This is a genomic window from Streptomyces sp. NPDC058289, from assembly GCF_042880975.1.
Lineage (GTDB): Bacteria > Actinomycetota > Actinomycetes > Streptomycetales > Streptomycetaceae > Streptomyces > Streptomyces stoeckheimensis.
Window position 1 is genome coordinate 172,153 of record NZ_JBHVYI010000001.1, and the last position, 43,491, is coordinate 215,643.

A 43,491-nucleotide genomic window follows, 5' to 3' on the forward strand; every position below is an offset into this window, starting at 1 on the left:
GCGGCGGCGCATGTTGATGGAGTCGACCTCGCGCAGGAAGGTCAGGGCCTGGTCGGCGCCGAGCTCGCCGGCCCGCGCCATGAACGCGCGGATGTCCTTGGGCAGGCAGCCGCCGCCGAAACCGATGCCGGCGCGCAGGAACTTCTTCCCGATGCGCTCGTCGTATCCGATGGCCTCGGCCAGCTTCACCACGTCACCGCCGGCGGCCTCGCAGACCTCGGCCATGGCGTTGATGAAGGAGATCTTCGTGGCGAGGAAGGAGTTGGCGGCGGTCTTGACGAGTTCGGCGGTGGGAAAGTCGGTGACGACCAGCGGGGTGCCCTCGCCCATGGGGGTCGCGTAGACCTCCCGCAGGAGCTTCTCGGCGCGTTCGCCGTCGACCCCGATGACGATCCGGTCCGGGTGCAGGGTGTCCTGGACGGCGAAGCCCTCGCGCAGGAACTCCGGGTTCCAGGCGAGCTCGATCTCCTCGCCGGCCGGGGCGAGCGCGATCAGCTTCGCGGCGAGGCGCTCGGCGGAGCCGACCGGCACGGTGGACTTGCCGACGACCAGGGCGGGCCGGGTCAGGTGCGGGGCGAGCGATTCCACGGCGGAGTCGACGTGGCTCATGTCGCAGGCGTACTCGCCGTGCTTCTGCGGGGTGTTCACGCAGACGAAGTGGACGTCGCCGAAGGCGCCGACCTCCTCCCAGGAGGTGGTGAAGCGCAGCCGGCCCGTGGAGCCCGGCAGTCCGGCCACGTGGGAGGCCAGCAACTCCTCCAGCCCGGGCTCGTACATGGGTACGCGCCCGGCGGCGAGCATGGCGATCTTCTCCGGCACCACGTCCAGTCCGAGCACCTCGAACCCCAGCTCCGCCATTGCCGCGGCGTGCGTGGCGCCGAGGTATCCGGTGCCGATCACAGTGATCTTGAGGGGGGCCATGAGTGCTCCTGGAGGTGCTGGGCCGTTCGCGGCAACCGAGCATAGTCGGGCCGGTGACCGGGGATGCATTCCGGCGTCCGTCACCCGTCCGCCACCCCGTGGCCACACCGTAGCCGCCCGCTCGACGCCCGCATCGGGCCGGCTGTCATGCAACTCACGTGCGACGCCCGTGTCGCGGTCGGCGGACGGACACTAAGCTTGGGCTACTTAACGGTAGTTAACACCACGCACCACTTGGGGAGTGAGAGATCTTGGCGGGTTCTGCCGACTTCGACCTGTACCGCCCGGCCGAGGAGCACGACATGCTCCGCGAGTCCGTTCGCGCGCTCGCCGAGGCGAAGATCATGCCCTTCGCCGCCGCGGTCGACGAGGAGTCCCGCTTTCCGCAGGAGGCCCTGGACGCCCTCGTCGCCAGCGACCTGCACGCCGTCCACGTGCCCGAGACCTACGGCGGCGCGGGCGCCGACGCCCTCGCCACGGTGATCGTGATCGAGGAGGTGGCCCGCGTCTGCGCGTCCTCCTCCCTCATCCCGGCGGTCAACAAGCTCGGCTCGCTCCCGGTGATCCTCTCCGGATCCGAGGAGCTCAAGGCCAAGTACCTCGGCCCGCTGGCCAAGGGCGACGCGATGTTCTCGTACGCGCTCTCCGAGCCCGACGCGGGCTCGGACGCCGCGGGCATGAAGACCCGCGCCGTGCGCGACGGGGACTTCTGGGTGCTCAACGGAGTCAAGCGCTGGATCACCAACGCCGGCGTCTCCGAGTACTACACGGTCATGGCCGTCACCGACCCGGAGAAGCGCTCCAAGGGCATCAGCGCCTTCGTCGTCGAGAAGTCCGACGAGGGCGTCTCCTTCGGCGCCCCGGAGAAGAAGCTCGGCATCAAGGGCTCCCCGACGCGCGAGGTCTACCTCGACAACGTCCGCATCCCGGCCGACCGCATGATCGGCGCCGAGGGCACCGGATTCGCCACCGCGATGAAGACCCTCGACCACACCCGCATCACCATCGCCGCCCAGGCACTGGGCATCGCCCAGGGCGCCCTGGACTACGCCAAGGGCTACGTCCAGGAGCGCAAGCAGTTCGGCAAGCCGATCGGCGACTTCCAGGGCGTGCAGTTCATGCTCGCGGACATGGCCATGAAGATCGAGGCCGCGCGCCAGCTGACGTACTCGGCCGCGGCCCGCTCGGAGCGCGTCTCCGGCGGCGGCCCGCACGAGGACCTCACCTTCTTCGGCGCCGCGGCCAAGTGCTTCGCCTCGGACGTGGCCATGGAGGTCACCACGGACGCGGTCCAGCTCCTCGGCGGCTACGGCTACACCCGGGACTACCCGGTGGAGCGCATGATGCGCGACGCGAAGATCACGCAGATCTACGAGGGCACGAACCAGGTCCAGCGCATCGTCATGGCCCGCAACCTGCCGTAGGGGCCCGACCCCGCCGCACGCGAGGTCTCCCGTTCCATGGACGGGGGACCTCGCGTGTTCCGATCGGCGGCGCACCGCCTAGGCTGTGCGCCGGTCGGCCTCGGGTGCGGGGTCGCAGGGGGCGGGGAAACAGGATGTCCGTAGAACGTCACATAGCGGGGATGCTCCAGCAGATCGCCCGTCAGCAGGACGTCGTCGAGATCGTCCCGCAGGGCACCGCGTCGAAGGCGGCCGCCCTGGCGCACGTGGCGGAGCAGTACGGCTACACGTACGGCACGGCGTACAGGACCGGGTTCAGGAACTCGCTCGTTCAGGTCCGGATGTACCGGGACCCGCGACCCGACGCGCGCGTCCTCGAGGCGGCCACCATCGCCGCCCATCCGCAGGCGGGCAACGGCGGGACGGTGCCGGGGCTGGGGCAGGGTTCGCTGAAGCCGCTCCCCGAGGCGGTCGACGCCGTGGCCGTGCTGAAGGACCTCGTCACCTTCGACGTCATGGCCCTGTACATCGCCGACCGGAGGCAGAAGGTGCTCTGCTACCTCGCCTGCGCAGCCCTGACCGTCCTCATGCTCTTCGACGACAAGTCGCCGGCCGAAGCGCTCCTCTCCGGCGGTCTGGTCGCGCTGCTCCTCACCGTGGCGTTCACGGTGGGCGTGACCCGCCGCGCGAAGATCGCTCAGCGGCTGACGGCCGCCGGGTTCCACGCGGTGCGCGACGAACGGGGCGGCCGGCGTTTCCTGCGCCCGGGGCAGCAGTTGCCCGGCCACGCCAACCCGTTCGCCGCCTGAGGCCCTGGCCTGCGGCGCAGACGGCCGCACACATCGGGCACCAGCCCCCTGGGGACCCCCCGGATGGGCTAAATTTGGACCTTCGTACGCCGGAACCGGTTGGGGAGAACGCAAATGACGGAAGCGATCCTGCTGGTCGGCGGACAGGGGACGCGGCTGCGCCCCGTCACGGTGAACACGCCGAAGCCGATGGTCCACACGGCAGGTGTTCCCTTCCTCGCCCACCAGATAGCCCGCGCCGCCGCCGCCGGCGTCACGCACATCGTGATGGCCACCTGCTACCTCGCCGAGGTCTTCGAGCCGTACTTCGGGGACGGGTCCGCCTTCGGCGTCCACCTGGAGTACGTGGTCGAGGACGAGCCCCTCGGCACCGGCGGCGCCATCCGCAACGCGGCGCGGCTGCTCACCGGCGGCCCGGACTCCTCGGTGCTGGTCTTCAACGGGGACATCCTCACCGGCCTGGACATCGCCGGGCTCGTCGAATCGCACAAGGCGGCCGACGCCGACGTCTCCCTGCACCTGGTCCGGGTGGACGATCCGCGCGCCTTCGGCCTGGTCCCCACCGACGCCCACGGGCGGGTGCTGGCCTTCACCGAGAAGCCGCAGACGCCCGAGGAGATCATCACCGACCAGATCAACGCCGGCTGCTACGTCTTCCGGCGCAGCGTGATCGACACCATCCCGGCCGGCCGGTCCGTTTCCGTGGAGCGCGAGACCTTCCCCGGCCTGCTCGCCTCCGGGGCCACCCTGCACGGGGTCACCGAGAACACGTACTGGATGGACCTGGGCAAGCCGGAGGCGATCATCCAGGCCTCCGCCGACCTGGTCCGCGGCGTCGTCCCCTCCCCGGCCGTCCCCGGACGCCGCGGCGAGTCCCTCGTCCTGCCCGGAGCCCACGTGGCGGCCGGGGCCAAGCTGTCGGGGGGCACCGTCGTGGGCGCCGGAGCCCGCATCGAGGCGGGTGCGGTAGTCCAGGGCTCCATCGTGATGGGGGACGCGGTCGTCGGACCCGACGCGCAGGTGTCCGCCAGCCTGATCGGCGCCGGCGCCTCGGTGGGCGCGCGGACCGTACTGGACGCCGCCGTCATCGGTGACGCGGCCGTCGTGGGGGCCGACAACGAGCTCCGCGCCGGCGCCCGGATCTGGTGCGGGGCGCGGCTGCCCGACGCGGCGATCCGCTTCTCCTCCGACGCCTGAGCCGGGCGGGCGCCCCGACGAGGGGCGCCCGGCCTCGTGATCAGTTCCCGCGGGCGGTAATCAGTTCCCGCGGACGGTGACCTTCTCGTCCTTCTGGATCTGCTGCACCAGCTGCTGCACCTTCGCCTTGTCCCAGACGAGGTTGCCGCCGCGCTGACCGGAGATCGGCATGTTCATGGACACGCCGTCACCGCCGCTGATGCCCTTCATCGCGAAGAACATCGACCCCATGTCCCACAGCCCCATGTCCTTGTCCACGATCAGCGTGTCCAGACCGGCGCCCAGCACCGGGTACAGCGCGAACGGGTTCAGGATCGTCGTCGGCGTCGCCGCCTGGCCGGCCAGCGCCGACAGGAACTTCTGCTGGTTCTTGGTCCGCTGCAGGTCCGACTCGGCGAAGGCGTAGCGGGTCCGTACGTAGGCCAGCGACTGCTCGCCGTTCAGCGTCTGGGTGCCCTCCTTGAAGTCGGCCCCGGACTTCTCGTCCTTGAACCCCTTCTCGATGTTCAGCTCCACCCCGCCCAGCGCGTCCACGATGTTCGCGAAGCCGGCGAAGCCGATCTCCGCGTAGTGGTCGATGCGCAGGCCGGTGTTGAACTCCACCGTCCGCACCAGCAGCTCCGGGCCGTCCTCCGCGTACGCCGCGTTCAGCTTGGTCCGCTTGCCCGTGCCCGCGAACTTCTTGCCCGACTCCGAGCCGACGAAGGACGGGATCTCCACGTCAGAGTCGCGCGGCAGGGAGATCATCGTGTTCCCGCTGGAGCACTTGGCGAGGATCATCATCGAGTCGGTGCGCTTGCCCTCGGCCGAGCCGGTGTGGAGCTTCTTCTTGTCCTCGGCGGACATGCCCTCACGGCTGTCGGAGCCGACGATCAGGTAGGTCGTGCAGTCGCCCTCCTTCGGGCGCTCGATGACCTTGGAGAGGTCGACCTCGCGGCGCACGTTGGAGTCGGCCCAGAAGTAGGTGCCGATGCCCGTCACGAGCAGGCCGGAGACCAGCACGATCGAGCCGATCTTGATCCGTCTGCGCCAGTCCGGGGCCGGTCCCGCCGGCCGGGCCGGGCCGCCGGGTCCGCCGGGACCGCGCCCGCGCGGCCCGCTGGGCGGCTGGCCGCCGCCGTAGACCTGGCCGGTGTTGTAGCCGCTGTCGTAGCCGCCGCTGCTGCTGCCGTTGTACGAGCCGTCCTGCTGCGGAGGCACGTAAGCGGGCCCGGCCGGCGGCTGAGCCGGGCGGCGCGGGGGCTGCTGGGGCTGCTGCGGTTGCCGGGACGCCTGGGGGCCGGGGCCGGGCCGCTGGACGTGCCTCATCCGCCGTGCGCCTTCCGGCTCCGCCTGGCCGCTGCCGCGGCCGTACCCGTCATCGCGGCGGCCGCGCTGGTCCTGCTCGCCGCTCCACCCGTCCCAGTCACTCATGTGCCCAAGAATGCCTGGCCGGGAGGGTCGCGGAATACCCCCGGAGACTGTTCGTACCGGTGCTGTTGCAGAGCTGATGCCGGCGGGCCGCACTCGGGGCGTGTCTTTCGGATCGGGCCGGGCCCGCGGTGTCCGGTGCCCGGCCTGATCCAAAAGACACGCCCTAAGCTGTCCCCATGACAGAGATACCGGGCGAGCTGCGCGGAAAGCCGATCTCGGCTTCCCGCACCACCCTGAGCCACATCATGACCGCCAACGACACCAACCTCCTCGGTACGGTGCACGGCGGCGTGATCATGAAGCTGGTGGACGACGCGGCCGGCGCCGTGGCCGGCCGCCACTCCGGGGGCCCGGCGGTCACCGCCTCCATGGACGAGATGGCCTTCCTCGCCCCGGTCCGCGTCGGCGACCTCGTCCACGTCAAGGCACAGTGCAACTGGACGGGCCGCTCCTCCATGGAGATCGGCGTACGCGTCCTCGCGGAGCGGTGGAACGAGTCCACCCCCGCCACCCAGGTCGGCAGTGCCTACCTCGTCTTCACCGCGGTCGACGCCGAGGGCAAGCCCCGCGAGGTCCCGCAGGTGATCCGGGAGACCGAGCGGGACGAGCGGCGCTACCAGGAGGCCCAGATCCGCCGCACGCACCGGCTCGCCCGCCGCCAGGCCATCCGCGACCTGCGGGAGGAGCGGTCCGCGCAGGGGCTGGACGCCGACGTCTAGTGGACCCGCACCCGCACCCGCACCCCGACCTGCACCCGCACTCGCACCCGGACCTGCTCTCGCACCCGGCCCTGCCGCCCTGCTCCACCCGGAAGGCACCATGAACCGCCGCTCGGCCGTGCTCGCCGGCCTCACCGGCCTTGCGGGACTCGCCGGCCTCGCCGCGACGGTCCCGATGCTCACGAAGGACTCCCCCCAAACACCCGCCGGGGGCGAGCCGTCCCCCGAGGCCTCCCCGGAGCCCTCCTCCGGCACGGGACGGACCCCGAAGATCCGCGTCATGCCCCTCGGCGACTCGACGGCCGCCGGCTCGGGAAGCTCCGGCCGCGCCGGCTACCGGCTGCCCCTGGGGCAGCTGCTCTCCGGCCAGTCCCGGTACACCGTCGACTTCGTCGGCTCCCAGGAGCAGGGACCCATGGCCGACAACCAGCACGAAGGCCATCCCGGCTACACCATCGACCGAATACGCGCCGGGGTGGACCGGTGGATCAAGACGGCCCGGCCGGACGTGGTCCTGCTCTCGGTCGGTCTCAACGACCTGAACCAGGGCGACGACCCCGAGCACGCCGCGGACCAGGCGCAGGACCTGGTCGACCGGATCTTCGCCCTGCGCCCCGCGGCCACCGTCGTCATGCAGGGCCTGGTCCCCTCGACCCCCGGCTCCAGGGGCCTGGACCTCACCGGGTCCATCACCGTGTACAACCAGCGCCTCAAGCGGATGGAAGCGGAGCAGCAGCGGTCGGGCCGGCACTTCGGTTACGTCAAGCCGCCCTGGCTGACACCCGTGGACCGGGCGGACGCGTCCATGCCGGCCGAGCTGGCCGACGGCCTGCACCCGAACGACAGCGGGTACGAGAAGGTGGCCGAGGCCTACTTCGAGGCCCTGGAGCAGGCCCGCTCCGACGGCTGGTTCGGCTGAGGGCGTAGCCGCTCCGGTGAGGGCCGTACCCGCTCCGGTCAGGAGCCGCCGCAGACCACCTGGTCACCGGTGACCACACCGAATTCGCCCTGGTACGGGTCCTCCGCACGCACCGGCACCACCTTGCGGTAGTCGGCGCCCGCGATCACCACCACGGTCCGCCCCTGCCCCCGCACGGCCCTCATCTCACTGCCGGGCAGCGCGGTGGACACCGTACGGGCCGACCGGTCCCAGCGCGGGTCGTACGTGATCACCGTGCGCTTGACGTCCCGGCTCGCGCCGTTCCCCGGAGCCCGGGTGGTGTCGAAGCCGGTGGCGCGCAGCGCCGAGTCCACCCGGGTGCCCAGCCCGTCGATCCGGGTGCCGTTCTCGACCTGGACCCGGACCTGCCCCGGGGGCACGTCCACCGGCACCGCCGGCTGCCGGCGCACCGGCTTGCCGGCGGAGGGGGCCGGGGGCGGGGCCATCGGCCGGTCCTCGCGCAGGGCCTGGAAGAGCTTCGCGGCCTTCCCCTCGTCCCATTTCACGGTGGAGCCGATGCCCTTGACCGGGAAGGAGGGGTTGCCGACGGGCACGGAGGCGAACTCCGACGAGGACGGGGTGAAATCGCGCATGGCCTGCCCGAGCGCCAGCATCTGCTCCGAGCCGAAGCCCCGGTCGGCCCGGACCGAGCTCAGCAGGGTGGAGCTGACCTGCTTGAACTTGACGGGGTTGAGCAGCACCCCGCCGCCCGTGGCCTGCTTGATCAGGGCGGCGATGAACCGCTGCTGGCGCTGCATCCGGCCCAGGTCGGAGGCCCCGTCGACATGGCGCGAGCGCACGTACTGCAGGGCCTGGCCGCCACTGAGCCGGTGGGTGCCCGGGAGCAGGTCGAGTCCGGTGTTGGGGTCGTGCATGGTCTTGGCGGTGCAGATCTCCACGCCGCCCATGGCGTCGACCGTCTTCATGAAGCTGGTGAAGTCGACCTCCAGGTAGTGGTCGATCTTCACGCGGGTCATGCTCTCGACGGTGCGCACGGTCAGCTGGGGCCCGCCCTCGGCGTAGGCGGCGTTGAGCTTCACGGGGTGGGCCCCGTGCGGTTTGCCGCTGGAGCCGTCCACGTGCGCGGGCAGCTCCACGAAGCTGTCCCGGGGGAGGCTGACCACGCTGGCCCGCGACCGGTCCGCCGAGAGGTGGACCAGCATCACGGTGTCGGTGCAGTGGCAGGGCGCGCCGCCCAGGCGGTACTCGCGCTTCTCCTCGGCGGTGATCTTGTCGCGGCCGTCGGTGCCGACGAGCAGGAAGTTCACCCCGTGCCCGGCCTGCGGCCGGTTCTTCATGTCCTTGAAGGGGTCCACGCGCTGGATCCCGGTGTCCAGCCCGGTCATCACGGCGTGCCCGAGGGCCCCCGAGCCCAGGACGAGCACGGACAGCCCCGCGGCGAGCCGGACCCCCCAGCGGGGTCTGTCCGCCGGCCGGTTCCCGCCCGCTCGGGGGCCTGCCGGACCGCCTGGCCGCGGCGCGCGCTGCGACGGCCGGGCGGACCGGGCGGGCAGGGCGGGTCGGGTGGGACGGTGCGGCTGGGGCACGGGGGACACCTCGCACGTTCGGCAGATTCGTCAGAACAGTAGGTCCATACGATCAGCCGTTGTCCGTACTGCTCATCCGGCGCGCACCCGGTTCCCCCGTACGCGGTAACGTGACACCGATACCCGACCTTGAAGGACCACATGCCCGCCCAGCAGCCAGCAGTCTCGGTGATCATGCCGGTACTCAACGAGGAGCGCCATCTGCGCAACTCGGTCCACCACATCCTCGGACAGGAGTACGGGGGTGAGATGGAAGTGGTGATCGCGCTCGGGCCGTCCAGGGACCGTACCGACGAGATCGCCGCGGAGTTGGTACGCGAAGACCCCCGGGTCCACACCGTACCGAACCCCACCGGCCGCACCCCCGCCGCTCTCAACGCGGCCATCCAGGCCTCGCGCCACCCGATCGTGGTGCGCGTGGACGGCCACGGCATGCTCTCCCCGAACTACATCGCCACCGCGGTCCGCCTCCTGGAGGAGACCGGCGCGCAGAACGTCGGCGGCATCATGCACGCCGAGGGCGAGAACCCGTGGGAGGACGCCGTCGCCGCCGCGATGACCTCGCGCATCGGCGTCGGCAACGCCGCCTTCCACACCGGTGGCAAGGCGGGCCCGGCCGACACCGTCTACCTCGGGGTGTTCCGCCGGGAGGCCCTGGAGGCCGCCGGCGGATACAACGTGGAGTTCGTCCGCGCCCAGGACTGGGAGCTGAACTTCCGCATCCGCGAGGCCGGCGGGCTGATCTGGTTCTCCCCGGAGCTGAAGGTCCAGTACCGCCCGCGCCCCTCGGTACGGGCGCTCGCCAAGCAGTACAAGGACTACGGGCGCTGGCGCCACGTGGTGGCCCGCTACCACTCGGGCTCCATCAACCTGCGCTACCTCGCCGCACCGGCCGCCGTCTGTGCGATCGCCGCCGGTGTGGTCGTCGGTGCCGCCGTCACCCCGTGGGCCTTCGTCCTCCCGGCGGGCTACCTCGCGGCGATCACCGTCGGCTCCGTCCCGGCCGGCAAGGGGCTGTCGCTCAAGGCCCGGCTGCGGATCCCCGTTGCCCTGGCGACCATGCACGTGTGCTGGGGCTACGGCTTCCTGACCAGCCCGCGCTCGCTCGCCGCCAAGGTCATCGCGAGCCGCCGCCCTTCGGTGAACCGGGACCCCGCCGAGCTCTGAGCCTGCGTACGAACCCGAAAGGGGTGACCCGGTCCTCGTCGGACCGGATCACCCCTTTCGGTGTTTGCAGGCGTCAGCGTTTCGGCGAGCCCGCCCTTCGGCGTCTCACTTCCATTGGTACGGCCCGTAGATGTCCATGCAGCTGGTGTCCGTGGCGTTGAGCACGTCGGCCGTCTCCGGGACCGAGCCGGCCTCGGGCGGCGCCTGCTGCGGGTAGGCGGTGCCCTCGCGCCAGTCCGCGCCCACCAGGACCGTGATCTTGGCTGCCGCGGCCGACTTCTGTACGGAGGTGCCCGGGATCCCGAGCGCCGCGGCCACGCTCTGCGCGTCGGCTGCCTGGGCGTCGGTGGCGTAGCGGACGACCGTCGCCTTCTCCGGGGTCAGCGCGCCGTCCGGCTTGGCCAGCGCAAAGCCCTTGGAGACCAGCTGGCCCGCGATGGCCGTGGCCCGCTTGGGTACCGCCTGTGCACCGGGGCCCGTGCCGTTGACCACCTGTACGGCGATCTTCGCGGGGTTGGAGGCCGGCGGCGCGGACGACGCCTGCGCGGTCGGCTCGGCCGACGGAGCGGGAGCCGAGGGATCTGCGCTCGCACCCGGCTGCCCGCTCTCGGCCGGCGCCGGGTCGCCGTTCTTGTCCATGGCCACGTCCTTGCGGAGCAGCTCCCACACCCGCTCGGAGTCCGTGGGGTTGAGGACCAGCCGGTCCTTGTCGCCCGGGGCCTGCAGGATCGGGATCGTGGCCGTCGTGATGCGGTTGACCGGCACGTCCTTGAGGAGCAGGGCGAGGTCGAGGAGCTTCTTGACCGACCCGATCTCCTCCGACACCTTCAGCGACTTCGTCGCCGCCTCCGCCAGGCCCGTGAGGCGGGGGAGGTCGGTGAAGGCGTTCTGGCTCTTGAGCCCGCGCATCATCGAGTTCATGTACATGTGCTGCGCCTTGGCCCGGCCCATGTCACTGCCGAAGGAGTGTCGGGTGCGCAGCCACTGGAGCGCCTGCTCGCCCTGGACCTTGTGGGTGCCCGCCGTCAGCTTGAGGCCGGAACCGCCCGTCCCCGACCCGGGCTTCGACTGGTCGAAGACGTTCTGGTTGACACAGACCTCGACGCCGCCGATCGCGTCGGCCATGCTCACGACACCGGTGAAGTCGATCAGCATCCAGTGGTCGATGTAGACGTTGGCCATCTTCTCCCAGGTGGCCAGGGTGCAGCCGGGACCCCCGCGCGAGAAGCTCTCGTTGATCATCGTCTTGGTGGCCTTGTACTTGGTGCCCGTCCCGGGCTCGGTGCACTCCGGGATGTCCACGATGGTGTCGCGCGGAACGGTGGTGACCGAGGCGTTCTTCCGGTCGGCCGATATGTGGACCAGCATCTGCACGTCGGCCCGCACGGGGCCGCCGATCATGTCCCAGCCCCCGCCGAGCTTCGCGTTCGCCTCGTCGCGGATGTCGGAACCGAGCATCAGGATGTTGATCGGACGCCGGCCCGCGGCGTCGGCCTCGCCCCTGGCGACCCCGCTGTCGCCGCTCAGGCGCTGGCCGCTGCGGATGTTGCCGTTGAGGTGGCGGTAGTAGAGGTAACCGGCCGCCGCCGTCCCGAGTATGAGCAGCGCGACGATGGAGGCCGTCCAGCGCAGTATGCGGCGCCGCCCCCGCCGGGTCGGCCGCTTGCCGCCCCCGCCCCCGCTGCCGCCGCGGCGGTGGCCGGAGCCGGACCTCGGTGCGGGTACGGCACTGGTGGCCGTCGGCCGGGTGCCGGCGCCGGATATGCCGTCGCCGGCCCGGCCCGGCGCCCCCTCCCCTTGCACGCTGCTGTGCCTCACGCGTCCCCCATCACGATCACTCTGTGTCGGTAGTGTGCCGGTCCGACGGGTTCCGGCACGTCATTTCGCGACCGCGGAGGGCCGGCCGGCCCCCCTGTCGGTCACTTGGCGCAGACGGACTTGTCCGCCTCGACCCGCTGCACGCCTTCGGGTGCCTGCTGAGGCGCAGTCATGGAGACCCCCGCCCCCTTGAAGTCGGCGCCGAGCGTCAGCTTCATCGGTGTCTTGGGCGCGGCGTCGGCCGTACCCATCTTCAGCGCCGTCGCCGGCAGGCCCATCATGTCCGCCAACGCCCTGGCCTGGTCGGCCTGGTTGGGTGCGTACTCCAGCTGCGTGGCGTCCACCTTGGCGGGCGCGTTGCCCAGGTTGCTGGACCTCGGCACCCCCTTGGTGTTCTGCAGCCAGTTCAGCGTGCCGGACGCGGATCCGGCCGGGCCGCCGCCGTTGTAGACGTCCACCCGGACGTCCTTGGCCGCCGCGCGGGTGCCCTGCATGAGGGCGTCCAGCTTGGCCTTCGCGTCGGCGTCCGCCGCGTCCTTCGCCGCCTGTTCCTTCTTCTCGACCTCGGTGAGGGAGACGTCCCCGCGGATCATCTGCAACAGCGGTTCGGCCTGTCCCTGGTTGACGACCACGGTGGCTTTGACCTTCTCCGCCGGATTGTCGAGCACCGGAAGTGTGGTGAAGGTGATGTTCTTGAGGTCTATGTTCTTCAACTCGCCTGCAAGATCGGTGAGTTTTCCGATCGAGCCTATGCCCGAATCCACGCTCAGTGACTTCGTGGCGGCTTCTGCGAGGGAGAAGAACTTCTTCGGACTGGTCAGCGTTTCCTTGGACTTCATCTCGCGCATCATCGAACTGAGGAACTGCTGCTGCGTCTTGATGCGGTCGAGGTCGCTCTCGTTGCCGAAGGCGTGCCGGGTGCGGACGAAGGCCAGCGCCTGCTCGCCCTCCAGCCGGTGCTCGCCCGCCGTCAGCTTGAGCTTGGAGTCCTTGTCGTTGACGTCCTTGGCCACGCAGACCGGCACCCCGCCGACCGCCGTGCTCAGGTTCTTCACCGCGTTGAAGTCGGCCATCATGAAGTGGTCGACCTGGATCCCGGTGAGCTCCTTGACCGTGCGCATCGTGCAGCCCGGGTCGCGGCCCGACTGCCCGAGGCTGGTGTTGAAGCGGGCCCCGCGCTCGCCGGGGATGTCCTTGGTCGAGCCGTCCGGCTGCTTCGTGGGGCAGACCGGCAGATTGGTGATCAGGTCGCGCGGGATGGACAGCGCCGTGGCGTTGGAGCGGTCCTTCGACACGTGGAAGAGGATCGTCGTATCGGCGTGGCCGACGCTGCCGGCGTCCCCGTACCCCTCGTTGCCCGCGCCGCTGCGCTTGTCCGTGCCGATGACCAGGATGTTGATCGGCTGGTCCTTCTTGAAACCGCCGCTGGTGCCCGCGTCGCCGATGTCGGTGACCCTGATGTTGCCGTTCAGGTGCTCGTAATAGAGGTACCCGGCCACGGAGCCGCCGATCAGCAGCACCGCCAGCGTTCCACCGGTGATGGTCAGGGCCCGTTTGCGACCGCCACCGCCGATCTTGCGCGAACGCCCGCCGCGCCGGCCGCCGCCGGGGGGAGGGCCGTCACCGCGGCGCGGTCCGGGAACCGCGGGGGAGGGGGCGGCGGGGGAGCGGGGAGGAACGGGCGTTCGGCGGGGCGCCGCGCGGGGGGCGGACCGCTGCGACGGTGCTTGCGCAGCGGTGTCTTCCAGTCGCAGTTCGTAGTTGCCGGTGCGGGGGTTGAGTACCCATTGATCTGCGGGGTCGATCTCGTCGGCCCGTCCACGGCTTTGCGCATCCACGGTTTGCTCGAATCCTCCGTCGGTGCTTCGCGACGCGCCTCCCCCAGGCGCACGGTCAACGATCCGGCTGCTGGCGCGCGGCCTCTGTACTGGCCGGGCGCCGGATCGCTCACCTTATCCGGACAGGTTCGCCGCAAACCATGCTGGTGATGAATTCCACGCACTTACAACGGGGCAATCGCCCCAACAAGCTCGGCCCGGGCACCGGCTTTTGGGATTGCTTTACCGGCAGTCGGCCACACCGGCCGTGGTACCGGTGAAGGTGGGGACGGGAGTCGAGGGCTCCGCGGTTCCCGGGACGTCGCCGGTGCTGTCCCCAGTGCTGTCCCCAGCGCTGTCCTGGGTGCGGTCCGCCTTGTCGTCGGCCGCCTCCTCCTCCCGGTCCCCGCTGGGCCGCGAGGCCGGAGCGGGCGTGGCCGTGGTCGTGGCCGCGGGCGGGGCGATGGTGAGCGGCTGGTCCGCCCGCAGCCGCTGGAAGAGCTGGGTCGCGTCCGGCTGGCGCAGTTCGTCCCGGTTCGCGTCGGCGGCGTACGGCCGGCGCGGCACCGTGAGGAACTTGATCTGGTCGGTCGGGATGTCGCGTACGCCCCGGACCAGCTCGTACAGCCCCCGCAGCGATGCAAGCCCCGGGTCGGTGGTCACCGAGGAGGTCGCCGCGTCCAGCAGCGGGTACAGCCGGCCCGGATTGAGCAGCACCCCGTTGCTCTGCACCTTCTTGACGAGCGACCCGAGGAACGCCTGCTGGCGCTCCATCCGCTCGGTGTCGCTGCCGTTGCCCAGGCTGTAGCGGGCCCGGACGAAGCCCAGCGCCTGCTCGCCCTGCAAGGTCTGCCGGCCCGCCGGCAGCTTCAGCTTGGCCTCGGTGTCGTCCACCGGCCGCTTCAGGCAGACCTCCACCCCGCCGATGGCGTCCACCATCTTCTTGAAGCCGCTGAAGTCCAGCACCATGTGGTGATCGACCCGGATCCCGGTCATCGCCTCGACCGTACGGATCGTGCAGGCGGTCCCGCCCCACTCGTAGGCCCAGTTGAACTGGGCGAACTGCTCCCCGGTGCGGTTGCCGTCCGCCTTCAGGCACGCGGGTATCTCCGTCATCAGGTCCCGCGGTATCGACACCGCCGTCGCGCTCTTCCGGTCCGCCGGCAGGTGCAGCAGGATCGTGGTGTCCGAGCGCTGCGTGCCCTCGTCCTGCCCGTACGGGGCGTTGCCCGCGCCGGTGCGCGAGTCCGAGCCGATCAGCAGGATGTTCTGCGCGCCGCCCGCCAGGTGGGCCGGGCGCTCCTTGTCGTAGCGCCGCAGCTCGGCGGCGGCGGAGGTGTCCTCGGCGATGTTCCCGTCGAGCTTGGAGTAGATCCACCAGCCCGTACCCGCCCCGACGACGGCCAGCAGGCCGGTCCCGAGCCCGATCCAGCGCAGCAGTCGGCGCCGCCTGCGGCCGTTCGGAGGCTTCCCGCCTCCGGCCGCATCGGTGCCGCCCGGTATGCCCGCGCTGTCCGTCACTCGCGTTCCGTCCCCTCACCCGACCGGTACGGGCCGTACGGGTGAGTACGGCCTGTGCCGATCCTGCCCCCGGGTGATCGATGCGGCCCGGGGGCACGGCCTCGTATAGGGCCATGTGGGTGACAAATAGCCCAGATCCGGCATTGGGCGGTGTGGGTGACGGCGGGATCAGGCCGTGCGGGTGACCCGCTCGCTCTCGATCCGCTGGGCCAGTGCCCCCTCCGCCAGCCCCTCGGCATTGCGGCACAGCACCACGGACCCGCCCGTGGCCAGGGCCGCGTAGAGCCCGGCCGAGAGCCCCTCCCAGCTGTCGTAGCCCTGCCGGGACAGCACCCGGGCGCCCTCGCCGAAGCCGAGCTTCTCCGCGTCCTCGCGGGCCCGCTCGCAGATCCGTGCGTACGAGAGCTCCTCGCCGCCGACCACCAGGCCCGGGCCGTCGGCGTCCACGGGCTGGAAGGGCGCGAACCGGTCGCCCTGCCCCGGCACCTCCACGGCGTAGTCGGCGAACCCGGCCGGCGGCTGCGGGAAGCGCCCGCCCAGCGGCCGCAGCGCGAGCGCCACCCGCTCGCCGGAGCACGCGGCGGCCTCCTCCAGGGTGTCCGGCCCGCTCACCACCAGGTCGGCGCCGCCCGGATCCCCGCCCACCTCCACCACGACCCCGACGGAGGCGCAGGCGAGCAGCCACACGGCGCTCTGCCAGTGCGCGGGGAGCAGCAGGGCGAGCCGGTCGCCGGGCTCGGCGCCCAGGTCGCCCTGGAGCAGATTGGCGGTCTTGGCCACCCAATTGGCGAAGGTGGCGACGGACAATTCGACGCGCTCGCCCGTGGCGTCGTCGTAGAAGGTGACGAGCGGGCGGCCGGGATCGGCGGCGAGCGCGGATCGCAGCAGGTCGGCAGGGGTGCGGTCAGTGGCGTTCACGGACCAGAGCCTACGCCGGGCGGCCCGCGCCCCTCCTCCGTACGGCCGCAGCACGATCCCCCGTACGGAGGAGGGGTATCGGTGCCGGGACCGGACGGTACGTCAGTTCTCGGATGGCGCCGGCCTCCGGCAGTCCCCAGCATCCTTTCCATGCGTGCATTCCTTGCTTCCTCGATCGGCGTCGCGACGGCTGCCGCACTGGCCCTGCCGCTCGCGCTCCCCTCCACCGCCCTCGCACACCCGGCAGCGACCCGGCCGGCGGCCAGGGCGGGCTCGGCAGCCCCCGCGGCCCCCGCCGGATCCACCCAGTCCCTGCCGCTCGTCCCCGTGGGACCCGCGGCGGACCGCACCCCCGGGGTACCCGGCATGAGCACCTCGCCCCGGCTGCCCGAGACGCGGGGCCTGTCGGCGCGCGAGGTCAAGACCTTCTCGCTGGTCGGCGTCGTCTGGGACGACGCGAGCACCCAGCTCGACGGCCGCGTCCAGGTCCGAACCCGCTCCGTGGCCACCTCGGCCTGGTCCGAATGGCAGGACGTCGACACCCACAACAGCGAACACGCCGCCGACCCCGACACGGCGGAACGGGGCACCGGCCGCGTCCGCGGCAGCACCGCCCCCCTGTGGGTCGGGCAGTCCGACGGCATCGAGGTCCGGGTCCAGGCCGAACCGGGCGGCCGCGTGGTCAGCAGCGGGCTCCCGACCGGCATGCGCATCGAACTGGTGGACCCGGGAGACACGACCCGCCCCCCGTCGGACGCGAAGAACGGCAACGCGGGGGAAGCCTCGCCCGTCCTCGACGACGACGACAAGGGCGAGCTGGCCCTCCTCCCCGGCATGACGATGGAGACGGCGGAGTCCTCCTCCGCCAACGTCCCGATGGCCCCCCTGGGCGCCCAGGAGATCCCCGCCCTCAACAAGGCCGACTCCACCGCCGACGCGGTCCTCGCCGACGAGGCGCTCGCGGCCGCCCCGTACATCGGCCCGCGCCCGAAGATCGTCACCCGGCTGGGATGGGGCGCGGACGAGAGCCTGCGCGAAAAGGGCTTCGTCTACACGAACAAGGTCAAGGCCGCCTTCGTCCACCACACCGCCTCGGGCAACAACTACGCCTGCAAGGACGCCCCGGCCGTCCTGCGCAGCCTGTACCGCTACCACGTGGTCAGCAGCGGCTGGCGCGACATCGGCTACAACTTCGCCGTCGACAAGTGCGGCACCGTCTACGAGGGCCGGGCGGGCGGAGTCGCCAAGGCGGTGCTCGGCGCGCACACCATGGGCTTCAACACGGACAGCATGGGCGTCGCGGTCATCGGCACCTTCGCCTCCACGGCTCCCCCCAAGGCCGCGGTGGACGCGGTGGCCCGCCTCACGGCCTGGAAGCTGGGCCTCTTCGGAGCGGACCCCCGTGCGAAGACCACCCTCCGCTCGGGCGGCGGCAACCTCTACGCGAAGGGCAGCAACGTCCGCCTGAACGTCATCTCGGGCCACCGCGACGGCTTTGCCACGGAATGCCCCGGCCGCCACCTCTACACCCAACTCCCCCCGACCCGAACCGCCTCGGCCAAACTCCAGGGCCGCCCCTGAGGCGCACCCTTCTCGACGCGGCACTCGCACCACCCGGCCCTGGCGGGCCTCCTGGGCTTCGCGCCGCTGCGCCGAACTCCGTCCGGCGGTGGCCGGGCGGAGTGCCCGCCACCGCCGTCCCGGCGCGGGGCCCGGTGGGCGCGTGCGGCTGGGCCGGCCCTGCGGGGCGAAGTCCCCCACCCACCCTTCGCCCGTTCCCCGGGGCTGCGCCCCGTCCCCTTCCCCGGGCTGCGCCCGGCCCCGTTCCCCGGGGCTGCGCCCCGTCCCCTTCCCCGGGCTGCGCCCGGCCCCGTTCCCCGGGGCTGCGCCCCGTCCCCTTCCCCGGGCTGCGCCTGGACCCGTTCCCCGGGCTGCGCCCGGCCCCGTTGCCGGGCTGCGCCTGGACCCGTTCCCCGGGCTGCGCCCGGACTCCTCGCCGGGTGCGGCGCCGTTGCCGGGGGCCAGCCCCCGGGCCCCCGCTCCTCAAACGCCGGAGGGGCTGGATCGGCCCTCCGGGCCATCCAGGCCCACGTACGGCCTGACGTTTAGGCGGTGGCCGGGGGAGCTCGAGGCGCGGGGTCCGGCGCAGCGCCAATCCAGCCCCGCCAGGCCAATCCAGCCGTCCGGCGTGTGAGGACCGGGGTCTGGGGCGGACCCCCAGGGGGTCCGGGCGCAGCCCGGCACCCCTTCCAGCCGGTCCGGCGTGTGAGGACCGGGACGGGCAGAGCCCGGGGGACCCGCCCAGCCCGTCCCGGCGCTTCAGGACCGGGACGGGCAAAGCCCCGGCACACACCCAGTCCGTGTGGCGTTTTAGGAGCGGGTTCGGGCAGAGCCCGGGGGACCCGCCCAGCCCGTCCCGGCGCTCTAGGACCGGGACGGGCAGAGGCCCGGCACACACCCAGTCCGTGTGGCGTTTTAGGAGCGGGTTCGGGCAGAGCCTGGGGACCCGCCCAGGCCGTACCGGCGCTTCAGGACCGGGACGGGCAGAGCCCGGGGACACATCCAGCCTCGCCGGCGTTTGAGGCGCGGGTCCGGGCGGAGCCCGGGGAACGGTGGAAGGGCGGGTAGGGGACAGCCCCGCAGGGCTACGCTCAAGGCATGGCCGGCCGCTACGACCCCCTCACCCGCACCGCGATCCGCGGCGGCCGCACCACCGTGCCCCCGGCCCCCGCCCCGAACACGGCCCCGGGTACGCCCCCGGCCCCGGCTACGGTCCCGACAGACACGCCCCCACCCCCCGGCACGGGCAAGGGCACGGCCGCGGGCACGGACACAGCCCCCGGCACTGGCACAGCTCCCGGCACCAGCACGGACACGGCCCCCGGCACGGGCAAGGGCACAGCCCCCGGCACCACCACTGGCACGGCCCCCGGAACGGGCACGGGCATGGGCACAGCCGCCGGCACGGGCAAGGGCGCAGCCCCCGGCCCCACCACAGCCGCCGGCCCAGGCACCCGCACCTGGACCCCACCCGGCCCCCTGGACCTGGGCCTCGTCCTGGGCCCCCTCAGGCGCGGCCCCGCCGACCCCACCTACCGCACCACCCCCGGCACGGTCTGGCGAGCCACCCGCACCCCCGCCGGCCCGGCCACGCTCCGGGTCACGCGGGACGGGGCCGGGCCCGGGGTGACCGCCACCGCCTGGGGCCCGGGCGCCGACTGGATCCTCGACGGCCTGCCGGAACTGCTCGGCGCCGCCGACGATCCCGCCGCCTTCGTCCCCCGCCACAGGCTCCTGCACGCCAGCCACCGCCGCCGCGCAGGCCTGCGCCTGACGCGCACCGGCCTGGTCCTGGAGTCCTTGATCCCGACGGTCCTGGAACAGAAGGTCACCACCGACGAGGCGTACCGCGCCTGGCGCCGCCTCGTACGCCAGTACGGCGAGCCCGCTCCGGGCCCGGGCCCGGGTAGGGGCCAGGCCCCGGGCCAGGCCTCCGCCCCGGACCTCTACGTCATGCCCGACCCCCGCACCTGGGCGCTCATCCCCTCCTGGGACTGGCACAAGGCCGGAGTCGACTCCAAACGCTCCGCCACCATCGTCCGCGCAGCCCGCCTCGCCGCCCGCCTCGAAGAGGCCGCGACCATGGACCTGCCGGCGGCCACCGCCCGCCTGGAGGCGATCCCCGGCATCGGCCCGTGGACCTCCGCCGAAACCCTCCAGCGCAGCAACGGCGCCGCCGACGCCGTTACCACCGGCGACCTCCACCTGCCCGGCATCATCGGCTACGCCCTGGCCGGGGACCGGGACGCCGACGACGCCGCCATGCTGGAGCTCCTCGCCCCCTACGCCGGCCAGCGCCACCGAGCGGCCCGCCTCGTCCTCCTGGCCGGCGCCGCCCCGCCCCGCCGGGCCCCCCGGATGCCCCGGGGCGACATCGGCAGGCTCTAAGGGGTGTCCTGCCGATCAGGCCGGGGCACCCCGGACCTCACCGGACCTCGATGAACTCCTCCGCCGTCCGCCCCGCCCGCTCCGCCGGAGCGACCGCGGCGTGCCCGACGGCCACCGCACCCATCGGGTCCCAGTCCTCCGGAAGCCCGAGCACCTTGCGCACCACGTCCCGGCAGAACATCGTTGAGGACACCCACGCGGAGCCCAGCCGTTCCCCGGCCAGTGCGACCAGGAAGTTCTGCACGCCCGCGCCCATCGCCACGACGAACATCTCCCGCTCCGCCGCGTCGCGCCGTGCGTGCCCGTAGTCGTGTGCGCCGTCCGTGACCAGGCAGGGCACCACCAGGTAGGGCGCGGCCCGCAGGACGTCGCCCCGCCGGACCCGCTTCGCGATGGACTCCTCGGACTTCCCGTCCCGCCGCAGGTCCTCGACCCAGGCGTCCCGCATCGCGTTCAGCAGCTCCAGCCGTGCGCCCGCCGACTCCAGCAGGACGAACCGCCACGGCGTCGTGTGGTGCGGGGCCGGGGCCGTCACGGCCGCCGCCACCGCGCGCCGGACCGCGCCGGGGTCCACCGGCTCGGAGGTGAAGGCCCGTACGGTACGCCGCTGCGTCACGGCTTCCCGTACCGCCTCCGAGGTTCCCAGCCGGAACATGTCGTCGGCCGGCGAGCGCACCAGGTCGGCCCCCGAGGAGCCCTCGCCCAGTACGTGGGCCAGCCCGCGCACCACCGCCACCGGCAGGCCCTCCGCCTTGCCCTTGACCAGGTCGCCCGCGGCGGCCAGCTCGTCGGCGGTCGCGACGACCGTCGCGCTCAGCGGGTTCCCGTGGGCGTCGGTGCCCCCGCGCAGGTCGTCCAGGACCCGTACGCCGGCGGCGCCGATCGCCACGTCGGTGAGCCCGGTGCGCCACGGCCGCCCGAAGGTGTCCGTCACGATGACGCCCACCTCCACGGACAGCAGCTCCCGCAGCCCCGCCCGGATCGCGGCGGCCGAGGCGTCGGGGTCCTCGGGCAGCAGCAGGACGGTGCCGGCCTCGGTGTTCGAGGCGTCGACCCCGGCCGCCGCCATGACCAGGCCCTGCCGGTTCTCCACGATCCGCAGCATCCCGCGGCGCGCGACGACCCGTACGGTCTCGGCGTCTATCGCCTCCTCGCGCGAATCGGCACGGACGATCCGGCCCTCCGCCTTGGAGACGATCTTCGAGGTGACGAGCAGGACGTCGCCGTCCCGCAGCTCCGGTCCGGCGGCCGCGATCAGCGCCGCCAGGTCGTCGCCCGGCCGCACCTCCGGGATCCCGCCGAGTGCCCGGACCTCGTACGAGGGCCCGTGCGCGGCGGTCACCGGGAGGCCTCCGCCAGTTCCAGCGCGGCCCGCGCCATCTCCGCCGTGGCGGCCAGGTCGGTCATCATCAGCGGGACCGCCCGGCAGGTGATGCCGACGGCCTCCACCTCGGCGACGGCGTCCGCGTCGGCGGTGTCGACGAGCCAGCCGTCGAGCAGTTCGGTGCCGTAGTGCAGGGCGACGGCCGCGGCGGTGGACTCGACGCCGACGGCGGCCAGCACCTTGTCGGCCATGCCGCGCACAGGGGCGCCCCCGACGATGGGGGAGAGGCCCACGACGGGCGCCGCGGCGGCGGTCACGGCCTCGCGGATGCCGGGTACGGCGAGGATGGTGCCGACCGAGACCACGGGGTTGGACGGCGGGAAGAGGATCACGTCGGCGACCGCGATGGCCTCCAGGACGCCGGGCGCGGGCTTGGCCTGCTCGGCGCCCACGGGTACGACGGCCTCGGCGTCCACCGCGGCGCGCATCCGGACCCAGTACTCCTGGAAGTGGATGACCCGGCGCTCGCCGGTCTGCGAGTCGGTGATCGCGACGTGGGTCTCGACCCGGTCGTCGGACATGGGGAGCAGCCGGACCCCGGGCTGCCAGCGGTCGCAGAGGGCCTCGGTGACGGCGCTGAGCGGGTAGCCCGCACCGAGCATCTGCGTACGGACGATGTGGGTGGCGAAGTCGCGGTCACCGAGGCCGAACCAGGTCGGTCCGACCCCGTACGCGGCCAGTTCCTCCTTGACGGTGAAGGACTCGTCGGTGCGGCCCCAGCCCTGGTCCTCGTTGATGCCACCGCCGAGGGTGTACATCACGGTGTCCAGGTCGGGGCAGACCTTGAGCCCGAACAGGTGAATGTCGTCACCGGTGTTGCCGATGACCGTGATGTCCGCGTCGGGAACCGCGGACTGGAGACCTCGGAGGAAACGGGCGCCGCCGATGCCGCCGGCCAGAACAACAATGCGCATGTGAACAGTCTGTCAGCCGTGGTCCGGCCCCTCGCGGGCCGGTGGCCGGGTGACGGGCGGACGGCCGGGCGGCGTCCGGATCAGACGGAGAGGGCCTCGGGCCGGGCCGGAGAGCAGCTGTGCATCGGCATCCGGGTCAGGCCGGGGAAGTACACGTGCAGGCTGACGGCCCCGTCGAGGCTGTCGTTCTGCACCTCGTGGGCGTAGCCGGGGGCGAAGACGCGCTGGGAGCCGGCGCCGAGGGTGAGCGGGCCGCGGGCGGTGTGCTCGGTGAGCTCGCCGTCCAGGACGGTCAGCACACCGGAGGAGGCGCCGTGGTCGTGCAGGCCGCTGCCCTGGCCGGGGACCCAGCTGAGGAGCCAGACCTCGTAGCCGGGGCCGGTGCGCAGCCGGTGGTACCAGCGGGTCGTGGCGTCGTACCGGACCAGGTGCTCCCACTCGGAGCGGTCGGCGGCGATGGAACGCGCGAGGCCCACGAACTCGGCGACGGTGGCCGGGTGCTCGCGGGCGGGCTGCAGGAGGTGCTGGACGGAGAGGATGTCGCCGGCGATCTGGAGGTCGCTCTCGACACTCGCCGACGCGGTGGCTGCGGCGGTGGTGGGGGCGGTGGGGGTGGCGTTCAGGGTGCTGTTCATCGGGGGGTTCCTCGACGGATGTCAGTCATGCGGCGGTTGCTGTGGGGGGCGAGCTGGAGCTCAGGGGAGCCGGAGCTCCCGAGGCATCAACAGCTGCAACAGCAACAGCGAACCTGGGCAACGCACAGGAACCCACGAATGGGGGTCCGGGTGGCTGCTGAGGGCGCTGACATGCGTACAAGAAGACCCGGTAGAGGGCCGGACTGTCAACCCAATGTCCGATTTGGTGGAAAAGTTTCACCTCATCCGGTTACCGTGCCCGGAGAAAGGTTTGTGCAGTCGGAACCAGGGGAGGTGGCGCTTCGAGTCGAGCTGCAGCCCGCTGCGACGGCTCTCAAACCCGTAAAGCCGTGTGATGTCCATCTGTGGCTGAAATGTGATCTGCGCCGCTTCTTCGGCTGGATCGGAACCCCACCACAGAGTGACGCGTCGACTACGGGGGAGGGGGTCCCGCATGTGACACGTGTGGCATGTGTCACGATTTTTGGCGATATGAACACTTTCTGCATAGGCTTGGTTCCGCAGAGTGAATAAGGGGCCCAATAGCAGATCTCGGCTTGACTGCGCCGGAGCCCCGCACTTGTAATTTCACTCGTGTCGTTACGTAGCGATGAGTGACGACATGACCACGGGGACGCACAGACAGAGCGAGGGGCGCACATGACCGAGCTGGTTCAGGAACTGCTGGTCGAGGAGGCGGACGAAGAGCTCGGATGGCAGGAGCGAGCTCTCTGCGCCCAGACCGACCCCGAGTCCTTCTTTCCCGAGAAGGGCGGCTCAACCCGCGAGGCCAAGAAGGTCTGCCTCGCCTGCGAGGTCCGCTCCGAATGCCTTGAGTACGCCCTCGCCAACGACGAGCGATTCGGCATCTGGGGCGGCCTGTCCGAGCGCGAGCGGCGACGCCTGAAGAAGGCCGCCGTCTGAATCGCCCTCGGCGCGCAGCGCACGGCGCCCACGGCAGGGCCCGCGGTACGGCCCGCGGCACGGCCCACGACATATCCAGCGGCAGAGCCGACGGCATATCCGGCGGCAAGACCGACGGCATATCCGGCGACAGACCCGACGGCATAGCCGCCTGTGCACCCGGCCTCACGCACGGCAGCGGCCGAAGTGCACGCACCGGCACAAAACGCACTACGGCGAACGGCACGACCCGCACGGCATCGAGCAGAGCAAACGGTCCGCCTCCTGCACCTTCCCCGCAGGAGGCGGACCGCTGTGTTCCCAGCCGTTAGGGTGGGGCGCTGTCCAGCAGCCTCCGAGGGCACACCACCCCCGGACCCCCGGCCGGAGGGCCCGTACCGCGATGTCCCTGCACAGCCAGTCGAGCGCCTCCCACCAGGCTGCCGCCGCACCAGAGTTCCCCCGGCACGTCGTCACCGCGGTCCTCGTCGCCCACGACGGCGCCCGCTGGCTGCCCCGGACCCTCGCCGGACTCCTCGGCCAGGAACGCCCCGCCCAGAGCCACATCGCCGCCGACACCGGCAGCGCCGACGACTCCGCGCGCCTGCTCGGCGAGGCCCTCGGCGAGGACCGCGTCCTGCACCTCGCCCGCCGCACCGGCTTCGGTGCCGCCGTCGACGAAGCCGCCCGCACCGCCGGCACCCTGACGCCCGAGGAACTCCCGTACCTCAAGCGCCCCTCCGGCTGGGACCCCGTCAGCCGCACCTGGCGCGACGACACGTACGACCTCCCCGACCTGCCCCACGGCGAACCCGTCCAGTGGCTCTGGCTGCTCCACGACGACTGCGCACCCGAGCCCGACGCCCTCGCCGAACTGCTGCGCGTCGCCGACGAGAACCCCGACGCCGCCGTCATCGGCCCCAAGCTGCGCGGCTGGTACGACAAGAAGCAGCTCCTCGAAGTCGGCGTCACCATCGCCCGCAGCGGCCGCCGCTGGACCGGCCTCGACCGGCGCGAACAGGACCAGGGCCAGCACGACCAGGTCCAGCCCGTCCTCTCCGTCTCCAGCGCCGGCATGCTGATCCGCCGCGAGGTGTACGACGCCCTCGGCGGCTTCGACCGCCGGCTGCCCCTCATGCGCGACGACGTCGACCTGTGCTGGCGCGTCCAGAGCGCCGGCCACAGCGTCCTCATCGCCCCCGACGCCGTCCTGCGGCACGCCGAGGCCTCCGCCCGCGAACGCCGCACCGTCGACTGCGTCGGCCGCTCCGCCGCCAGCCCGCACCGCGTCGACAAGGCCGGCGCCGTCTACACGATGCTGGCCAACAGCCCCGGCCGCGCCCTCCCGTACGTCCTGCTGCGCATCCTCTTCGGCACCGTCCTGCGCACCCTCGCCTACCTCGTCGGCAAGGCCCCCGGACAGGCCGTCGACGAGATCACCGGCCTCCTCGCCACCCTGCTGCGCCCCGGCCGGATCCTCGGAGCCCGCCGCCGCAGGGGCCGCGCGGCCGTCCCCGCCAAGGAACTGCGCCCCCTCTTCCCGCCGCCCGGCGCCAGCCTGCGCGCCAACGCCGAACAGCTCGCCGGCTACTTCGGCGCCGACGGCGACACGGAGGCGGCCACCGCCGGACGACACGGCGGAGCCGTCGAATCGGGACCCGGCGGAGACGACGCCGACTACCTGGAGATCGAACAGTTCGCGCGCCTCAAGCGGATCGCCCGCAAGCCCGCGCCCGTCCTCTTCGCCCTCCTCCTGCTCGTCTCCGTCATCGCCTGCCGCTCCCTCCTCGGCGGCGGCTCCCTCATGGGCGGAGCCCTGCTCCCCGCCCCCGACGGCGGACTCGACCTCTGGCGCGTCTACGCCGACGACTGGCAGCCCGTCGGCACCGGCACCACCGCCGGAGCACCGCCCTACCTCGCCGTCCTCGGCGCCCTCTCCACCCTGCTCCTCGGCTCCACCAACGCCGCCCTGACCCTGCTGCTCGTCTGCTCGGTCCCGCTCGCCGGCCTCACCGCCTACTTCGCCTCCCGGCCGCTGGTGGAATCCCGGCTGCTGCGCGCCTGGGCCGCCGTCGCCTACGCCTTCCTCCCCGCCGTCACCGGAGCCCTCGCCGGAGGCCGCCTCGGCACCGCCGTCCTCGCGATCCTGCTCCCGCTCATCGCCCGCTCCGCCGTCACCGCCTTCGGATTCGGCGAAGAGGAGGGCAGCCGGCGCTCCGCCTGGACCTACACCCTCCTGCTGACCTTGGCCACCGCCTTCACCCCCGTCGTCTGGCCGCTCGCCGCCGTCCTCGGAGTCGCCGCGCTGGTCCTGCGCCGCACGCAGTGGAAGACGTACGGACCCCGCCTCCTCGCGACGCTCGGCGTCCCCCTCCTCGTCCTCGCCCCCTGGTCGCTGAGCCTGCTCACGCACCCCGCGAGCTTCCTGCGCGAGGCCGGACTGCCCTACGGAGCCGGCTCGGCCACCGCCCTGGACCTGCTCGGCATCAGCCCCGGCGGCCCCCGCACCGCGGGCGGCCTGATCCTCCTCGGCGTCGTCCTCGCCGCCCTGGCCGCCCTGCTGCGCGCCGACCGGCAGTTCGCCGTACGCACCGCCTGGGCCACCGCGCTCGCCGCGCTGGTCCTTGCTGTCCTCGGGGGCGTCGTCAACCGCACGACCTGGGCCGGCCCCGCCACCCTCGTCTACGGACTTGCCCTGCTGGCCGCCGCCGTCATCGGCGCCGACGGGGCCAAGGAACGCGTCGCCGCCCGCAGCTTCGGCTGGCGCCAGCCCCTCGCCGCCCTGATCGCGCTCGCCGCCGCCGTCGGCCCGCTCGCCGGCGCGGCCGGCTGGATGCTCAGCGGAGCCGCCGGACCGCTGGAGCGCCGCGACCCCGTCCAGGTCCCCGCCTTCGTCGCCGAGGAGAGCGGCACCCGCGACCAGGCCCGCACCCTCGTCATCGGCGCGGACTCCCCGGCCGCCCTCTCGTACAGCCTGGTCCGCGGCTCCGGCGGCCGCCTCGGCGACTCCGAACTCGCCGCCCGGGCCGGCAGCGACGCCCGCCTCGACAAGGTCGTCTCCAGCCTCGTCGCCGGCTCCGGCGCCGACCAGACCGACCAGCTCGGCGGCTTCGCCATCCGCTACGTCCTGGTCCGCGACGGCGCCCCCCAGGAGATCGGCCGCGTCCTGGACGCCACCCCCGGCCTCAGCCGCCTCAGCAAGCTCGAAGGCAGCGCCCTGTGGCGCGTCGACCGGCAGGTCGCCCGCGCCGTCATCGTCTCGGGCAAGCCCGGAGAGGTGCCCATCCCCGTCGCCTCCGGCCCCGTCGAGGTGCACACCAAGATCCCGGCGGGCGAGTCCGGACGCGTCCTGCGGATCGCCGACCAGGCGGACCCCGGCTGGCAGGCCACCCTCGACGGCAAGCCGCTCAAGGCCAAGACGCTCGACGGCTGGGCGCAGGGCTTCGAACTCCCGGCGGACGCCGGCGAGCTCGACCTCGTCCACGAGGACGCCCTCACCCGGACCGCCTGGCACTGGGCCCAGGGCCTGCTCGCCCTGGTGCTCCTGGTGATGGCCCTGCCGGGCCGCCGCGCCCGCCTCGACGACGACCTGCCCGAGGAGGAGGCCCCCGCCGAGGAGGCCGGTGAAGGCCGCCGGGCCCGCCGCCTGCGCGAGCAGTCCGAGCAGGAAGCGCAGCCCGAGTCCGCCCCCGCCGAGGCGGCCGTCGCGGCCGACCCGTACGCGCAGATCCCGGCGCAGCCGGTGTACGGCGACGACGCGTACGCCTACCAGCAGCCGGCGTACGGAGACCAGGGCGGCTACGCCTACGGCGGCCAGGAGCAGCAGCCGCCGCAGCAGCCGCAGCAGTACGACCAGTACCCGTACGAGCAGCAGCAGTACACCGGCCACCCGGGCACGCAGTACGAGCAGCCGTACCCGCCCCAGCAGCCGTACGAGCAGCCGTACGAGCAGCCGTACCCGCCCTACCAGCAGCAGCCCGATCCCCAGACCGGCTACGACACCTACGGCCGGCACGACAGCGAGCACGACGGGCAGCACGCCCCGCGTCCGGACGGGAGCCCCCAGCAGTGAAGCAGCGCGTACCCCTCACGCTCGCCGCCGTCACGGCCGCACTGGCCGCCGTCACCGGCCTCGCCGCCCTCACCGCACCGGCCGCCGACGGGGCCTCCACGGCCGCGGCGGGCAAGCCTGCGGCCCGGATGCCGGTCGAGCGGTCCCTGCTGGTGTGCCCCGCCCCCAGCACCTCCGACATCGCCGAGACCCTGTACACGGCGATCACCCCGGGCGCGGCCGCCGCGGGCGGCACGGGCACGGCCCGGCTCCTGGGCGCGACCAAGGAAGCCAAGCCCGTCCTGGAACTCAAGGAGCCCGGCAAGCCCGTGGGCGCCAAGGCCTCCGGTGCCGAGGCCCCCGCGCTCAGCGGCGTCGCCGACGGGTTCCTCGCCCCCGGGTGGAGCGCGCAGCAGACCACCGTGGTCTCGGTCGGCCGCACCCGCGGCCTGCTCGGCGTCGGCTGCACCCCGCCCGGCACCGACTTCTGGTTCCCCGGCGTGAGCACCGCGAAGGGCCGCGAGGACTACGTCCACCTCACCAACCCGGACGACACCGCGGCCGTGGTGGACATCAAGCTGTTCGGCCCGGACGGCGTGGTCAAGGCCGAAGCGGGTACCAGCGAGAACATCCGCATCGACCCGAAGTCCAGCAAGGCCATCTCCCTGGCCTCCCTCGCCCCCGGCGCCCAGCTCGCGGACGTCACCGCCCACGTGACCACCCGCGCGGGCCGGGTCGGGGCCACCGCCCAGGCGGGCGAGGAAGGCGTCGGCTCCGACTGGCTGCCCGCCTCCGTGGACCCGGCGGGAACCCTGGTCATGCCCGGCATCCCGGCGGACGCCACCTCGGTACGGCTGGTCGCCTTCGCCCCCGGCGACGAGGACGCGGACCTCAAGGTGAAGCTGGCCGGGCCGACCGGCTCGATCAGCCCCGCGGGCAGCGAGCAGATCCACGTCAAGGCCGGCATGACCGCGAGCCTCGACCTCAAGGACGTCACCCGCGGCGAGCCGGGCTCCCTGGTCCTGTCCCCGGCCGATGACAAGAAGCCCGTCGTCCCGGTGGTCGCCGCCCTCCGGGTGGTCCGCGGCAGCGGAGCCAAGCAGGAGACCGGCTTCATCCAGGCCGCCGCCCCCGTCGGCACGCGGGCGACCATCGCGGACAACCGCCCCGAGGAGAACGCCACCCTGCTGTCGCTGACGGCCCCGCCCGGAGCCGACGCGACGGTCAAGGTGACGGCCTCGCCGGGCACGGACGGCGGCGAACCCGCCTCCCAGGACGTCACGGTCAAGGGGGGCACCACACAGACCCTGACCCTCGCCCCGGCGGGCGGCAAGGGCGCCTACGCCCTCACGGTGGAAACCGTCTCGGGCGGCCCCGTCCACGCGTCCCGCACCCTGACGATCCCGCGCGACGGAATCCCCATGTTCACGGTCCAAACCCTCTCGGACGACCACTCCACGGTCTCAGTCCCCAAGGCCTCCCAGGACCTGAGCGTCCTGACCCAGTAACCACAGATTCCGGCCCCGCCGGGGTTCGGTCTTCTCAGCCGTCCGGCGTGTGAGGACCGGGGTCTGGGGCGGAGCCCCAGGGGGTCCGGGCGCAGCCCGGCGCCCCTTCCAGCCCGTCCGGCGCTTGAGGACCGGCCCCGGGCTGGCCCGGGGCCCCCTCCAGCCCCGCCGGCGTTTGAGGACCGGGTCCGGGCAGCGCCCGGGGCATCCTCCAGCCCCGCCGGCGTTTGAGGCGCGGGTCCGGGCAGCGCCCGGGGAACGGTGGAAGGGCGGGTAGGGGACAGCCCCGCAGGGCCGCCTCCCGCACCCCGACGCGGGGCAGACAGAGCAGCCCGCCGCAGGCGGGCCGGTACGACGCGCGCCGGCCCGGCCCGGCAGGGCCCGCGGTCCTAGTCCGACCCGTACCGCGGATCCACCGTCTCGGGCGACAGCCCCAACAACTCCGCGACCTGCTCCACCACGATCTCGTGCACCAGCATCGCCCGCTCGTCCCGAGACTTCGCCCGAATCTCCACCGGCCGCCGGAACACCACGATCCGGGCCGGCCGCCCGCCCTCGGCCTCCGCCAGCGCCCCCAGCGGCACCGCCTCGTCGTTCCAGCCGGTCTCCGCACCGCCCGGCGGCCCCGGCACGTCGCCGATCATGAACTCCACCTCGGCCAGCTGCGGCCAGCGCCGTTCCAGCCGCTCCACGGAGTCCCGTACGAGGTCCCCGAAGAGCTCCCCCCGGCTCGCCGACAGCGGCACCTGCGGAGGGGCCACCGGCCCGCGCATCCCGCGCCCGTGCCGGTCGCGCCGCCGCACCCGTGGCTCACCGGCGGGGGACCCGCCGGGCAGGGAGGCGGCCGGGGGAGCGGGAGGGGGAGGCAGAGTGCTGTCCGTCACCCCCGCAGGGTAGCCCGCACATCCACGCCGGGGCGGGAGAGACGGGGGAGTTCGGACGACACGGGCGAGCGCCCCGGGGGTGAGTCGTCGCGGCCCGGTCAAGAGTGCGGTACGGTCCAACGTCGTGAGCCTTGTACGTCGCTGTTCGCGCACCGCGTGCGGCCGCCCTGCCGTCGCGACTCTGACGTACGTCTACGCCGATTCGACCGCAGTTCTCGGCCCGCTCGCCACCTACGCCGAACCCCACTGCTACGACCTCTGCGCCGAGCACTCGGAGCGCCTGACCGCCCCGCGCGGCTGGGACGTCGTACGCCTCACCGACGGGTCGGCGCCCTCGCGTCCCACTGGTGACGACCTCGAAGCCCTCGCCAACGCCGTCCGCGAGGCGGCCCGCCCGCCGGAGCGCGCGGCCGGGGCGGGCGGCCCTGGTCAAGGTGGTTCCACCCCCGGGGAGACCCGCCGCGGACACCTGCGCGTCCTGCGTTCGCCGGACTCCTGACATTCGCTCGATCTGAAAAGCCGCACTGCGTCCACGGTAGGTTTGCTTCACCGCACATCACCTTACGGAGGGCAGGCAGTGGCCACCGATCTTTCGAACATCGTCAAGGCGTACGACGTACGAGGCGTCGTGCCGGACGAGTGGGACGAGCACCTGGCCGAACTTTTCGGTGCCGCCTTCGTCGAGGTGACCGGCGCCTCGGCCATCGTCATCGGTCACGACATGCGGCCCTCCTCCCCGGCCCTGTCCGCCGCCTTCGCCCGCGGCGCGGCCGCCCGCGGCGTCGACGTCACCCTCATCGGGCTGTGCTCCACCGACCAGCTGTACTACGCCTCCGGCAAGCTGGACCTGCCCGGCGCGATGTTCACCGCCTCGCACAACCCGGCGCAGTACAACGGCATCAAGCTCTGCCGGGCCGGCGCCGCCCCGGTCGGCCAGGACACCGGCCTCTCCACCATCCGCGAGCTCGCCGAGAAGTGGAGCGACGAGGGCGCCCCGGCGATCCCCGCCGGCACCGTCCCGGGCACCGTCACCGAGCAGGACACCCTGACCGGCTACGCCGACCACCTGAAGGGCCTGGTCGACCTCACGGCCGCCCGCCCGCTCAAGGTCGTCGTCGACGCGGGCAACGGCATGGGCGGGCACACCGTCCCCACCGTCTTCGCGGGCCTCCCGCTGGACGTGGTCCCCATGTACTTCGAGCTGGACGGGACCTTCCCGAACCACGAGGCCAACCCCCTCGACCCGAAGAACATCGTCGACCTCCAGGCCCGCGTGCTGTCCGAGGGCGCCGACCTCGGCATCGCCTTCGACGGCGACGCCGACCGCTGCTTCATCGTCGACGAGCGGGGCGAGGGCGTCTCCCCGTCCGCCATCACCGCCCTCGTCGCGGCCCGCGAACTGGCCCGCAACGGCGGCTCCGGCACCGTGATCCACAACCTGATCACCTCCTGGTCCGTACCCGAGGTCGTCCGCGAGAACGGCGGCACCCCCGTCCGCACCCGCGTCGGCCACTCCTTCATCAAGGAGGAGATGGCCAAGTCCGGCGCCATCTTCGGCGGAGAGCACTCGGCGCACTACTACTTCAAGGACTTCTGGAACGCGGACACCGGCATGCTCGCCGCGCTCCACGTCCTGGCGGCCCTCGGAGGCCAGGACGGCCCGCTTTCGGACCTCGTCTCCTCCTACGACCGCTACGCGGGCTCCGGCGAGATCAACTCGACCGTCGCCGACCAGGCCGGCCGCCTCGCCGCCGTCAAGGCGACGTACGGAGCCGTCGAGGGCGTCACCCTGGACGAACTGGACGGCCTCACCGCGACCGGCGCCGACTGGTGGTTCAACGTCCGCGCCTCCAACACCGAGCCGCTGCTCCGCCTGAACGTGGAAGCCCGAGACGAGACCACCCTCGCCAAGGTCCGCGACGAAGTCCTGGCCCTGATCCGCGCCTGAGCAGCGCCGGCGGCCAAAAATCAGCCCCGCCGGCAAGAACCAGCCCCGTCGGCGGCAAAGAACTAACCCCGCCGGCACTCTCAGGTGCCGGCGGGCAAAGTCAGCCCCGCCGGCGTTTGAGGCGCGGGGTCCGGGGCGGAGCCCCGGCACCGCACCCGCACCCGATCCCCCCGGTACCGCCGAGCCCCCTCCGGTCCGAGTGGAGCACCAGCTCCACCCCGCACCACAGCGGACTCGGCGGTACGCTGACCAGGCCCAATCCGCATGTTCGAAGGGAAGCCCCTCATGCCGCTCGAAGCCGGTCTTCTGGAGATCCTCGCCTGCCCCGCCTGCCACTCGCCCCTCCAGGACAAGTCGGCGGACGAAACGGCCCCCGAGCTGATCTGCACCGGCCAGGACTGCGGTCTCGCCTACCCGGTCCGCGACGGCATCCCGGTGCTCCTCGTCGACGAGGCACGCCGTCCCGCCTGAGCCTCCTACCGCCACCCCGCGCAAAAGCCGAGACTGGTTCCGTCCCACACAGGTTCCGTCACAGACATAGCCGGAGGCCGCCATGCTCGACGAGTCACTCCTCGACGCACCTGACGATCTCGCCCGCGCCGATCGCCGCGGCCTGCTCCGTGGCGCCGCCGACGCCGGCGCACGGGTACGCACCGCGGCCCGGCACGCCGCCGAGGCCGGCCTCGGCGACCTGCGCCCCGACGGCCGCCCCCGCGCGGTCCTCATCGCCGGGCCCGGCACCGCCGCCACCGGGGTCGCCGACCTGCTCGGTGCGCTCGCCGGAGCCTCCGCGCCCGTCATCAGGCTCCACCCGACCGGCGTCGCGCACGCCGCCGGGGCCCTGCGCTGGACCCTGCCCGGCTGGGCCGGACCCGTCGACCTGCTGCTCATCGCCACCACCGACGGAACCGAGCCCGGCCTCGGCGTCCTCGCCGAGCAGGCCTACCGGCGCGGCTGCACCGTCGTCGCCGTCGCCCCCGAGCGCTCCCCGCTGAGCGAAGCGGTGGACGGCGCGCACGGGCTCCTCGTACCGATGGCCAAGGCCCCGTACCAGGAGTACGACGAGTCGGCCGCGGCCGGCCCCGGCGCCCTCTGGGCGCTGCTGACCCCGCTGCTGGTGCTCCTCGACCGGGTCGGCCTGATCACCGCCGCCCCGCACACCCTGCAGCTCGTCGCCGACCGGCTCGACCGCACGGCCGAGCGCTGCGGCCCCGCCATCGTCACCTACTCCAACCCGGCCAAGACCCTCGCCTCCGAGCTCGCCGACTCCCTCCCGCTCATCTGGAGCGAGGGCGCCGCAGCGGGACCCGCGGGGCGCCGCTTCGCCGCCACCCTCGCCGAACTCGCCGGCCGACCCGCACTCGCCGCCGACCTTCCCGAGGCACTTCCGGCCCACGGGGTCCTGCTCGCCGGCGATTTCGCCGCCGGCGCCGACCCCGACGACTTCTTCCGCGACCGAGTGGAAGAACCGCAGGCCCTTCGCGCACGCATCGTCCTGTTGCGCGACCGGCCCGCAGGCGGACTGACAGCCGCCCCTGCCGCACGAGAGCTCGCCCTCAGCCACGACACGGCCATCAGCGAGCTCGAACCGGAGGAGGGCACAGAGCTGGAACAGCTCGCCGAACTCCTCGCCGTCACGGATTTCGCCACCGCCTACCTGGCGTTGGCCTCCGGGGGACACAGCTGAGGCGCACAACCGCGCCCCTCTTACCCAGGAAGACGACCGATGGACCGCCTCACGAACACGATCCGCCCCTACGCCTGGGGATCGACCACCGCGATCCCCGAACTCATCGGAGTCGCCCCCACCGGCGAACCCCAGGCCGAGATGTGGATGGGCGCCCACCCCGGCGCCCCCTCCCGCCTCGACCGCGGAGCAGGCGAGAGCGCCCTCTCGGACGTCATCGCGGCCGACCCCGAAGGCGAACTGGGAGTCGCCGCCGTCCGCAAGTTCGGCCCCGCGCTCCCCTTCCTCTTCAAGCTCCTCGCCGCCGGCGCACCGCTCTCCCTCCAGGTCCACCCCGATCTCGCCCAGGCGAAGGCCGGGTTCGAGGACGAGGAGCGCCGGGGCGTCCCGATCGACGCACCGCACCGCAACTACAAGGACGCCAACCACAAGCCCGAGCTGGTCTGCGCCCTCACCCCCTTCGAGGGCCTGTCCGGATTTCGGCCGCCGCTGGAGGCCGCCGCGCTGCTGGAGGGCCTCGGCGTCAACTCCCTGAAGCCCTACGCCGACCTCCTGCGGGCACACCCCGAGGAGGCGGCCCTGCGCGAGGTGTTCACCGCCGTCCTGACCGCCGACCGCACCGAGATGGCCCGTACGGTCACCGAGGCCGCGGCCGCCGCCGAGCGGCTCGGAGGCCCGTACGCCCCGTACGCCGGCCTCGTCCACCACTACCCGGGCGACCCGGGCGTCATCGCCGCGATGCTCCTCAACCACGTGCAACTCCAGCCCGGCGAAGCCATGTTCCTCGGCGCCGGCATCCCGCACGCCTACCTCGACGGCCTCGGCGTCGAACTCATGGCCAACTCCGACAACGTCCTGCGCTGCGGGCTGACCCCCAAGCACGTCGACGTGCCGGAGCTGCTGAAGGTCACCCTCTTCGAGCCCGGCGACCCCGGCATCCTGCGCCCGGAGGGCAACGGCGAAGAGGTCTACGAGACCCCCATCGACGAATTCCGGCTCTCCCGCTTCGTCCTGGCCCCCGGCGGCGCCCCCCGGGTGCTGCCCGACGGCACCGCGCAGATCCTGCTGTGCACGGCGGGCTCCCCGACGGCGAACTCCCCGAAGTCAGGCGAACTCGCGCTGGCCCCCGGCGAATCGGTCTTCGTACCGGCCGGTGAAAAGGTCGAACTGTCCGGAACCGGCACCGTCTTCCGTGCCACCGTGGTGGTCTGACGTACCGTCCCTCTCGGTGGCTGTGAGAATCTGCGGCCGTAGCGCGGCGCCCCGGCCCGGGGCGCCGCACCGAGGAAGGGACACATCGCAACCATGAGCGCGTCGGGCGGTACCAAGGCGATCGTGGCGGCACTCGCCGCCAATCTGGCCATCGCGGTAGCCAAGTTCGTGGCCTTCGTCTTCAGCGGCTCGTCGTCGATGCTCGCGGAAAGCGTCCACTCGCTGGCGGACTCCGGAAACCAGGGCCTGCTCCTCCTGGGCGGCAAGAAGGCCCAGCGCGAGGCGACTCCGCAGCACCCCTTCGGGTACGGGCGCGAGCGCTACATCTACGCCTTCCTGGTCTCCATCGTGCTGTTCACCGTCGGTGGCATGTTCGCCATCTACGAGGGCATTGCGAAGATCCAGGACCCGCACGAGATCTCGCACTGGTACTGGCCGGTCGGCGTCCTCGTCTTCGCGATCATCGCGGAGTCCTTCTCCTTCCGCACCGCGATCAAGGAGTCGAACGAGATCCGCGGCAACCTCACCTGGGGCCAGTTCATCAAGCGCGCCAAGGCCCCCGAGCTCCCCGTGGTCCTCCTCGAAGACCTCGGCGCCCTCGTCGGCCTGGTCCTCGCCCTCGTGGGCGTCGGCATCGCCCTGGCGACCGGCAACGGCGTCTGGGACGGCATCGGCACCCTGTGCATCGGCGTCCTGCTGATCATCATCGCCATCGTGCTCGCCGCCGAGACCAAGTCCCTGCTGCTCGGCGAGGCCGCCGGCACCGAGGACGTCGAGAAGATCAAGGCCGCCGTGGTCGACGGCGACGTGGTGACCGGCGTCATCCACATGCGCACCCTGCACCTCGGCCCCGAGGAGCTCCTGGTCGCCGCGAAGATCTCCGTCCAGAGCGACGACACCGCGACGGAGGTGGCCAACGCCATCAACGCCGCCGAGGCCCGCATCCGCGCGGCGGTCCCGATCGCCCGCGTGATCTACCTGGAGCCGGACATCTACAACGCCGAGGCCGCCGCGCAGGGCACCAACCCGGGCGTCTGACCCCGGACCCGACCCGAAGAGGCCCCCTGCGCAGGCGCAGGGGGCCTCTTCTCGTCCTCTTCGGGTCCCGCAGCTACTGGATCTCGCGCAGCACGTCCAGGATCTCGGCCTTGCCGGGGGCGGCCTGCAGCCGCTCACGGAAGCCGGTGTCCATCAGCTTGCGCGACAGCAGCGCCAGGATCCGCAGGTGCTCGTCCCCGGCCGCGGCCTCCGGTACGGAGATCATGAAGACCAGCCGGGCCTTCGTCCCGTCCAGCGCGCCCCACTCGATGCCCTCGTCGGACCGGGCGAAGCCCACCGTCGGGCGGGTCACCGCGTCCGTCTTGGCGTGCGGGATGGCGATGGACTCGCCGAGGCCGGTCGTGCCCTGCGCCTCCCGGGCCAGGGCGACCCGTACGAGCTCGTCCACGTCGGTGACGTTGCCGGTCGTGGCCAGCATCTCCGCCATCTCGCGGATCGCCGCCTCCTTGGAGTCCGAGGCCAGCTCCGTCTTCACGGTCTGCTCGGATACGTACCCGGACAGCACCTCGGGCCGTCCGGCCGCGGGCACCGCAGCCGCGGCCGGCTGCTGGGCCCGTGCGGCCGTCCCGACTGCTCCCGCACCCGCACCCGCGGCGACGGCCGCGCCGCCGCCCACGGGGGCGCCCGCACCGACCAGGGCCGGCTCGGGCGCGAGGACCGCGGAGCCGGCGCCGGAGGCCACGCCGTCGCGGCGCTGCTTGAACTCGATCAGCGCGTTGGTCGTCAGCGCGGTCACGACCGCACCGGCCGCGATGGCCACGAAGAACATCGCGACGCCGCTGATCGCACCGAACAGCGAGACGATCGGACCGCCGTGCGGCACCGAGTCCTGGACCCCGGCTACACCGGCGATCGCACCGGCCACCGCGCCACCGAGCATGTTCGCGGGGATGACCTGGGCGGGCCGGGCCGCGGCGAAGGGGATCGCTCCTTCGGAGATGCCGAAGAAGCCCATGAACAGGGCGGCGAGCCCGGTTTCCTTCTCCTCGTCGCTGTAGAGCTTGCGGCGCAGCAGCGTGGCCAGACCCTGGCCGAGCGGCATGACGGGGATGGCCGCGGCGGCCATGCCCATGACGTGGTTGTTGGTGCCGATGAGGCCGACGGCGACGAGGAAGGCGGTCTTGTTGACCGGACCGCCCATGTCGAAGGCGATCATCAGACCGATCAGGGTGCCCAGCACGATCGCGCTGGAGCCGGTCATCCCGTTCAGCCAGTTGGTCAGGTTGGTGAAGACCCAGGAGATCGGCTTGCCGATCACGTAGATGTAGAACAGGCCCAGGGCCACCGTCGACACGATCGGGATCACGATGATCGGCATGATCGGCTGGATGACCTTGGGGACCTTGACCTTCTTGATCCACACGACCAGATAACCCGCGAGGAAGCCCGTCGCGATGGCACCCAGGAAGCCGGCGTTCGCATCGGCCCCGTAGATGTGCACGGCGTCCGCGGCGAGGAAGCCGCCGATCATGCCGGGTACGAGGGCCGGCCGGTCGCCCAGCGCGTAGGCGATGTAGCCGGAGAAGATCGGCAGCATCAGCGAGAAGCCGGTCACGCCGAGCTTGTTGACGTAGAACCAGAAGGTCCCGTCAGGGATGACCAGCCCGCCCTTGGCGTCCGCGTGCCCGCCGAGGGACAGGGAGATGGCCAGCAGCAGACCGCCCACGACCACGAACGGGATCATGTGCGAGACGCCGTTCATCAGCGCCTTGTACGCCTGGCTGCGCTGCTTGCCGCCGCCCCCGCCGCCGCCCGCGACCGCCGAGGTCCCGACCTGCACCGGCGCGCTCTGCGCGCGCTGGATCAGCTCCTCCGGCTTGTGGATGCCGTCCGCGACGCCCGTCGACAGCACCCGCTTGCCGGCGAACCGGTCGAGGTCGACTTCCTTGTCGGCGGCGATGATGACGGCGTCCGCTTCCCTGACATCGTTGTCAGAGAGCACGTTCTCGGCCCCGATCGAGCCTTGGGTCTCCACCTTGATCGAGATGCCGAGACGGTCGCCGGCCTGCTGGAGCTTCTCCGCGGCCATGTACGTGTGCGCGATACCGGTGGGGCACGCGGTAACGGCGACGATCTTCACGGACTTCCGCCCGCTCGCGTCCACGCCTTCGGGAGGGCCTGCCGGACTGGTCACTGGAATCTCCTCACGACACATGCGTAGTCCTGCCGGGATCGCGCGTACAACCCGACCCAACGGCATCGTCGCGCATGTAAGGGGTGGATCAAAAGTCCGAAAGGCCCTGAATTCTTCGCCGTAGGCCCCGAACTCCAGCGGCGACTTGCCTTCAGGTCACCTGGGCCGCGCTCCGCCGATCGGTGTAGCTTGGTCATCAGTGTCAGGCGTCGCTGCTGATGGCGGTCGGGCGGTCTTCGAGACCGGCCGAGGGGAGAGAGGACCCCCGACGGACTGAGCGGCATGTGCGCCGTCCCACGGACGGTGCGCGGCTCAGCCGTACCCACCTCTCTACAGCACGAGGAGCAGCACACCCATGACTGCCGCTTTCACCGACTTCAAGGTCGCGGACCTCTCCCTCGCCGTCTTCGGACGCAAGGAGATCACCCTCGCCGAGCACGAGATGCCCGGCCTCATGTCCATCCGCCGGGAGTACGCGGCCACCCAGCCGCTCGCCGGGGCCCGTGTCACCGGCTCCCTGCACATGACCGTGCAGACCGCCGTCCTCATCGAGACCCTCGTCGCCCTCGGCGCCGACGTCCGCTGGGCCTCCTGCAACATCTTCTCCACCCAGGACCACGCGGCCGCCGCCATCGCGGTGGGCCCGAACGGCACCGCGGAGAACCCGCAGGGCGTTCCCGTCTTCGCCTGGAAGGGCGAGACGCTGGAAGAGTACTGGTGGTGCACGGAGCAGGCGCTGACCTGGCCGAACACCCCCACCGGCGGCCCGAATATGATCCTCGACGACGGTGGCGACGCCACCCTCCTCGTCCACAAGGGCGTCGAGTTCGAGAAGGCCGGCGCCGCTCCGGACCCGTCGACGGCGGACTCCGAGGAGTACGCCAACATCCTCACCCTCCTCAACCGCACCCTGGGCGAGGCCCCGCAGAAGTGGACGCAGCTCGCGTCCGAGATCCGCGGCGTCACCGAGGAGACCACCACCGGTGTCCACCGTCTCTACGAGATGATGGCCGAAGGCACCCTGCTCTTCCCGGCGATCAACGTGAACGACGCCGTGACGAAGTCGAAGTTCGACAACAAGTACGGCTGCCGCCACTCCCTCATCGACGGCATCAACCGCGCCACCGACGTCCTCATCGGCGGCAAGACGGCCGTGGTCTTCGGCTACGGCGACGTCGGCAAGGGCTGCGCGGAGTCGCTCCGCGGCCAGGGCGCGCGCGTCATCGTCACCGAGATCGACCCGATCTGCGCCCTGCAGGCGGCCATGGACGGCTACCAGGTCGCGACGCTGGACGACGTCGTCGCGACGGCCGACATCTTCATCACGACCACCGGCAACAAGGACATCATCATGGCCGCCGACATGGCCAAGATGAAGCACCAGGCCATCGTGGGCAACATCGGCCACTTCGACAACGAGATCGACATGGCCGGTCTCGCGAAGATCGAGGGCATCGTCAAGGACGAGGTCAAGCCCCAGGTCCACACCTGGAAGTTCCCCGACGGCAAGGTCCTCATCGTCCTGTCCGAAGGCCGCCTCCTGAACCTGGGCAACGCCACCGGTCACCCGTCCTTCGTGATGTCGAACTCCTTCGCGGACCAGACCCTGGCCCAGATCGAGCTCTTCACCAAGCCGGCCGAGTACCCCACCGACGTCTACGTGCTCCCCAAGCACCTCGACGAGAAGGTGGCCCGCCTCCACCTCGACGCCCTCGGCGTCCGCCTCACCACCCTGCGCCCGGAGCAGGCCGCCTACATCGGCGTGGACGTCGCCGGCCCGTACAAGCCGGACCACTACCGCTACTGATCCCGCCGATCCCTCGGGATCAGCAGCACGCAGTCAGCACCCACGCAGCACCCACGCGTCAGGCCCCCGGCATCCGTGCCGGGGGCCTGCCCCGTACCCGCCCGAAACCCAGGAAGACGCCCATGCCCCGAGGCCGCTACGCGCTCCACGACCCGCACGACCACACCCCCCTCGGCGAGGAGCACTTCCACTGCGCCCCGGGCCCCTCCGGCTGGCGCTACGTCTCCCAGCTCACCGCGCCCGACGGTGCGCACCGCGGCTCCGTCGACCTGGCCGTCGACGAACTGGGCCGCCCCATCCGCCTCGAGGTCAACGCCTCCAGCTGGCAGGTCCGCGGCGCCGCCATCGACGGGATCACCTGGGTCCGCACCGACCCCGCCGGAGCCGAAGCCACCGAGGGCAACGTCCCCGGGGCCGCCGGCTTCACCGGCACCTCCCCGGCCTTCCTCGTCGCCACGGCCCGGCTGCTGCGGCTGACCCCCGGCGCACCCGCCACCCGCGTCCGCCTCGTCGCCCTGACCGACCCCGTCCTGGCGGCCCGTACGACCGACCAGGCCTGGGCCCTCCTGGACCGCGCGGAGCACCCCACGGACAGCGGCCCGCTCCTGGTCGACGAGTACCGGGTCACCGCCCTGGACACCGGCGAGGTCCACACGGTCCACATCGCCGGGGACGTGGTCCTCTCGGCCCCCGGCATCGAACTCGAACACCTGGAGACCCCGCCGTCGGCCTTCCCCGACTAGCTAGGTCGGCGGCGCGAACCCGGTCGCCTTCGGCGGCTCCACGGGCAGGGGTACGGGTACGGGCGCCACCGAAGCCAAGGGAACCGCTACGGGCGCCACTGCCGGCATCACCACGGGCGCGGGCTGCCCGTACGGAACGGGGGCCGCCCCGGGAGGCGGCTGCTGCCGGAAGGCCCGCGCGGCGTCCCGCGACTGCCGCTCGTGCACCACGGCCATCAGGAACGCGGCGGCGGGCACCCCGACCGGCGGCGGAGCCCCCGTACGCGCCACCAGATCGTCCGCGAGCCGGGCCGCCATCGAGGCCCCCACCTGCGGATCCAGCTGGTCCATGCGCGTCAGGTACTGCCGGATCGCCAGCCACAGCCCGTCCGGCACCGCGGACAGGTCCAGCCCGCCGAACCGCCCGGCCAGCCACGGCGGCGGCGGAGGCACCGGCATCACCCGCGCCCCCGGCACCCGCTCCCGGATGACCAGCGTCCCCGCGAACACGTCCCCGAGCCGCCGCCCGCGCTCGGAGAACAGCGAGGCGATGCACGCCACCGATCCGAAGGTCATCAGTAGTTCGAAGACCCCGAAGGCCCCGCGCACCAGCGCGTGCCGGAAGCGGATCGGCCCGCCGTCGTCGCGCACCACGCGCAGCCCGCACGCCAGCTTGCCCAGCGACCGCCCGTGGCTCAGCGTTTCCACCGCGATCGGCACGCCGACCATGACGAGGACGAACGAGGCCACCGACACGGCCGCCCGGGCCGCCCCGTCCAGCGAAGCGGTGGCCAGGACCAGCGCGACGGAAATCAGCAGGTACCCGGCGACGTACACGACCAGGTCGAGCAGGATCGCCAGCGCCCGGCTCGGCAGCCTCGCCGGCCGCAGCCCCAGGACGACCGCGTCCCCCGTCACCAGATCGCTCACCGACGCACACCCTTCACGTGACCTGCCCCGCCCCATCGGCCTCCAGTCTGCCAAGCTGACGAAGCAAGCAGTAGGAGAAACCGGTAGGGACCAGGGGCAGGGGAGCGCCAACCGCATGGATCTCGACGTCTTCGTTGCGGCCCACCAGGCCGAGTGGGCCCGCCTGGAACAGCTCCTGGGCCGGGGCCGCCGCCTCACGGGTGCCGAGGCCGACGAGCTCGTCGCGCTCTACCAGCGCACGGCCACCCACCTCTCCCTCGTCCAGTCCAGCACCCCCGACCCGATGCTCACGGGCCGCCTGACCCAGCTCGTCGCCCGCGCTCGCGCCACGGTGACGGGCACCCGCCGCTCGGGCTGGCGCGACGCGGCCCGCTTCTTCACGTCGGGCTTCCCGGCCGCCGTCTACCTCGCTCGCCGCTGGTGGATACCCACGGCGCTGATCTCCACCGCCGTCGGCGTGCTCGTCGGCTGGTGGATAGCCACCCATCCGGAGATCCAGAACGCGATCGGGGCTCCGGAGGACCTGAAGGCGATGACGAAGCCGGGCGGCGGGTACGAGACGTACTACTCCAGCCACCCCGCGGCCTCCTTCGCGGCCCAGGTCTGGACGAACAACGCCCAGGCGGCCGCGATCTGCCTGGTCCTGGGCGGCTTCCTGGGCCTGCCGGTCCTGTACATCCTGTGGCAGAACATGCTGAACCTCGGCGTGGGCATCGGCCTGATGTCCTCGGCCGACCGCCTCGACGTCTTCCTCGGCCTGATCCTTCCGCACGGCCTGCTCGAACTGACGGCCGTCTTCGTAGCCGCCGGTACGGGCCTCCGCCTGGGCTGGACGGTCATCGACCCCGGCCACCGCACCCGCCGCGTGGCCCTGGCCGAACAGGGTCGCGCCGCCCTCGGCATGGCCATCGGCCTGGCTGCGGTCCTGTTCCTCTCGGGCCTGATCGAAGGCTTCGTCACCCCCTCGGGCCTGCCCACGTGGGCCCGCATCACCATCGGCGTGGCCGCCGAGGCGGCCTTCCTGCTCTACGTCTACGTCCTGGGCGGCCGCGCGGCCCGCGCCGGCGACGTGGGCGACGTGGAACGGGCCGACCAGACGGCGACGCTCCCCACCGCGGCCTGATGTGCGTACGAGCATGCTGAGCTGCTAGTCTCCTCGTCGTCCCGCAAACACCGTTGACACGGCGGCTGCGGGGAGGTAGATTCGAACGGTTGCCTCGAACTGGACAAGTTCGGCAGCGATGGTTTAAAGTCTTTCTCGCCCCCAGGAATTGAATTCCAAGCGGGCACATCCAACTCTTCATTCAGGAAACTGAAGCCGGGAAATCCGGTGGAAATCTTCTGATAGAGTCGGACTCGCCGGAAAGGGAAACGCGAAAGCGAAGAACTGGAAGGCGGAAAACAAGCGAGACAGACTCTGATAGAGTCTGAAACGCAAGAACAGAATGAAAAGCCCGGAGGAAAGCCCGAGAGGGTGAGTACAAAGGAAGCGTCCGTTCCTTGAGAACTCAACAGCGTGCCAAAAATCAACGCCAAAAGTTGATACCCCGTCCATTTCGGTGGATGAGGTTCCTT

At 72.2% G+C, this 43,491-nt stretch carries 34 protein-coding genes (1 of these 34 only partly in view); 20 read left to right on the forward strand and 14 right to left on the reverse strand.

The genetic code is table 11. The features are described from left to right. Positions 1 to 921 carry the 5' portion of a UDP-glucose dehydrogenase family protein gene (locus ACFVX6_RS00745; RefSeq protein ID WP_389686504.1) on the reverse strand. It extends 423 nt beyond the left edge of the window, so 921 of the gene's 1,344 nt are visible here — the first part of the coding sequence; the start codon lies at positions 919 to 921; its stop codon lies beyond the left edge, outside the window. Positions 922 to 1,172: 251 nt separating this feature from the next. Here ACFVX6_RS00745 and ACFVX6_RS00750 point away from each other — a divergent pair, with 251 nt between their 5' ends. The 3 genes from ACFVX6_RS00750 to ACFVX6_RS00760 all read left to right on the forward strand — a co-directional run bounded on the left by ACFVX6_RS00750 (position 1,173) and on the right by ACFVX6_RS00760 (position 4,330). Then, positions 1,173 to 2,345: an acyl-CoA dehydrogenase family protein gene (locus ACFVX6_RS00750; protein WP_266878075.1), complete on the forward strand. Its 1,173-nt coding sequence runs from the start codon at positions 1,173 to 1,175 to the stop codon at positions 2,343 to 2,345. A gap of 134 nt (positions 2,346 to 2,479) precedes the next feature. After that, positions 2,480 to 3,133, forward strand: coding sequence for a hypothetical protein (locus ACFVX6_RS00755; protein WP_389686506.1), 654 nt, complete (start codon positions 2,480 to 2,482; stop codon positions 3,131 to 3,133). Between the two features lie 114 nt (positions 3,134 to 3,247). After that, entirely contained in the window at positions 3,248 to 4,330 is a 1,083-nt protein-coding gene (locus ACFVX6_RS00760; RefSeq protein WP_389686508.1) for a sugar phosphate nucleotidyltransferase, read from the forward strand. Positions 4,331 to 4,390: 60 nt separating this feature from the next. Here ACFVX6_RS00760 and ACFVX6_RS00765 read toward each other — a convergent pair whose 3' ends face one another. Further along, positions 4,391 to 5,743, reverse strand: coding sequence for an LCP family protein (locus ACFVX6_RS00765; RefSeq protein WP_389686510.1), 1,353 nt, complete (start codon positions 5,741 to 5,743; stop codon positions 4,391 to 4,393). A 176-nt stretch (positions 5,744 to 5,919) separates the two neighbouring features. Between ACFVX6_RS00765 and ACFVX6_RS00770 the strand changes: the two genes are divergently transcribed. Together ACFVX6_RS00770 and ACFVX6_RS00775 are read left to right on the forward strand one after the other, a co-directional pair. Next, complete coding sequence (locus tag ACFVX6_RS00770) at positions 5,920 to 6,462, forward strand: acyl-CoA thioesterase (protein WP_250736822.1); 543 nt, start codon at positions 5,920 to 5,922, stop codon at positions 6,460 to 6,462. A 100-nt stretch (positions 6,463 to 6,562) separates the two neighbouring features. Then, entirely contained in the window at positions 6,563 to 7,381 is an 819-nt protein-coding gene (locus ACFVX6_RS00775) for an SGNH/GDSL hydrolase family protein (RefSeq protein WP_389686512.1), read from the forward strand. Positions 7,382 to 7,419: 38 nt separating this feature from the next. Here the strand turns inward: ACFVX6_RS00775 and ACFVX6_RS00780 are convergent, their stop codons facing one another. Beyond that, positions 7,420 to 8,787, reverse strand: coding sequence for an LCP family protein (locus ACFVX6_RS00780; RefSeq protein ID WP_389686514.1), 1,368 nt, complete (start codon positions 8,785 to 8,787; stop codon positions 7,420 to 7,422). A 303-nt stretch (positions 8,788 to 9,090) separates the two neighbouring features. Here ACFVX6_RS00780 and ACFVX6_RS00785 point away from each other — a divergent pair, with 303 nt between their 5' ends. Further along, on the forward strand, positions 9,091 to 10,116 hold the full coding sequence (locus tag ACFVX6_RS00785; protein ID WP_389686516.1) for a glycosyltransferase family 2 protein: 1,026 nt from the start codon (positions 9,091 to 9,093) through the stop codon (positions 10,114 to 10,116). Positions 10,117 to 10,221: 105 nt separating this feature from the next. Here the strand turns inward: ACFVX6_RS00785 and ACFVX6_RS00790 are convergent, their stop codons facing one another. From ACFVX6_RS00790 to ACFVX6_RS00805, 4 genes are all read right to left on the reverse strand, one after another. Beyond that, complete coding sequence (locus tag ACFVX6_RS00790; protein WP_389686518.1) at positions 10,222 to 11,934, reverse strand: LCP family protein; 1,713 nt, start codon at positions 11,932 to 11,934, stop codon at positions 10,222 to 10,224. 101 nt (positions 11,935 to 12,035) lie between these two features. Then, positions 12,036 to 13,772, reverse strand: coding sequence for an LCP family protein (locus ACFVX6_RS00795; protein ID WP_389686520.1), 1,737 nt, complete (start codon positions 13,770 to 13,772; stop codon positions 12,036 to 12,038). A 222-nt stretch (positions 13,773 to 13,994) separates the two neighbouring features. Further along, positions 13,995 to 15,272 carry an LCP family protein gene (locus ACFVX6_RS00800; protein ID WP_389686522.1) on the reverse strand — a complete coding sequence of 426 codons (1,278 nt, stop codon included), beginning with the start codon at positions 15,270 to 15,272 and terminating at the stop codon, positions 13,995 to 13,997. A 168-nt stretch (positions 15,273 to 15,440) separates the two neighbouring features. After that, positions 15,441 to 16,190: a TIGR03089 family protein gene (locus ACFVX6_RS00805; protein ID WP_389686524.1), complete on the reverse strand. Its 750-nt coding sequence runs from the start codon at positions 16,188 to 16,190 to the stop codon at positions 15,441 to 15,443. Positions 16,191 to 16,340: 150 nt separating this feature from the next. Here ACFVX6_RS00805 and ACFVX6_RS00810 point away from each other — a divergent pair, with 150 nt between their 5' ends. Together ACFVX6_RS00810 and ACFVX6_RS00815 are read left to right on the forward strand one after the other, a co-directional pair. Next, complete coding sequence (locus ACFVX6_RS00810) at positions 16,341 to 17,771, forward strand: peptidoglycan recognition protein (protein ID WP_389686526.1); 1,431 nt, start codon at positions 16,341 to 16,343, stop codon at positions 17,769 to 17,771. Positions 17,772 to 19,136: 1,365 nt separating this feature from the next. Continuing rightward, positions 19,137 to 20,138 (forward strand): DNA-3-methyladenine glycosylase family protein, encoded by a 1,002-nt coding sequence (locus tag ACFVX6_RS00815; RefSeq protein ID WP_389686579.1) that lies wholly within the window; start codon positions 19,137 to 19,139, stop codon positions 20,136 to 20,138. 37 nt (positions 20,139 to 20,175) lie between these two features. Here the strand turns inward: ACFVX6_RS00815 and ACFVX6_RS00820 are convergent, their stop codons facing one another. The 3 genes from ACFVX6_RS00820 to ACFVX6_RS00830 form a co-directional block, all read right to left on the reverse strand. Beyond that, positions 20,176 to 21,480 carry a coenzyme F420-0:L-glutamate ligase gene (locus ACFVX6_RS00820; RefSeq protein WP_389686528.1) on the reverse strand — a complete coding sequence of 435 codons (1,305 nt, stop codon included), beginning with the start codon at positions 21,478 to 21,480 and terminating at the stop codon, positions 20,176 to 20,178. Next, positions 21,477 to 22,436, reverse strand: coding sequence for a 2-phospho-L-lactate transferase (cofD, locus tag ACFVX6_RS00825; protein WP_389686530.1), 960 nt, complete (start codon positions 22,434 to 22,436; stop codon positions 21,477 to 21,479). The genes ACFVX6_RS00820 and cofD overlap by 4 nt, the downstream gene beginning before the upstream one ends. Positions 22,437 to 22,516: 80 nt before the next feature. Then, positions 22,517 to 23,071, reverse strand: coding sequence for a cysteine dioxygenase (locus ACFVX6_RS00830; RefSeq protein ID WP_389686532.1), 555 nt, complete (start codon positions 23,069 to 23,071; stop codon positions 22,517 to 22,519). Positions 23,072 to 23,731: 660 nt separating this feature from the next. Between ACFVX6_RS00830 and ACFVX6_RS00835 the strand changes: the two genes are divergently transcribed. The 3 genes from ACFVX6_RS00835 to ACFVX6_RS00845 all read left to right on the forward strand — a co-directional run bounded on the left by ACFVX6_RS00835 (position 23,732) and on the right by ACFVX6_RS00845 (position 29,533). After that, positions 23,732 to 23,995: a WhiB family transcriptional regulator gene (locus ACFVX6_RS00835; RefSeq protein WP_112450237.1), complete on the forward strand. Its 264-nt coding sequence runs from the start codon at positions 23,732 to 23,734 to the stop codon at positions 23,993 to 23,995. A 382-nt stretch (positions 23,996 to 24,377) separates the two neighbouring features. After that, on the forward strand, positions 24,378 to 28,046 hold the full coding sequence (locus tag ACFVX6_RS00840) for a glycosyltransferase (RefSeq protein ID WP_389686535.1): 3,669 nt from the start codon (positions 24,378 to 24,380) through the stop codon (positions 28,044 to 28,046). Next, a complete protein-coding gene (locus ACFVX6_RS00845; protein WP_389686537.1) occupies positions 28,043 to 29,533 on the forward strand; it encodes a DUF5719 family protein in 1,491 nt (496 codons plus the stop codon). Before ACFVX6_RS00840 ends, ACFVX6_RS00845 begins: the two co-directional genes overlap by 4 nt. A 389-nt stretch (positions 29,534 to 29,922) precedes the next feature. On the opposite strand, the gene ACFVX6_RS00850 is transcribed toward ACFVX6_RS00845, so the two are convergent. Further along, positions 29,923 to 30,417: a metallopeptidase family protein gene (locus ACFVX6_RS00850; RefSeq protein ID WP_389686539.1), complete on the reverse strand. Its 495-nt coding sequence runs from the start codon at positions 30,415 to 30,417 to the stop codon at positions 29,923 to 29,925. Positions 30,418 to 30,496: 79 nt separating this feature from the next. On the opposite strand from ACFVX6_RS00850, the gene ACFVX6_RS00855 reads away from it, so the two are divergent. From ACFVX6_RS00855 to ACFVX6_RS00880, 6 genes are all read left to right on the forward strand, one after another. Next, the gene (locus ACFVX6_RS00855) at positions 30,497 to 30,916 is read left to right on the forward strand and encodes a DUF3499 domain-containing protein (RefSeq protein ID WP_389686541.1); all 420 of its coding nucleotides are present in this window, start codon (positions 30,497 to 30,499) and stop codon (positions 30,914 to 30,916) included. A gap of 78 nt (positions 30,917 to 30,994) precedes the next feature. After that, the gene (locus tag ACFVX6_RS00860; protein ID WP_389686543.1) at positions 30,995 to 32,365 is read left to right on the forward strand and encodes a phosphomannomutase/phosphoglucomutase; all 1,371 of its coding nucleotides are present in this window, start codon (positions 30,995 to 30,997) and stop codon (positions 32,363 to 32,365) included. A 285-nt stretch (positions 32,366 to 32,650) separates the two neighbouring features. Then, positions 32,651 to 32,836: a Trm112 family protein gene (locus ACFVX6_RS00865; protein ID WP_215149771.1), complete on the forward strand. Its 186-nt coding sequence runs from the start codon at positions 32,651 to 32,653 to the stop codon at positions 32,834 to 32,836. 82 nt (positions 32,837 to 32,918) lie between these two features. Continuing rightward, positions 32,919 to 34,052, forward strand: a complete 1,134-nt coding sequence (locus tag ACFVX6_RS00870; protein WP_389686545.1) for an SIS domain-containing protein — start codon at positions 32,919 to 32,921, stop codon at positions 34,050 to 34,052. A 39-nt stretch (positions 34,053 to 34,091) separates the two neighbouring features. Next, complete coding sequence (gene manA / locus ACFVX6_RS00875) at positions 34,092 to 35,264, forward strand: mannose-6-phosphate isomerase, class I (protein WP_389686547.1); 1,173 nt, start codon at positions 34,092 to 34,094, stop codon at positions 35,262 to 35,264. Positions 35,265 to 35,357: 93 nt separating this feature from the next. Continuing rightward, positions 35,358 to 36,302, forward strand: a complete 945-nt coding sequence (locus tag ACFVX6_RS00880; protein ID WP_389686549.1) for a cation diffusion facilitator family transporter — start codon at positions 35,358 to 35,360, stop codon at positions 36,300 to 36,302. Between the two features lie 73 nt (positions 36,303 to 36,375). Here the strand turns inward: ACFVX6_RS00880 and ACFVX6_RS00885 are convergent, their stop codons facing one another. Further along, complete coding sequence (locus tag ACFVX6_RS00885) at positions 36,376 to 38,457, reverse strand: fructose-specific PTS transporter subunit EIIC (protein WP_389686551.1); 2,082 nt, start codon at positions 38,455 to 38,457, stop codon at positions 36,376 to 36,378. A 355-nt stretch (positions 38,458 to 38,812) separates the two neighbouring features. On the opposite strand from ACFVX6_RS00885, the gene ahcY reads away from it, so the two are divergent. Continuing rightward, positions 38,813 to 40,264 carry an adenosylhomocysteinase gene (ahcY, locus tag ACFVX6_RS00890; protein WP_389686553.1) on the forward strand — a complete coding sequence of 484 codons (1,452 nt, stop codon included), beginning with the start codon at positions 38,813 to 38,815 and terminating at the stop codon, positions 40,262 to 40,264. 122 nt (positions 40,265 to 40,386) lie between these two features. Continuing rightward, on the forward strand, positions 40,387 to 41,007 hold the full coding sequence (locus ACFVX6_RS00895) for a hypothetical protein (protein WP_389686555.1): 621 nt from the start codon (positions 40,387 to 40,389) through the stop codon (positions 41,005 to 41,007). Here ACFVX6_RS00895 and ACFVX6_RS00900 read toward each other — a convergent pair whose 3' ends face one another. Then, positions 41,008 to 41,916, reverse strand: a complete 909-nt coding sequence (locus ACFVX6_RS00900; protein ID WP_389686557.1) for an RDD family protein — start codon at positions 41,914 to 41,916, stop codon at positions 41,008 to 41,010. A 115-nt stretch (positions 41,917 to 42,031) separates the two neighbouring features. Here ACFVX6_RS00900 and ACFVX6_RS00905 point away from each other — a divergent pair, with 115 nt between their 5' ends. Beyond that, positions 42,032 to 43,039, forward strand: coding sequence for a stage II sporulation protein M (locus ACFVX6_RS00905; RefSeq protein ID WP_389686559.1), 1,008 nt, complete (start codon positions 42,032 to 42,034; stop codon positions 43,037 to 43,039). 177 nt (positions 43,040 to 43,216) lie between these two features. Here ACFVX6_RS00905 and ACFVX6_RS00910 read toward each other — a convergent pair. Next, the coding region (locus tag ACFVX6_RS00910) for a hypothetical protein (protein WP_389686561.1) at positions 43,217 to 43,491 on the reverse strand (275 nt) is incomplete at its 5' end.

Excerpts from the sequence above, each read along its gene's own strand:
- ACFVX6_RS00755 (WP_389686506.1), top strand. The coding sequence starts at position 2,480 with ATGTCCGTAGAACGTCACATAGCGGGGATGCTCCAGCAGATCGCCCGT.
- ACFVX6_RS00760 (WP_389686508.1), top strand. The coding sequence starts at position 3,248 with ATGACGGAAGCGATCCTGCTGGTCGGCGGACAGGGGACGCGGCTGCGC.
- ACFVX6_RS00765 (WP_389686510.1), bottom strand. The coding sequence starts at position 5,743 with ATGAGTGACTGGGACGGGTGGAGCGGCGAGCAGGACCAGCGCGGCCGC.
- ACFVX6_RS00770 (WP_250736822.1), top strand. The coding sequence starts at position 5,920 with ATGACAGAGATACCGGGCGAGCTGCGCGGAAAGCCGATCTCGGCTTCC.
- ACFVX6_RS00775 (WP_389686512.1), top strand. The coding sequence starts at position 6,563 with ATGAACCGCCGCTCGGCCGTGCTCGCCGGCCTCACCGGCCTTGCGGGA.
- ACFVX6_RS00785 (WP_389686516.1), top strand. The coding sequence starts at position 9,091 with ATGCCCGCCCAGCAGCCAGCAGTCTCGGTGATCATGCCGGTACTCAAC.
- ACFVX6_RS00810 (WP_389686526.1), top strand. The coding sequence starts at position 16,341 with ATGCGTGCATTCCTTGCTTCCTCGATCGGCGTCGCGACGGCTGCCGCA.
- ACFVX6_RS00815 (WP_389686579.1), top strand. The coding sequence starts at position 19,137 with ATGGGCACAGCCGCCGGCACGGGCAAGGGCGCAGCCCCCGGCCCCACC.
- cofD (WP_389686530.1), bottom strand. The coding sequence starts at position 22,436 with ATGCGCATTGTTGTTCTGGCCGGCGGCATCGGCGGCGCCCGTTTCCTC.
- ACFVX6_RS00830 (WP_389686532.1), bottom strand. The coding sequence starts at position 23,071 with ATGAACAGCACCCTGAACGCCACCCCCACCGCCCCCACCACCGCCGCA.
- ACFVX6_RS00835 (WP_112450237.1), top strand. The coding sequence starts at position 23,732 with ATGACCGAGCTGGTTCAGGAACTGCTGGTCGAGGAGGCGGACGAAGAG.
- ACFVX6_RS00840 (WP_389686535.1), top strand. The coding sequence starts at position 24,378 with ATGTCCCTGCACAGCCAGTCGAGCGCCTCCCACCAGGCTGCCGCCGCA.
- ACFVX6_RS00865 (WP_215149771.1), top strand. The coding sequence starts at position 32,651 with ATGCCGCTCGAAGCCGGTCTTCTGGAGATCCTCGCCTGCCCCGCCTGC.
- ACFVX6_RS00870 (WP_389686545.1), top strand. The coding sequence starts at position 32,919 with ATGCTCGACGAGTCACTCCTCGACGCACCTGACGATCTCGCCCGCGCC.
- manA (WP_389686547.1), top strand. The coding sequence starts at position 34,092 with ATGGACCGCCTCACGAACACGATCCGCCCCTACGCCTGGGGATCGACC.
- ACFVX6_RS00880 (WP_389686549.1), top strand. The coding sequence starts at position 35,358 with ATGAGCGCGTCGGGCGGTACCAAGGCGATCGTGGCGGCACTCGCCGCC.
- ahcY (WP_389686553.1), top strand. The coding sequence starts at position 38,813 with ATGACTGCCGCTTTCACCGACTTCAAGGTCGCGGACCTCTCCCTCGCC.
- ACFVX6_RS00895 (WP_389686555.1), top strand. The coding sequence starts at position 40,387 with ATGCCCCGAGGCCGCTACGCGCTCCACGACCCGCACGACCACACCCCC.
- ACFVX6_RS00905 (WP_389686559.1), top strand. The coding sequence starts at position 42,032 with ATGGATCTCGACGTCTTCGTTGCGGCCCACCAGGCCGAGTGGGCCCGC.